Source organism: Brachybacterium sp. NPDC056505, assembly GCF_042794925.1.
In the GTDB taxonomy this organism is placed as follows: Bacteria; Actinomycetota; Actinomycetes; order Actinomycetales; family Dermabacteraceae; genus Brachybacterium; species Brachybacterium kimchii.
On the sequence record NZ_JBHTSV010000005.1, the window covers coordinates 112,437 to 168,166 of the forward strand.

At 71.1% G+C, this 55,730-nt stretch carries 51 protein-coding genes (2 of these 51 cut by a window edge); 25 read left to right on the plus strand and 26 right to left on the minus strand.

All coding sequences use genetic code 11. From position 1 onward, the window contains the following. Positions 1–63 carry the 3' portion of an FGGY-family carbohydrate kinase gene (locus ACFQ53_RS05520; protein ID WP_377856503.1) on the plus strand. 1,461 nt of this gene lie to the left of the window's left edge, so only the last 63 of its 1,524 coding nucleotides appear in the window; its start codon lies off the left edge, out of view; its stop codon occupies positions 61–63. A gap of 108 nt (positions 64–171) precedes the next feature. On the opposite strand, the gene ACFQ53_RS05525 is transcribed toward ACFQ53_RS05520, so the two are convergent. Further along, the gene (locus tag ACFQ53_RS05525) at positions 172–1,119 is read right to left on the minus strand and encodes a hypothetical protein (RefSeq protein WP_377856506.1); all 948 of its coding nucleotides are present in this window, start codon (positions 1,117–1,119) and stop codon (positions 172–174) included. Between the two features lie 117 nt (positions 1,120–1,236). Between ACFQ53_RS05525 and ACFQ53_RS05530 the strand changes: the two genes are divergently transcribed. After that, a complete protein-coding gene (locus ACFQ53_RS05530; RefSeq protein WP_377856509.1) occupies positions 1,237–3,309 on the plus strand; it encodes a hypothetical protein in 2,073 nt (690 codons plus the stop codon). Positions 3,310–3,413: 104 nt separating this feature from the next. Here the strand turns inward: ACFQ53_RS05530 and ACFQ53_RS05535 are convergent, their stop codons facing one another. Genes ACFQ53_RS05535 through ACFQ53_RS05550 form a run of 4 tightly spaced genes read right to left on the minus strand, consistent with a single transcriptional unit; the run spans position 3,414 to position 8,672 of the window. Next, the gene (locus tag ACFQ53_RS05535; protein WP_377856512.1) at positions 3,414–5,105 is read right to left on the minus strand and encodes an arylsulfatase; all 1,692 of its coding nucleotides are present in this window, start codon (positions 5,103–5,105) and stop codon (positions 3,414–3,416) included. Then, positions 5,102–6,736, minus strand: coding sequence for a hypothetical protein (locus ACFQ53_RS05540; protein ID WP_377856515.1), 1,635 nt, complete (start codon positions 6,734–6,736; stop codon positions 5,102–5,104). The genes ACFQ53_RS05535 and ACFQ53_RS05540 overlap by 4 nt, the downstream gene beginning before the upstream one ends. A gap of 2 nt (positions 6,737–6,738) precedes the next feature. Next, positions 6,739–7,704: a carbohydrate ABC transporter permease gene (locus ACFQ53_RS05545; RefSeq protein WP_377856518.1), complete on the minus strand. Its 966-nt coding sequence runs from the start codon at positions 7,702–7,704 to the stop codon at positions 6,739–6,741. Next, positions 7,701–8,672 carry an ABC transporter permease gene (locus ACFQ53_RS05550; RefSeq protein WP_377856521.1) on the minus strand — a complete coding sequence of 324 codons (972 nt, stop codon included), beginning with the start codon at positions 8,670–8,672 and terminating at the stop codon, positions 7,701–7,703. Before ACFQ53_RS05550 ends, ACFQ53_RS05545 begins: the two co-directional genes overlap by 4 nt. 565 nt (positions 8,673–9,237) lie before the next feature. Between ACFQ53_RS05550 and ACFQ53_RS05555 the strand changes: the two genes are divergently transcribed. Next, complete coding sequence (locus tag ACFQ53_RS05555) at positions 9,238–9,879, plus strand: DUF1684 domain-containing protein (protein ID WP_377856524.1); 642 nt, start codon at positions 9,238–9,240, stop codon at positions 9,877–9,879. A 37-nt stretch (positions 9,880–9,916) separates the two neighbouring features. On the opposite strand, the gene ACFQ53_RS05560 is transcribed toward ACFQ53_RS05555, so the two are convergent. The 4 genes from ACFQ53_RS05560 to ACFQ53_RS05575 all read right to left on the minus strand — a co-directional run bounded on the left by ACFQ53_RS05560 (position 9,917) and on the right by ACFQ53_RS05575 (position 15,295). Beyond that, positions 9,917–11,518 carry a DUF4832 domain-containing protein gene (locus tag ACFQ53_RS05560; RefSeq protein WP_377856527.1) on the minus strand — a complete coding sequence of 534 codons (1,602 nt, stop codon included), beginning with the start codon at positions 11,516–11,518 and terminating at the stop codon, positions 9,917–9,919. Positions 11,519–11,576: 58 nt separating this feature from the next. After that, a complete protein-coding gene (locus ACFQ53_RS05565; protein ID WP_377856530.1) occupies positions 11,577–13,283 on the minus strand; it encodes an extracellular solute-binding protein in 1,707 nt (568 codons plus the stop codon). 123 nt (positions 13,284–13,406) lie between these two features. Then, positions 13,407–14,291: a carbohydrate ABC transporter permease gene (locus ACFQ53_RS05570; RefSeq protein ID WP_377856533.1), complete on the minus strand. Its 885-nt coding sequence runs from the start codon at positions 14,289–14,291 to the stop codon at positions 13,407–13,409. Then, positions 14,288–15,295 carry an ABC transporter permease gene (locus tag ACFQ53_RS05575; RefSeq protein WP_377856536.1) on the minus strand — a complete coding sequence of 336 codons (1,008 nt, stop codon included), beginning with the start codon at positions 15,293–15,295 and terminating at the stop codon, positions 14,288–14,290. Before ACFQ53_RS05575 ends, ACFQ53_RS05570 begins: the two co-directional genes overlap by 4 nt. A 151-nt stretch (positions 15,296–15,446) precedes the next feature. On the opposite strand from ACFQ53_RS05575, the gene ACFQ53_RS05580 reads away from it, so the two are divergent. The 3 genes from ACFQ53_RS05580 (at position 15,447) to ACFQ53_RS05590 (ending at position 19,693) form a co-directional block, all read left to right on the plus strand. Next, positions 15,447–16,553 carry a LacI family DNA-binding transcriptional regulator gene (locus tag ACFQ53_RS05580; protein ID WP_377856539.1) on the plus strand — a complete coding sequence of 369 codons (1,107 nt, stop codon included), beginning with the start codon at positions 15,447–15,449 and terminating at the stop codon, positions 16,551–16,553. 93 nt (positions 16,554–16,646) lie between these two features. Further along, complete coding sequence (locus tag ACFQ53_RS05585) at positions 16,647–17,663, plus strand: hydroxyacid dehydrogenase (RefSeq protein ID WP_377856542.1); 1,017 nt, start codon at positions 16,647–16,649, stop codon at positions 17,661–17,663. Between the two features lie 23 nt (positions 17,664–17,686). Next, on the plus strand, positions 17,687–19,693 hold the full coding sequence (locus ACFQ53_RS05590; protein WP_377856545.1) for a hypothetical protein: 2,007 nt from the start codon (positions 17,687–17,689) through the stop codon (positions 19,691–19,693). Positions 19,694–19,758: 65 nt separating this feature from the next. On the opposite strand, the gene ACFQ53_RS05595 is transcribed toward ACFQ53_RS05590, so the two are convergent. The 4 genes from ACFQ53_RS05595 to ACFQ53_RS05610 form a co-directional block, all read right to left on the minus strand. Further along, positions 19,759–21,192, minus strand: coding sequence for a sulfatase-like hydrolase/transferase (locus ACFQ53_RS05595; RefSeq protein ID WP_377856547.1), 1,434 nt, complete (start codon positions 21,190–21,192; stop codon positions 19,759–19,761). A gap of 105 nt (positions 21,193–21,297) precedes the next feature. After that, complete coding sequence (locus tag ACFQ53_RS05600; RefSeq protein ID WP_377856550.1) at positions 21,298–22,230, minus strand: carbohydrate ABC transporter permease; 933 nt, start codon at positions 22,228–22,230, stop codon at positions 21,298–21,300. Beyond that, positions 22,227–23,195 carry a carbohydrate ABC transporter permease gene (locus ACFQ53_RS05605; RefSeq protein WP_377856554.1) on the minus strand — a complete coding sequence of 323 codons (969 nt, stop codon included), beginning with the start codon at positions 23,193–23,195 and terminating at the stop codon, positions 22,227–22,229. Before ACFQ53_RS05605 ends, ACFQ53_RS05600 begins: the two co-directional genes overlap by 4 nt. Beyond that, entirely contained in the window at positions 23,170–24,624 is a 1,455-nt protein-coding gene (locus tag ACFQ53_RS05610; protein ID WP_377856557.1) for an ABC transporter substrate-binding protein, read from the minus strand. Before ACFQ53_RS05610 ends, ACFQ53_RS05605 begins: the two co-directional genes overlap by 26 nt. Positions 24,625–24,808: 184 nt before the next feature. On the opposite strand from ACFQ53_RS05610, the gene ACFQ53_RS05615 reads away from it, so the two are divergent. Next, on the plus strand, positions 24,809–26,971 hold the full coding sequence (locus ACFQ53_RS05615) for a substrate-binding domain-containing protein (RefSeq protein ID WP_377856699.1): 2,163 nt from the start codon (positions 24,809–24,811) through the stop codon (positions 26,969–26,971). 410 nt (positions 26,972–27,381) lie between these two features. After that, the gene (locus ACFQ53_RS05620) at positions 27,382–28,920 is read left to right on the plus strand and encodes a GMC family oxidoreductase (protein WP_377856560.1); all 1,539 of its coding nucleotides are present in this window, start codon (positions 27,382–27,384) and stop codon (positions 28,918–28,920) included. Between the two features lie 75 nt (positions 28,921–28,995). Here the strand turns inward: ACFQ53_RS05620 and ACFQ53_RS05625 are convergent, their stop codons facing one another. Beyond that, a complete protein-coding gene (locus ACFQ53_RS05625) occupies positions 28,996–29,649 on the minus strand; it encodes a hypothetical protein (RefSeq protein WP_377856563.1) in 654 nt (217 codons plus the stop codon). Positions 29,650–29,791: 142 nt separating this feature from the next. Between ACFQ53_RS05625 and ACFQ53_RS05630 the strand changes: the two genes are divergently transcribed. Beyond that, positions 29,792–30,427, plus strand: a complete 636-nt coding sequence (locus ACFQ53_RS05630) for a TetR/AcrR family transcriptional regulator (RefSeq protein ID WP_377856566.1) — start codon at positions 29,792–29,794, stop codon at positions 30,425–30,427. A gap of 13 nt (positions 30,428–30,440) precedes the next feature. Here the strand turns inward: ACFQ53_RS05630 and ACFQ53_RS05635 are convergent, their stop codons facing one another. Beyond that, positions 30,441–30,773, minus strand: a complete 333-nt coding sequence (locus tag ACFQ53_RS05635; protein ID WP_377856569.1) for a winged helix-turn-helix transcriptional regulator — start codon at positions 30,771–30,773, stop codon at positions 30,441–30,443. Positions 30,774–30,875: 102 nt separating this feature from the next. Between ACFQ53_RS05635 and ACFQ53_RS05640 the strand changes: the two genes are divergently transcribed. Continuing rightward, complete coding sequence (locus tag ACFQ53_RS05640; protein ID WP_377856573.1) at positions 30,876–31,085, plus strand: 2-hydroxymuconate tautomerase; 210 nt, start codon at positions 30,876–30,878, stop codon at positions 31,083–31,085. 14 nt (positions 31,086–31,099) lie between these two features. Here the strand turns inward: ACFQ53_RS05640 and ACFQ53_RS05645 are convergent, their stop codons facing one another. Beyond that, entirely contained in the window at positions 31,100–31,759 is a 660-nt protein-coding gene (locus tag ACFQ53_RS05645; RefSeq protein ID WP_377856575.1) for a YitT family protein, read from the minus strand. A 242-nt stretch (positions 31,760–32,001) separates the two neighbouring features. On the opposite strand from ACFQ53_RS05645, the gene ACFQ53_RS05650 reads away from it, so the two are divergent. The 12 genes from ACFQ53_RS05650 (at position 32,002) to ACFQ53_RS05705 (ending at position 43,180) form a co-directional block, all read left to right on the plus strand. Next, the gene (locus tag ACFQ53_RS05650; RefSeq protein ID WP_377856578.1) at positions 32,002–33,684 is read left to right on the plus strand and encodes a purine-cytosine permease family protein; all 1,683 of its coding nucleotides are present in this window, start codon (positions 32,002–32,004) and stop codon (positions 33,682–33,684) included. Between the two features lie 6 nt (positions 33,685–33,690). Then, positions 33,691–33,993 (plus strand): urease subunit gamma, encoded by a 303-nt coding sequence (locus ACFQ53_RS05655; protein ID WP_377856581.1) that lies wholly within the window; start codon positions 33,691–33,693, stop codon positions 33,991–33,993. Positions 33,994–34,002: 9 nt separating this feature from the next. Further along, positions 34,003–34,398 (plus strand): urease subunit beta, encoded by a 396-nt coding sequence (locus tag ACFQ53_RS05660; RefSeq protein WP_377856584.1) that lies wholly within the window; start codon positions 34,003–34,005, stop codon positions 34,396–34,398. Next, on the plus strand, positions 34,398–36,101 hold the full coding sequence (locus ACFQ53_RS05665; RefSeq protein ID WP_377856587.1) for an urease subunit alpha: 1,704 nt from the start codon (positions 34,398–34,400) through the stop codon (positions 36,099–36,101). Before ACFQ53_RS05660 ends, ACFQ53_RS05665 begins: the two co-directional genes overlap by 1 nt. Before the next feature lie 10 nt (positions 36,102–36,111). After that, entirely contained in the window at positions 36,112–36,894 is a 783-nt protein-coding gene (locus ACFQ53_RS05670) for an urease accessory protein UreF (RefSeq protein ID WP_377856590.1), read from the plus strand. A gap of 100 nt (positions 36,895–36,994) precedes the next feature. Next, entirely contained in the window at positions 36,995–37,759 is a 765-nt protein-coding gene (gene ureG / locus ACFQ53_RS05675; RefSeq protein ID WP_377856702.1) for an urease accessory protein UreG, read from the plus strand. Positions 37,760–37,782: 23 nt separating this feature from the next. Beyond that, on the plus strand, positions 37,783–38,577 hold the full coding sequence (locus ACFQ53_RS05680) for an urease accessory protein UreD (RefSeq protein ID WP_377856593.1): 795 nt from the start codon (positions 37,783–37,785) through the stop codon (positions 38,575–38,577). Continuing rightward, positions 38,574–38,993, plus strand: a complete 420-nt coding sequence (locus ACFQ53_RS05685; RefSeq protein ID WP_377856596.1) for an ArsR/SmtB family transcription factor — start codon at positions 38,574–38,576, stop codon at positions 38,991–38,993. Before ACFQ53_RS05680 ends, ACFQ53_RS05685 begins: the two co-directional genes overlap by 4 nt. A gap of 98 nt (positions 38,994–39,091) precedes the next feature. After that, positions 39,092–40,324: a FecCD family ABC transporter permease gene (locus tag ACFQ53_RS05690; RefSeq protein ID WP_377856599.1), complete on the plus strand. Its 1,233-nt coding sequence runs from the start codon at positions 39,092–39,094 to the stop codon at positions 40,322–40,324. A gap of 29 nt (positions 40,325–40,353) precedes the next feature. Continuing rightward, complete coding sequence (locus ACFQ53_RS05695) at positions 40,354–41,445, plus strand: ABC transporter substrate-binding protein (protein WP_377856602.1); 1,092 nt, start codon at positions 40,354–40,356, stop codon at positions 41,443–41,445. Continuing rightward, positions 41,442–42,311: an ABC transporter ATP-binding protein gene (locus ACFQ53_RS05700; protein WP_377856605.1), complete on the plus strand. Its 870-nt coding sequence runs from the start codon at positions 41,442–41,444 to the stop codon at positions 42,309–42,311. Before ACFQ53_RS05695 ends, ACFQ53_RS05700 begins: the two co-directional genes overlap by 4 nt. Next, positions 42,308–43,180 (plus strand): class I SAM-dependent methyltransferase, encoded by an 873-nt coding sequence (locus tag ACFQ53_RS05705; RefSeq protein ID WP_377856608.1) that lies wholly within the window; start codon positions 42,308–42,310, stop codon positions 43,178–43,180. The genes ACFQ53_RS05700 and ACFQ53_RS05705 overlap by 4 nt, the downstream gene beginning before the upstream one ends. 77 nt (positions 43,181–43,257) lie before the next feature. On the opposite strand, the gene ACFQ53_RS05710 is transcribed toward ACFQ53_RS05705, so the two are convergent. Genes ACFQ53_RS05710 through ACFQ53_RS05740 form a run of 7 tightly spaced genes read right to left on the minus strand, consistent with a single transcriptional unit; the run spans position 43,258 to position 49,783 of the window. After that, positions 43,258–44,547: an alanine racemase gene (locus ACFQ53_RS05710; protein WP_377856611.1), complete on the minus strand. Its 1,290-nt coding sequence runs from the start codon at positions 44,545–44,547 to the stop codon at positions 43,258–43,260. A 57-nt stretch (positions 44,548–44,604) separates the two neighbouring features. Beyond that, positions 44,605–45,222 carry a bifunctional 4-hydroxy-2-oxoglutarate aldolase/2-dehydro-3-deoxy-phosphogluconate aldolase gene (locus ACFQ53_RS05715; RefSeq protein ID WP_377856614.1) on the minus strand — a complete coding sequence of 206 codons (618 nt, stop codon included), beginning with the start codon at positions 45,220–45,222 and terminating at the stop codon, positions 44,605–44,607. Next, entirely contained in the window at positions 45,219–45,725 is a 507-nt protein-coding gene (locus tag ACFQ53_RS05720; RefSeq protein WP_377856616.1) for a PfkB family carbohydrate kinase, read from the minus strand. Before ACFQ53_RS05720 ends, ACFQ53_RS05715 begins: the two co-directional genes overlap by 4 nt. Continuing rightward, a complete protein-coding gene (locus ACFQ53_RS05725; protein WP_377856618.1) occupies positions 45,722–46,255 on the minus strand; it encodes a PfkB family carbohydrate kinase in 534 nt (177 codons plus the stop codon). Before ACFQ53_RS05725 ends, ACFQ53_RS05720 begins: the two co-directional genes overlap by 4 nt. 38 nt (positions 46,256–46,293) lie before the next feature. Continuing rightward, complete coding sequence (locus tag ACFQ53_RS05730) at positions 46,294–46,680, minus strand: RidA family protein (RefSeq protein ID WP_377856620.1); 387 nt, start codon at positions 46,678–46,680, stop codon at positions 46,294–46,296. A gap of 48 nt (positions 46,681–46,728) precedes the next feature. Next, the gene (locus ACFQ53_RS05735) at positions 46,729–48,387 is read right to left on the minus strand and encodes an amidohydrolase family protein (protein WP_377856622.1); all 1,659 of its coding nucleotides are present in this window, start codon (positions 48,385–48,387) and stop codon (positions 46,729–46,731) included. Position 48,388: 1 nt separating this feature from the next. Beyond that, the gene (locus ACFQ53_RS05740) at positions 48,389–49,783 is read right to left on the minus strand and encodes an MFS transporter (protein WP_377856626.1); all 1,395 of its coding nucleotides are present in this window, start codon (positions 49,781–49,783) and stop codon (positions 48,389–48,391) included. 238 nt (positions 49,784–50,021) lie between these two features. On the opposite strand from ACFQ53_RS05740, the gene ACFQ53_RS05745 reads away from it, so the two are divergent. The 3 genes from ACFQ53_RS05745 to ACFQ53_RS05755 all read left to right on the plus strand — a co-directional run bounded on the left by ACFQ53_RS05745 (position 50,022) and on the right by ACFQ53_RS05755 (position 52,345). Beyond that, positions 50,022–50,708: a transcriptional regulator gene (locus tag ACFQ53_RS05745; protein WP_377856629.1), complete on the plus strand. Its 687-nt coding sequence runs from the start codon at positions 50,022–50,024 to the stop codon at positions 50,706–50,708. An 85-nt stretch (positions 50,709–50,793) separates the two neighbouring features. Further along, positions 50,794–51,564, plus strand: a complete 771-nt coding sequence (locus ACFQ53_RS05750) for a glucose 1-dehydrogenase (RefSeq protein ID WP_377856632.1) — start codon at positions 50,794–50,796, stop codon at positions 51,562–51,564. A 94-nt stretch (positions 51,565–51,658) separates the two neighbouring features. Beyond that, positions 51,659–52,345, plus strand: coding sequence for a DUF6226 family protein (locus tag ACFQ53_RS05755; protein ID WP_377856635.1), 687 nt, complete (start codon positions 51,659–51,661; stop codon positions 52,343–52,345). 59 nt (positions 52,346–52,404) lie between these two features. On the opposite strand, the gene ACFQ53_RS05760 is transcribed toward ACFQ53_RS05755, so the two are convergent. The 3 genes from ACFQ53_RS05760 to ACFQ53_RS05770 all read right to left on the minus strand — a co-directional run. Continuing rightward, on the minus strand, positions 52,405–54,195 hold the full coding sequence (locus ACFQ53_RS05760) for a dipeptide ABC transporter ATP-binding protein (protein ID WP_377856638.1): 1,791 nt from the start codon (positions 54,193–54,195) through the stop codon (positions 52,405–52,407). 2 nt (positions 54,196–54,197) lie between these two features. Then, on the minus strand, positions 54,198–54,794 hold the full coding sequence (locus ACFQ53_RS05765; RefSeq protein ID WP_152351349.1) for a GbsR/MarR family transcriptional regulator: 597 nt from the start codon (positions 54,792–54,794) through the stop codon (positions 54,198–54,200). 85 nt (positions 54,795–54,879) lie between these two features. Next, positions 54,880–55,730, minus strand: the 3' portion of a protein-coding gene (locus ACFQ53_RS05770) for an ABC transporter permease (protein WP_377856642.1). It continues 28 nt past the right edge of the window; the window shows 851 of its 879 coding nt (coding positions 29–879); the start codon falls outside the window, past its right edge; the stop codon is at positions 54,880–54,882.

The window sequence follows — 55,730 nt, forward strand, 5'->3', positions numbered from 1 at the left end:
CGGCCGGCACACCGGGCTCTGTACGACGCAGCGGCGGACGTCGGTGGCATGCGCCGCGGGTGATCGCCCGACGTTCATCGCATCGCCCCAGCGAGCACCACATTCGTGCGGCGGAGGACGCCGGGCGCGTGACGCTCCCGGCGATAGACCCGCTGTGCACAGGCTCTCTGATCAGTGCTCGGAGTCCGATCGCGCCACCCAGGTCGCGAGTTGGTTGAGCAACATCGTCCCTTCGCCGCCGCGCGTCTCCGCGAGCCTCTCGATCTCGGGCTGCAACAGGTCGAGGAGCTGATCGACGGAGAGGTCATCCTCGTCGAGGAAGGCGGCATCCCGGTCCCACGAGACTGCGTCGCCACGGGCACTCGCAAAGACGAGGAGCTCCACCTCGTCGCGGGACAGAGGCCTCCCATCCTTCGTGGCAGGGAGCTGATTCCTCCACGCATCGAGAGCCGACAGGTAGGCCTCATAGCTCGAGGGGGCCCACGACAGCGTGGTGAGGTCGATGTCGGCTTCGCTGCGGAACCACCTACGCACAACGGCATCCATCACCGGCACGGGGTCTACGTCATCCGCTGCGGCACTCAGGAAGAACAGGAACTTGGTCCCGAACGCCGGCCCGAGGTACTTCAGGAACGTCTTGTTCTCCAAGCGTTCCTTCGCGACCAGCTCGAAGGCGCGCATCCCGCCGTCGGGAGCGGCAAGGCAGGTCTCTGCAACGCCCATCAGGTGCTGGACTGCCGCTGGATCCGCGGCGAGCACCCGCTCCGTGCGGAAGGGACCGTACCCTGCTGTGCCGTATCCCCAGATCATGGCGGCGATGAACGCTGTCACCACGGCCTGGGGAGCGGCCGGAGTGCCGAGTCGAAGCACCTCCGGACGGTGCAGGGATGCGACGACCGAGCGGTCGATCAAGGACTCTTCAGCGTGGCTTGACGCGCACGCCTCGGCGATGGTCCGGATCGATGCTCGAAGATCGACGCCGTCGATCGTGAGTGCTCCGTTGAGTGAGAAGCGACGATCCCATGCTGCGGGGCGCCAATGGAAAGGGCCTTGGTCAGGGGAGCCCGCGCGACTCCAGCGGACGTAAGCGGAGCGCAGGGACGTCGGAAGTGCTGTCATGACTGGATAGTAGAGAGCGGTTCCGACATGTGGTGCCAGTTCTGCGCACGTCGCAAAGCGCACTTCGCGATCTGCCGCTCGGAGGTGAATGTCCCCCGTGCTGTCCATACTCGGGGCATGGACATCACGTTCGAGCTCGAGCTGATCGGGCGCGCAGCCTCGCCGGATGTGGTGAGGAAGGGCAGCGAGCTGGCCAACCGAGCGGTGGAGCTTGTCGAGCGAGAGGGCACTCGCCGAGAGTCTCTCGTCCACGGGACGCCGACGCATGTCGTGACGTGGGAGGCGGGGACGTGGCCGTCTGCCGTCATGTGCACCTGCGGCGGGGCCCAGGGTGATCAGCTCTGCGCCCACGCGATCGCCGCCCGGCTGCGGCACCTGCACACGGCGGGTGGAATCGACTCGGGGCAGTGGGCGCGCTTTCTCTCGCGGGTCGATGCGCTCGTCGCCCTCTCCACTGGCTGGGAGGGCCTGGCACAGTTCGTCGTGGATTCTCACGCGGCGGGGGAGCCCGACGCATCTTTCATCGCGCTGCGCGATGCAGGGTCGACGGCTGGAGGTCTGCGCGTGGCACGGGCGCTCGTCGCTGCCGGAGAGCCGGCGGAGGTCGTGAGCGACTTCCTCGTCGCGCTCTCGGAGGATCGCGGCCTCGATGGGCAGGCGGTGGCAGGTCCGGCAGCGATCTCGGCAGCCGAAGAACTCGTTGTCGAGCTGGGCGGTCACCTCGAGTACTGGCCTCACGGCGCGAGTGCTGCTGCTCTTCTTCGACTGATCGGGTCCCTGCGGCGAGCAGCGACGGATCCGGCCGAGAGCCCGAGTCCGTTCTGGGCGCTCACGATCGCGTGCTCCGCGGTGGGGCGACTCGTGGTCGATGACCTGGTGGATCCTGACGTGGTCGCCATGACGCTCCTGGATGCGGAGTCGGAGTCGGAGGAAGCGGACTATCCCTGGATCGCGGTGATGCTCGATCGGGTCGGGGGTGCAGCTCCCGCGGTCGCACGAGCGATGCTTCAGCGACTCGGAGAGCAACACGAAGCTCAGTCCATCGCACACGTCAACCACGCACTCCACCGTGCGCGCGCCGAAGCCGTGCATGCAGCGGCCGACGAGAACGACCTCCTGGAGGTGCTGGAGAACTGGCCCGCCGCACCCTACGGGGAGTACTTCGTCAGGCTTCCACAGTCCTGGTCACCGCGTCGTGGCCTGGAACTTCTCAAGGCCGCACGAGCGGCAGGGTGCCTTCGCTGGGCTCCCGGCTGGCCCCGGCACAACCCCGTCGACCCCCACGGCGGACGTCTGATCCATCAACTGCACGACACGTTCCCAGGCCACCCCATGTGGGGAGACATCGCAGTCGGAGACCTTGTCACGGCGCTCTCGAGGATCGGGGAGACGGACCACGCACGAACCGCGCTCATCGAGCACGCGCACAGGCATCAGGATCCGTCGCATCGCGCGGAGTTCCGTCGCATCTGGGCCGCAGCGCATCTCGGCACAGGAGTGGAGGCGGCGGCCGACGAGATCTTCGGTCGTCGGGACGGCGACGATGGAGGAGGAGCCGACGCCGACCGTCTGCTCGAGGCGATCGCAAACGTTCCCGAGGCTCTGTTCTGCGCGGACCTCTCGGTGCGGCGAGGGATCGGCACCGTGCTGATCACCGCAGTCCTCCTCGAGGACCTCCAGCTGAGCCCCGTTGCACGCCTCGCTGCAGCACGCTCGGTAGCCGCAGACGCGCTTGCCCTGCACCCCGGATCCGCCGACGACCTCGTGCGCCTGGCAGACGCCGACATCGAGGAGATGGTGCAGGAAGCCGGCGAGTTCGGCATCGCCGGTGCCCATGCCCTGCAGCGCGCCCATCGCCTCGCCCGGGCGGCCGTCCACCGATGTAACTCTCTAGCCACGCGGCAGGCCATCGAACGTCACGGAATATCGGCATGGGTCGATGTGCTGCGCGGCCTCCCGGACGCGGGGACCGTGATCGCGGGCCTGGTCTCCCTCCTCCTCGGAGGCAGTTCCTGTCCCGCAGACGCGACCCTCAAGATTTATTTCGAGCGGGCCCTCGGGCAGCCCGAGCCTCACGCTGCTGGCCTGATCGAGCAGGCCTACGCGGTCGAGCCCCGAGGCGGGAACATCGAGGAGTACCACTTCGCGCTCATCCTGTGGGAGCTCGCTGCTGGAGATCGGCGGAGCTGACGGCGATGCAGGCCCGCGGAGGATCGACGCCCCACTTTCTTCAGATCCCTGCCAATCATTCCCGCGACCTACCCCTTGATGGCGGCCCGTGCCCGACCCACCCCTCAGCCCTGCATCTCCCGCACGGTCCACGCGGACCGCACGTCCTGGATCAGCCCACCACGGCCCTGGCGGCCACGACCGCCACAGCTCCCGCGCCCACCCTGCTGCTGCTCGAGGATCCCGGACCGGTCCCGCACACCGCACTGATCAGCCCAGTCCCGCCACGCGCCCACCAGCGACTCGACGCGCTCCGGCAGGTCCGCGGCGAGGTCGTGGCGCTCGGTGCGGTCGACCTGGACGTCGTACAGCTCCCAGTCGCTGCCGAAGGCGCGCACCGCCTTCCATCGGCCGCAGCGGACGGCGGAGTTCCCCTCGTGCTCGAAGAACAGGGGATGGGTGTCCGACATGCTCTCCTCGCCCCTCCACCCGGCGAGCAGGGACGAACCCTCCAGCGGCGGGCTCTCGGGATGCGAGGCCCGATCCGCTGCACCGATGCCCGCCGCCTCGAGCAGCGTCGGGACGATGTCGGTCAGCTGAGCGGGGGTGCGGTCCCAGCCGGCGGCGACGCCACCGCGCGGCCATCGGGCGAGCAGCGGCGTGGCGATGCCCCCCTCGTGGACCCAGTGCTTGTACTCGCGGAACGGGGTGTTCGAGACGTTCGCCCACGCGCGCCCGTAACTCGCGAACGTCGAGGCGGGCCCGGGGACGACGGAGGGATCGTTGCCCTTGCGCACCCTCTCCCCGGTCGCGGTGCGCACGGGCACGTTATACGGCACGGGGTCCATCTCGTCGGCCCATCCGGGAGGGATCTCCTCGGCGCACCCGCCGTTGTCCGAGAGGAACAGGACCATCGTGTCGTCGGACTGCTGCGTTGCCTCCAGAGCGTCGAGGACCCTGCCGATGGCGGCGTCCATCGCACTCACCTGGGCGGCGTACACCTCCATCCGCCGCGCCTGCCAGGCGTGGTCCGCGGTCTCGTCCCACGCCGGGACGTTCTCGTCCCGTGCGGTCAGCTCCGTGGCCGACTCGAGGACGCCGAGCTCGCTCATGCGCTCGAGGCGTCGGGCGCGGGCGACGTCCCAGCCCTCGTCGTACATCCCGCGGCACTCGGCAATCTGCTCCGGACGCGCATGCAGGGGCCAGTGCGGCGCGGTGAACGCGAGATACAGGAAGAAGGGCCGAGGATCCTGTGCTGCGGCGCGGATCTCGGCGTCGGCACGGTCGCCGAGATGCTCGGTGAGCGAGAAGTCCGGGTCGAAGGTCTCGATCGGCTCCTCGTCCTCGACCATCGTCACGGGATCGAAATAGCTGGTGGCACCTCCCAGCGGCCCGTGATGCCTCTCGAACCCGCGACGCGTGGGCCATGCGGGGCCCGGTTCCCGCACATTCCCGGCGAGATGCCATTTGCCGACGCAGGACGTCCTGTAACCGGCCCCGCCGAGCATGTCCGCGATGGTCGCGCAGCGCGGGTCCAGGTCCCCCGGATAGCCGGCGGGGAGCGTGCTCCCGGTGAGGATCCCGACCCCGGTCCGATGGGGGTGCAGGCCGGTGAGGAGCGACGCGCGCGAGGGCGAGCACCGCGCCGTGTTGTAGAAGCTGGTCATCCGGGTGCCTTCGGCCCCGAGTCGGTCCAGATGCGGTGTGCGGATCTCCCCGCCGAAGCATCCGATGTCGGAGAACCCCATGTCGTCGGCGAGGATCAGGATGATGTTCGGGCGTCGTGCAGACCCCCCGGGCTGCGTCGTCGAGGTCATGAGGACTCCTTGTCCGCCCGCGCCTGCTCGAGCTCGTCGCGGATCCGGTTCCCGCCCGCCTTCTTCCACGCGGCCACCCCGTCATCCCATGCGGACACCGGCTTGCGGCCCTGGAGGATGTCGTTCGTGAGGTCATCGATGCGTCCCGTGATGCTGCCGCCTATGCGGGCGTCGGTCTCCGAGTACAGCCCGAGGGTGGGATCGGCGACGCCGTACCCGACGACGATCTTCTGCGCGTCGTACCAGCTCTGCGTGGAGTATTCCTTGCCCGGGACGTAGACGGGCCAGGGAGCATCCGCGAGGTAGCGGAATCCCAGCGGCGTCTCCGTGGTGCCCCGGTTGGTCGACACCGGGTCCGAGCCCTTCAGGTCGTAGTCGACGCCCTCGACCCCGTACGTGCGGAACAGGTATTCCTCCGTGCCGAAAGGAGCCGCCAGGAAGTCCAGCACTCTCAGCAGGGTCGGGATCCGGTCGCCGGCATCCTTGCGGATGCTCGAGATGCCGTAGGTCGGGTTGCCGAGCCAGGCGCAGGCCATCCCGGCCTCGCCGTGGAATCCCGGCGTGCGCATGGCGTCCATCCTGAAGCTCTCGCCGACGGACTGGATCTGTTCGAAGTTCGGCCAGGCGGAGAGGGTGTCCATCATGAAGTAGTTGCGGCCCGCGACGAACCAGTTCTTGCGGTCGGTCGCCTGGGAGGAGAACGCATCGGGGCTGACGACGCCCGCCTCGACCATCTTCCGGGTCGCCTCGAGCGCCTCCTTCTGCTGCTCGGCCTCGAGGCTGCGCGTCAGCTGCCCGCCCTGCTCCGACCAGGTGTTGGGGATCCCGAGCATCTGACGCACCGCGTCGAGGGGCGCGGCCCCCAGGGCCCACACATTGGACCGCGGCGCGGTGAGCTCCTTGCACAGGGCGAGGAACTCCTCGAAGGAGTCGGGATCCTCCGTGATGCCCTTCTCCTCCAGCAGATCCGTCCTCTTGTAGAGGATCGAGGAGCTCATGATCCCCCGGGGGACCGGGATCCCCATGATCTTGCCGTTGTACGCGCTCTGCTGCCACGTGTCCGTCGGGATGTTGGCGAGGAAGGGGTAGTCCTTCACCGCGGACCCCGAGAGGTGCGGCGTGAGATCGGCGGCGGTGGCCTCGAGGAACTTCGGGAGCTCCTGCATCCCGCCCGCGACGACGAACAGCTCGGGGAGGGAATCGCCGGCGACGACGGTGGCGAACTTCTGGTCCCAGTCCGGCGCCGGCACGATGTTCATCTTCAGGTCGGAGCCGAGGCGCTCGTTCAGCGCCTGCCAGAACGCGTTCCGCGAGACGCCGGGAGGGACGGGGGAGTCCGTGCGCACGAGGGAGCTGATGACATCCCCGTCCCCCGGGACGCCGGACGTGGCGACGGTGGGGGACGACGGGTACTCGAAGTACCCGTCCATCAGCCCGGTGTTCGGATCGCCGGGCAGGTCCGGCGAGACCCCCTGGTAGGGGATGTGCTCCGGCAGCTTCACGGGCGCGTTCGCGTACTTCACCGGGATGCCGCCCCGGCCCTCGTTGCTGCAGGCGGCGAGCAGCGCGGCGGCGCCTGCACCGCCTGCGGCGAGGAGTGCGCGGCGGGTGGGGTCGAATCGTGAGGACATGATCAGCCTTTCACCGCGCCCGTCAGCACGCCCTTGGAGAAGTGCCGCTGCAGGAACGGGTAGACGATGAGGATCGGCACGATGGAGATGACGAGGATGGCCATTTGGATGGTCTCCTGCGGGGGTGCCGCCTCCACGGCGGTGCCGAGCTCGGAGGTGCCCATCTGCGCGCCGTTGACGACGTAGGTGCGCAGCACCATCTGCAGCGGCCACTTCGCGGCGTCGTTGATGTACAGCAGCGCGCTGAAGAACGCGTTCCAGTAGTTCACGCCGTAGAACAGCCCGATCACTGCCAGTGCGGCACGGGAGAGCGGGATCCCGATGCGGCGGAAGATCTGCCATTCGCTGGCGCCGTCGACCTTCGCGGCGTCGAGGATCTCGTCGGGCAGGCTGACGAAGAAGCTGCGCACCACGATCACGTTGAACCCGCTGACCGCGGTCGGGATGATCAGCGACCAGTAGGAATCGATCAGACCGAACTGGCGCACGGCCAGATAGGTCGGGATCAGTCCGGGGGAGAACAGCAGGCTGAACAGCACCAGCAGCAGCATCGGGCGGTTCGCGACGGTGCCGCGGCGCGAGAGCGCCCAGGCGAGCATCGCGGTGATCAGCAGGCTGAGGAACGTGCCGACCGCAGTGATGCCGATCGAGACCAGCAGGGCTCGGGAGACCACTCCGCCCGAGAGGATCGAGCGGTAGGCGGTCAGGTCGATCTCGCGGGGGAACAGCACGAACCCGCCGGAGTCCGTGACCTGATCCGCGGGGGCGATGGAGGTCGCGACGATGCCGATGAAGGGGACGATCACCAGTGCGCAGGCGATGACCAGGACGATCGTCTTCGTCGACTTCTCGACGGGCCCGGCGGCGTTGAGGTTCCTCCGCCGCCGGCGTGCATCGGCTGCGGTGGACCGCTCCGGCCCGGACGCGCCGGGGGCGGTGTCCTGAGGGTTCTCGGTCGTGGTGCTCATGCCCTGTAGACCCCTTCCTCGCCCATGGCGTGGGCGATCTTGTTCGCGGCGAGGACGAGGATCAGTCCGATCACGCTCTTGACCAGGCCGACGGCGGCCGCGGTTCCCCATTGGCCGCCGGCGATGCCCTCGTTGAACACATAGGTGTCGAGCACCTCGCTGGCGTCGATCCCGACGGCCTGCTGCTGCAGGATGATCTGCTCGAAGCCGACGCTGAGAGAGTTGCCCAGCTGGAGGATGAACAGCAGGATCACGATGGGGCGCAGGCCCGGCAGAGTGACGTTGAGGGTCTGCTGGAAGCGCGAGGCGCCGTCGACGGCCGCCGCTTCGTACAGCGACCTGTCGATCCCTGCCAGCACGGCGATGAACAGGATCGCCGCCCAGCCGGTGTCCTTCCAGATGACCTGAGAGGTCAGCAGCACCTTGAACAGGTCGGCGTTGCCGATCACGTCGAAGGTGGGCAGGCCGTTGGAGCGGAGCAGGTTGTTGACCATGCCCGAGCCGCCCAGCATCTGCTGGAACACCGCGACCACGATCACCCAGGACAGGAAGTGCGGCAGGTACAGCACCGACATGACGCCCTGGCGGAGCTTCTCGGACATCAGGCTGTTGACCATCAGCGCCAGCACGATCGGCACCGGGAAGATCATCACCGACTGGATCAGCGTCAGGATCAGCGTGTTGCGCAGCGCGTTGAGGAACGCCGGGTCCCCGGTGACGAGGATGCGGAAGTTGTCCAGGCCGTTCCACAGGCTCTCGTCGGTGCCCAGGTAGGGCTGGAAGTCCTGGAAGGCGATGACGTTCCCCAGCAGCGGGAAGTACTGGAACCCGATCAGCAGGAGCATGCCCGGCAGCGCCAGCAGCAGCACGGTGCGGTCGCGCAGGATGCGCCGCAGCAGCGAGGGCCGTGGGCGCCTGGTCGGTGGTGAGGCGGTTGTCGGTGGTGACTTCATGTCGGTGACGGCCATCGTGGACGTCCTCCTTCAGTGACTTCGTCGTCGGGGTCCCGGATCAGGTGATGCCGCAGGGAGGCGAGCGCTTCGATACCTGAGCCGGGGGCGCGGCGCCGACTCCACGGCTGCGTGGAGCTTCGGGTGCGCCGATCGCCGGTCAGCAGGGGAGGAAGCGGATCGGATGATGGACCCGGACAGCTGTCCGTTCGCGCGACTACAGAAATTCCTACGTGGGAATGCTGGGGCGGAAACGATGTTGCCGCGGGTTGTCGCGGGCGAGGGGACGTGGTGCGATCGTGCAAGGTGCGTCGCGGTAGGGGCGTCGGCGGACGCGCAATCTTCGTGCGGGAAGCCCCGTGCGTCGCATACGGCCCACGCGGATGCTGTGCGGCGATCTGCAACGAGGTGCTGTCCGTCCCGCGCACGTCAACGGCTGCGGTAAGTTCGGAACCTGCTGCGGCACAGACGGCCTCCCGAGCGCGTCCGGGAGCCTGAGTGGATTGAGCCGATACGCCGGCTCCCGGCACCCGGGCACGCCGTTTCGCATCGGCGGCGCAGTGACTGAGGAAGGAGCGTCGCGTTGACACCAACACCGGAGCACACCGATCTCCACCGGACCGATTCCGCGGACATCCTCGCGACCGTCGACTGGCGGCGCACAGTCTTCGACCTCTATCGCCGCGTGCGCGAGGCCGCCGACCCCGAGACGGGGCACTGGCTCTGGCGCGCCGAGCGCGATCGCCTGTTCGCGCACCACCCCGCATCCCCGCTCCTGCCCGAGGCTGCCGCCACCTTCCGCGGCCTCCCTGTAGCCGACTACGACCCCCGCTGGCGGTTCCGCGCCCGGATCGAAGCCGCGCCGCCGCAGTCCTTCGCGGTCACCACCGGCACCGACGGGGTCGTGGGCTTCGAGCGCCTCGGGATCGTCCGGCTCGCGGACCGAGGGACCCTCGATGTGTGGTCCCACACCGGCTACGGCGGAGGCGTGTTCGTCCCGGTCAAGGACGCCGGAGCCGGAAGTACGACCTACGGCGGCGGTCGCTACCTCATCGACACGATCAAGGGCGCCGACCTCGGCGACGGCGACGACCTCGTGCTCGACCTCAACTTCGCGTTCAACCCGTCGTGCGCGTACGACCCGATGTGGGCGTGCCCGCTGGCACCGCCCGGCAACACCCTCGCCGACGTCGTCCCCGTCGGCGAGCTGCACCCGGCGCACTGAGCCCGCCTCTGCGCGATCAGTGCCCGCATCTCGACGGTCACCGCACGCTGCAGCCCCCGAGGAGCAGCCAGCCCTCGTCGGTGCGCTCTCCCTCCGCCGCGAGCTGGATCGCCGGGAGGTTCTTCGCGTGGGTGTCGATGATGGCGACGCCCCAGCTCGCGTGCTCGCCAGGGCGCTCCCGCACGGTCACGTCGAGTGAGTGCTCGTAGGTCTCGCCCTGCGTCCACGTCTCGGGATGAGCGGACTCGTCCACGAAGAGCTCGACGGCCCGATGGTCCGCGTCCAGCAGCGCGAAGGCCACCTTGTACTTGCCCTCCCACTGCGGGAGTCCGGCGGGGAACACACCCCACCCCAGGTTCGCCCACGTGTGGGAGATCGACGTGCGCTGCCGACGCCGGACGCTGCTCGGCACCGTGGCCTCCGTCGGCTGCAGCCGGTACCCGCCGTGCGCGATGAAGTCGTCCACCAGCTCGGGCACGTCCTCGAACCAGGAGGCGGTCTCGTTGATCCGGAAGTCCATGGTGTTCACGTGCGCCTCGATCGCGTCCTCGTACTCGCCGCGACGCACGTCCTCGACGGTCTCGTAGCCGCGGGGGTCGTCCCAGAAGCTGTGGGACTGGGTCACCCAGCCGCCCTCGAACATGATGGGCAGCTTCCCGATCCAGGGGGAGACGAAGTCCCGCTCCCACTGCCCGTAGTACGTCGTCATCCCGAAGGCGTCGTGCCGGAGCATGTATCCCTTGCTGATCGCGTACTCGAGGAGCGCGGCGCTCCCGGGATCCGGATCGCCCCAGTCCTTCGTGCCCCCGATCATGCGGTGGTAGTTGATGGCGAGCGGAACCCGCGCGAAGACCTCGGAGTACAGGTCGATGCTCCAGTGGAAGACGGACTCCCGGTTCGAGTCGTCCAGGTACCGCATCGAGTGGCCCTCGCCCCACTTGCCCAGCCCGTAGCCGTCGACGAAGTCGACGACGGACGGGTCGTCGAAGCGCTCGCCGAGTGCGCGCACGAACGTCCCGTACTTCTCCTGGAACACGGGGTCGTCCGGGTAGGGGGACCACACGGTCGTCGAACCGGTCTGGGTCTCGTACCCCTGCGCGCCGGCCGCGCGGACGTACGGCGGCGTGAAGTCGCTGGATTTGTCACGGCTGTCCACGACCACGCGGAAGGCGAGTCGCATGCCGCGGGCCTCCGCGCCCTCGATCATCGTGCGCAGCCCTTCGTGCACGTCCCAGCCGTAGACGCCCTCCTCGGGGTTCAGCACCGTCCAGGCGAGGCGGAAGTACAGCGTGTGCGCGTAGTCCGCGACACGCACGGTGTCCTCGCGCCCGGGGACGACGAGGGCGTCGTAGTTCGACCAGTAGTCGTCGTCAGGGTCCCCCGTCCCATACAGCACCCATCCGGTCAGCGGATTGCGCAGCACGGAGGTGGTGTCGGCCGGAGGACGATGGGTGACGGCGCCGCGAGGGCCCGTGCCGGCGCCGGCGGGGGCGGGGCGTCCATCAGCCGATGCGCTGGTCGCGCCCAGGGAGCCCGTGACGGCGGCGGTGGTCGCCACGGCTGCGCCCAGGACGCTCCTGCGGGTCGGGGGCGAGGTGGTGGAACGTGCGTCGGGAGCGGGGGTTCTCGGATGGTCCATCGTGATCTCCTCGTCGAGAGCTGCGGGTGGTGTTCGTGGGCCGGCGGCGCCGGCGGGGTCAGTCGAGCTGTTCGGTGTACTCCTCGCGCATGGTGTCCCCGAAACCGGACTTCCAGCTCTCGACGGCGGTGTGGACCGGTTTCAGCGCTGCGCGACCCAGCACGTATTCGGTGGCCGCGGTGAGGACGTCGCCCTCCGCGGAGCTCGCCTTCGAGGACGTCGGCGAGTACAGACCGGCCACTGCGCTCTTGAGGAGCATGGACTCGGTGGCGGACTGCCAGGTGTGATCGCGCGTGAGGCGATCCTCGAGGGGCACGGCGGAGAACAGCACCTGCGGCGGCGCGGAGAGGTAGCTGACGGCGGAGGGCGTGATCTGGGCGGTGCCCGCCTCCGTGAGCGAGACCGAGCCGTCCGCCGCGCGCGTATGGTGCTCGCCCTCGGTGCCGTAGGTGAGGAAGAAGTTCTCCTCGGAGCCGAAGGGAGCCGCCAGGTAGTTGAGGATCTTCAGCTGCTCGACGAGCCGGTCGTCCTCCGCCTTCTTCAGCGCGGTGAAGGAGAACAGTGAACTGCCCTGGTACATGATCCCGGCGCCGCCGTCGGCCGCGAAGGGGACGATGGCGTCGTACGGGGCCTTCGGGGAGGTCTTGTCGAGCAGGGCGGAGATGCCGTCCTGGTGCAGGAGCACCGTTCCGGCTGCCAGGTACGCCTTGGCCTGCGAGCCCGAGGTCGAGGGCGTGTCCGGGTGGTACACCCCCAGATCCCAGAGCTTCTTGATGTACTCGAGGGTCTCGAACCATGCGTCGGTCTCGAACTTGTGCACGAGCGCGTCGTCCTGGAGCCCCCACCCGTTGGGCACCCCGAACATGGCGCCCAGGAAGTCCCAGCCCCAGTCGACCGCGGATCCGGCGCTCTGGCCGGTCATCGCGTAGCGGCCCGCCGTGGAGTCGGTGACCTCGGTGAGCATCGCCGTGAACTCGTCCTCGGAGTCGGGAGCGGGCTCCTCGCCCAGGATCTCCTCGAAGAGGTCCGGGCGGGAGACCATGATCGACCCGAAGGCGGGCCGGTGCACGGGCGTGCCGAAGATCTTTCCGTTGACCCGGCAGTTCTCCCACGAGATCGACGGGACGTTGGCGAGGTTCGGGTAGTCCGCGATCGCGTCGCCCGAGAGGAGCTCGGTGAGGTCGGCGAACTGGGCGTCGAGCAGCTGGGGGTAGTTGGCCGGGAGGTCGAACGCGATGAACTCCACCATGTCCGGCACGTCACCGCCCGCGACCACGGTGGCGAACTTCTGGGAGAAGGTCTCCGAGGACGTGATCCGCAGGTCCAGATCCGTGCCCAGGCGCTCGTCGACCTCGTCGAGGAACGGATTGTTGCTGGGCGGGGGAGTGGAGTACGAGATGATGAACGCGGAGACCGGATCCGACGCCTGCGGCATGTGCTCGTCATCGACCGAACGCCAGAGGTCCTCCGTCTGCGGCGGGGCGAAGTAGGCGGGCTGCACGATGTCGGACCCGGGCAGGTCGGGCTTCGGCCCCTTGGTGATCGCCGTGTAGGTCGGGAGCTCCGCGAGATCCTTGCTGATGGAGGCCGGTGATCCCGCGCCGCCGGCGGAGCCGCCGCAGCCGGCGAGGGCGGAGGCCCCCGCGATCCCCGCGACGCCCAGACCCGCACCGGAGAGCAGGCTCCTGCGGCGGAGGCCCGACGAGGCGGGGTGCGGGGCGGGATACGGGGCGGCGGGACGGGGCGCGGTGGGCTTGCGGGACATGACGACTCCTTCGTGATCACGGGGCACAGCGGACGGGATACGGCACGGTGGACGGGCGTCGGTGGACGGGCCCGGCCGAGGGCGAGGAGAGGGAGCGGCGACAGGGACAGAGCGGGGAGCGGGTCAGCCCTTCACCGCGCCGGTGAGCACGCCCTTGGTCAGGTGGCGCTGCACGAACGGGTACACCATCAGGATCGGCACGATCGCGATCATCACCACGGCCATCTGCACGGACTGCGCTGGCGGGGCGATGGAGTCGGTGGAGGTGCCCACGAGCGAGGAGCCCTGCAGCACGTAGGAGCGCAGGACCAGCTGGAGGGTCCACTTCGACGTGTCGTCGATGTAGAGCATCGCGTTGAAGAACGCGTTCCAGTAACCGACGGCGTAGAACAGGGCCACGACCGCGATCACCGCGCGGGAGAGCGGCACGATGATCTGACGCAGGATGCGCAGCTCGCCGGCGCCGTCGATCTTGGCGGAGTCGACGAGCTCCTGAGGGATGCCCATCATGAATCCGCGCACCACCACCATGTTGAACACGCTGAACGCGCCGGGGAGGATCAGCGACCACAGGTTGTTGAGCAGACCCAGCTGCTTCACCACGAGGTACAGCGGGATCATGCTGGGGGCGAAGAGGAACGTGAGCATCACGGTCATCAGCACGGGGCCCTGGAAGAAGGTGCGGCGGCTCAGTCCCCAGGCGGCGAGCACCGTCACGACCACGGACAGGGCCGTGCCCACGGCGGTGACGCCCGCGGTGATCAGGAGCGCACGGGTGACGATGCCGCCGCTGAGCACTTGGCGGTACGCCTCGAGGCTGAGGGATCGCGGCCACACCACGTAGCCGCCGGCAGCTGTGACGTCCTCCGCGGTGGAGAGGCTCGTGGAGATGACGATGAGGAACGGGAAGAGGATCACCGCGAGGATCAGGATGATGGTCAGGGCCTTGAGGGCGAGGGCCACGGGCTGCGGCTTCCCCGCCCATGCGGGACGAGAGATGGTGCTCATGACTTCGCGTACACTCCCTGCTCGCCGAGCATGTGGGCGGCTTTGTTGGCCGCGAGGATCAGAACCAGTCCGACGAGCCCCTTCATGAGCCCCGCGGCGATCCCGGTGGACCAGTTCGCATCGAGCACCCCGTGGTAGTAGACGTAGGTGTCGATCACCTCGCCAGCGGCCGGGCCCACGGCGTTGCGCTGCAGCAGGATCTGCTCGAAGCCCACGTTCAGGGCGTCCCCGAGCCGCAGGATCAGCAGCAGCACGATGATGGGCCGTATCCCCGGCAGGGTCACGTGCCAGAAGCGGCTCCAGGCCCCGGCACCGTCGATCGCGGCGGCCTCGTAGAGCGAGTCGTCGATCGCGGCCAGGGCGGCGAGGAAGATGATCGCGCCCCAGCCGGCGTCCTTCCACACCACCTGCGAGGAGATCAGCAGCACGAAGCTGTCGGGATCGGCCATGACGTTCAGCGTCCCGAGGTCCAGGTGGCGCAGCCAGGTGTTGAGCACCCCGCCGGCGCCGAGGCTCTGCTGGAAGAAGCCGACCACGATCACCCAGGACAGGAAGTGCGGCAGGTACAGCACGGATTGCAGCGTCGCCCTCAGCCATGGCCAGGCGAGCGAATGGATGAGCAGGGCCAGCGCGATCGGGACCGGGAAGAACAGCACCAGCTGCACCGCGGTGATCTCCAGGGTGTTCAGCACGGCGGTCCAGAACGACGGGTCCTCGAACAGCTGCGTGAAGTTGCGCAGGCCCACCCACGGACTCTGCGTGATCGGGATGTAGGGCTGGTAGTCCATGAACGCGATGACGTTGCCCACCAGCGGCGCGTACACGAACAGCAGCAGCAGCACCAGCGCGGGCACCACCATGAGCGCGAGCGGATAGTCGCGCTGCCAACGGGCACCGAACGGCAGGCTCCGGTGCACGGGAGCGGCGGCCGCATAGTCGTCGGTCCGCTCCGGCGTGGTGCCCTGCACGGACGGAGCCGGGCGACTGGTCGAGATGACGTTCACGGTGGCTCCTTCGCACACGAACGGGTAAGGCGATCGAGAGATCTGCACGCCTCGTCGCGGGCTCTCGACTGCCTGCACAGCATCCGCAGATGGCATGATGACGGTCAAGAAGAACTGATCACTCGAACGTTAAACGAACACCGGAGGTCCGATGGGCGTTCATGAACGGCAGCAGCGGATCCTGGCCGAGCTCCGTCTGCACGGCAGCCTCTCAGCCGCCGACTTCGCGGCCCGCACCGGGGTGTCCCCGATGACCGTGCGCCGGGACTTGCGCGAGCTCGCGGACGCCGGCCGGGTGCGGCGCGTCCACGGTGGCGCGGAGTCCGTGGACACGCCTGCTGCGGACACCGCTCCGCACGGGGCCGTGCGTCATCGGCCCGCCGCGCGCACTGTCTCCGACCCTCGTCAGCCGGCGGCACCCCTGTTCACGCTCGGGCAGGTCAGTCCCGATCCGAGCTACCACTTCCCGCCGATCGTCGAGAGCGCGGCCCAGCGGGCGCGCGCCCTGGGCGGCCGTGTCGTGCTCGGCGTGAGCCGGTACGAGCGAGAGCGGGAGAGCCATCAGATCGAGCGGCTCCTCGCCGGTGGCGTCGACGCCCTCCTGGTGACCACCACGGTCGCGGACTCCTTCGAGGTGCTCGCCCGCCTCGCCGAGCTGACCATCCCCGTGGTGCTGGTGGAGCGATCCGTCGAGGAGGCGCCGATCGGCGATGCCCTCGAGTCCGTGCGCACGGATCACGCGGCGGGGATGGTGATGGCCGTCAAGCACCTCGTGGAGCTCGGGCACGAACGGCTGCGCGTGCTCGCCTACGACACCCCGACCACGCCGTTCCTGCGCCTGGGCCTGGATCGTGCGGTGCGCCGGCTGGGACTCGACGCGAGGACGGATGTGATCGAGGTGGGGGAGACGGACAGCACGGGCGACGCGCTGCAGGGGCTGCTCGGGCGCGCGCTCGCCGACGGCGTCACCGCGCTCGTGGTCCACTCCGACCACCTCGCGGTGGACCTCACGGGCGTGGCCGTCGCGAGCGGCATCCAGGTGCCCGGGGACCTGTCGATCGTCGCCTACGACGATCAGGTCGCCGAGCTCGCGGAGGTCCCGCTCACCGCGGTGACGCGGCCCAGCAGGGACATCGGCGCGCTCGCCGCGAGCATGGCCTTCGACCGGCTCGCGAGCACGGACACCGTGCGCGCGAGCCGCCACGTGACGCTGCGGCCGCAGCTCAGCGTGAGGAGCTCGTCCGGCGCACCGCGGTGATGTGCGAAAAATGTTCGTGTGAACGTTCCGCGTTGACAGGGGTCGGCGCGGCCCGCTGTGATGGCGCGGTCGGCGAGCCAGAGGAGGACACCGATGGTCCGATCCAGGACGCCCACCGGATTCATGATGCCGGAGCCGAGCTTCCGCCGCGTCTTCGGCCAGGTCGACCTCCGTCGACTGGAGTCCGACCCGGCGGTGGATCTCCTCGCCGACTCCCCGCTGGATCCCCGCTCCGGGGCCGACCGACGGCTGCTCGGACGTCTCGAGCTGCTCATCACCGGTTGGGGCACGCCGCGGATCGACGCCCGGACGCTCGAGCTGCTGCCGAACCTCCGGGCCATCGCGCATTCCGCGGGCACCGTGCGACCTGTTGTCGACCCGATCGTCTACGACCGGGGCATCGCCGTGAGCTCGGCCGCGTCGGCCAACGCCGTCCCCGTCGCCGAGTTCACCCTCGCGCTGATCACCCTCGCCGCCAAGCGCGCGTTCTGGGCGGCGGACAGGGTGCGCGACGGAGCGGTCGACGCGGACCTCGAGACGGCCTGGCCCGCCGTCGGGATCCGCGGCCGCACCGTCGGGATCGTCGGCGCCTCCACCATCGGCCGTCTCGTGATCGACAGGCTGCGCGGCCTCGACCTCGACGTGCTCCTGCACGATCCCACCGTCCGGCCCGCCGAGGCGGCGGAGCTGGGAGCGCAGCTCCTGGACCTGCCCGAGCTCGTCGCACGCAGCGAGATCCTGTCCCTCCACGCGCCATCGCTCCCCAGCACGCGCGGCATGATCGACCGGACGCTGATCGGGAGTCTGCGGCCGGGCGCCACCCTGATCAACACGGCCCGCGGTGATCTGCTGGACCAGGAGGCGCTCGTCGAGCGGCTCGAGCGCGGGGACCTGGTGGCGCTCCTCGACGTCGCCTCCGAGGAGCCCCTGCCCCGGGACAGCCGTCTGCGAGGCGCCCCCAACACGTTCCTCACCCCGCACATCGCGGGGTCGATCGGCACGGAGCTGGGGCGCCTCTCGGCGCACGCCGTCGACGAGGCGATCGCCTTCGCGGCGTCCGGCGCCTTCCGATGCGCCATCGACCAGACGACCTTCGCCCTGCGCGCCTGAGCGCATCACCCCCAGGAGAGACCATGCCCCCGACGAGCCCGACGAGCCCGACGAGCCCGACGAGCCCGACGAGCCCGACGAGCCCGACGAGCCCGACGGCTCTGCATGCACTGCTCACCCCGGGCGCCGGCGCGGCGCTGCGCCCGCGGACATGGCGCGCGGCCCAGCCCGTCGAGGACCGCGAGGCATGGTCGATCGTCACCGCGGAGGATCGGGACATCGTGGTGGAGGGCGCTCTGGCCTTCGAGGAGCGGCTGGCCGCACAGGGCCCCACCCTGGGGCTGTGGAACCACTACGCGGTCACGGGCGAGCGCGCCCCGTACGAGCACGCGCAGCGCTCGCTCCTCGGCACGGTCGGCGGCTCCGCGCTGGCGCTCGCGGTCACGGGAGATGACCGCTGGGCGTCCTCGTGCGCCGACGCGATCTGGCGACTGTGCGAGCTGAGCGCATGGTGCCTTCCCTCGCACTACGCGCTGCCGGAATCGGGGGAGAGACCCGCGCTGCCGGAGCCCGGTCGCGACATCCTGGACCTGTCCGATGGGTACATCGGCGGCATGCTCGCCGCTGTGGATACGTTCGCCGGAGATCATCTGGAGAGCAGGTACCCCGGGCTGCGCGCACGAGTGCATCACGAGATCCGCCGCCGCGTCCTGGATCCGTGGCGTGCCGAGACGTACTTCTGGCACGGGCTGGAGGGCACCCCGAACAACTGGGCTCCCTGGATCGTCTCCAACGTGCTGACCTGCGCCGCCGTGGTGGAGCCGTCGGCAGACGAGCTCGCGCAGGACGTCGGACGCGCCCTCGAGATCCTCGACCGGTTCCGGGCCGGGTACGCGCCCGACGGGTCCTGCGACGAGGGCGCCACATACTGGTGGTGGGCGGGGGCGACTCTCTTCGAGGCGCTGGACCTCCTGCGGGAGATCAGCGACGGGGCGATCGACGGTCTCCTCGTGGATCCGATCCCCGCCATGTGCAGGTTTCCCATGACGATGCAGATCGGAGCGGAATCGCAGGTCAACTATTCGGATGGCGCCGCCGGCCTCCCGCCCAACGCGTCCTGGCATCTGCTCACGCGCTTCGGCGAGCTCGTCGGCGACGAGCAGGTCGCCCGGCACGGCCGCTGGATGGGGCGACGTCAGCCGTACCGTCTCCCGGAGCAGATCGCGGCGCAGTTCCGCCGCAACCTCGCCGAGCTCCGCGATCCCGGGTGGGCCGAGGGGGACGCGGCACCGGGCATGCCCGCGTCCTGGTACGCACCGGGCACCGAGGTGAGCGTCGCCCGTGAACGTGCCGGCGACATCACGGGATGGTTCGTCGCCGCCAAGGGCGGGCACAACGATGTCAGCCACAACCACAATGACGTCGGGGGCGTGATCGCCTCCCTCGACGGCGCCCCGGTGCTGATCGACGTGGGGGTCGGCGTGTACCGGCGCGAGACCTTCGAGTCGGCGACCCGATACGGGATCTGGACGATGCGCAGCGCCTACCACTCGGTTCCGCTGCCCGACGGGGTCGAACAGTCCGCCGGCGAGCAGTTCTCGGCGCGCGAGACCAGGTTCTCGGACGACGGCCGCTCAGCGGTGCAGACGATGGACCTCGCTGCGGCGTATCCGCCGGGGGCGGGTCTGCTCCTCGCGCGGCGGACCGTGGCGCTCCGTCGAGGAGCGGGGCGGACCGAGGCATCGCCCGAAGGGGCTGACGCCGACCGGGGGCGGCCGCGACAGGAACCCTCTCTCCTCATCCACGACGCCTGGCGCTTCGACTCGTCGCGACGGATGTCCGTCGTGCTCATGACGGCGGAGGAGCCGGGGGTCCTCGACGATGTCCCGGCCGGCTCGCCGGCGGTGCTGCGGATCGGCGCCGCTCGCGCGACGTACGACGCGTCGCGCTTCACGGCGTTGGTCGAGCCGCTCCCGGTGGACGACCCGAAACTCGCCTCGGTCTGGGGTGCGCGTGTCCATCGGGTGCTGCTGCACCAGCGCGAGGCTGCGGTCTCCGGCGAGCTCGGTGTGGAGTTCGTGAGGTCCTGACGCCCGGGGCTCGCGCACGTGCCGGGATGCCTGCACGCCTTCCGGTCAGAGCACCGCGACGCCGCTCAGAACGGCGCCAACCGCTCCCGTGACCGATCCTCGGTCGCCACCAGCACGTCCAGCAGGAACGCCTGCATCTCCGCTCGTGTCTCCCGTGCCGACGCCTCGTCCCACAGGTTGTGCAGCTCGTCCGGATCCGCGGCCAGGTCGTAGAGCTCCCCGGTGCGTTCCCGGTCGGTCGAGGGGCGCCCGTGGTGCACGACGATCTTCCACGTGCCACGTCGGACCATCGTGGTCTGCACGGGTGGGTCGTACGCCCAGCAGCCGTCGCGGTACTCCGAGAGCACCCAGTCGCGATCATCGAACTCCCCGCCCGACCACAACGGTGCGAGGTCGCGTCCCTGCGCCCGCGGGAGCCCGTCCGATCCCGCGGCCGCGAGCAGAGTCCGCGTCAGGTCGATCCACTCCACCAGCTCCTCGGCGACCATCCCTTCCGGGATCCGCCCGGGCCAGCGCGCGAGCAGCGGCACCCTCACCGAGCAGTCGAACATCATCGGCCCCTTGAGCAGCATGCGGTGATCGCCCAGCATCTCCCCGTGGTCGCTCGTGAAGATCACCAGGGTGTCCTCCGCGAGCCCCTCGCGCTCGAGGGCGTCGAGGATCCGCCCCACCTCCTCGTCGACGAGGGAGACCATCGCGAAGTACTGGGCCTTGATCTCCTGGAGCTCCTCGGGGGAGTAGTCGTCGAACCCGGGCATGTGCCCGGCATAGGACTTCGCGGACTCCTGGGTATAGATGGGCGGCTTGGTCGCGAGCTCGTCCTCGATCGTCACGGGCGCCGGCAGCGCAGAGGCGTCGTACAGGTCCCGGAAGCGCTGGGGCGCCTCGAACCCGTGATGAGGATCGAAGAAGTTGCTGATGAAGCAGAAGGGACGATCCTTCTGGCGCGAGTGACCGAGGAACTCGATCGTCTCCTCGGCGACCCAGTGCGAGTAGTGCGCCTGCTGCGGCAGGGAGTCGATGGACCTCTCGCGCTTCACGACGGCGCTCTCGTACAGCTCCGGATGCGTGCGGCGCAGCCAATGGTGGTACTCGTTCCCGGCCGAGCGCAGATACGGGTCGTGCGCCCAGCGGAACACACGCAGCCCGTCGTCCAGGCGCGGCTCGATCCGACCGTCGAAGGCCGATCCGAGATGCAGCTTCCCGGCGAGCCCGCAGTCGTAGCCCTCGTCGGCGAGGACCTTGGTGAACAGCTGCTCGCCGGGGTCCATGTCCACGCCGTTCGCCCACAGGCTGTGGTGGCGCGGATACCGGCCCGTCATCAGGCTCCCGCGGGAGGGCGCGCAGATCGGCGACTGCGTGTAGCAGTTCGTGAACCGCGCGCCCTGCGCGGCGAGACGGTCGAGGTGCGGGGTGCGGATGTGCTCGTTGCCCGCGGCGCCGAGCGCGTCGTAGCGCTGCTGGTCGGTGCACAGGAACAGGATGTTGGGGCGGGGCATGGTTCCTCCGGGGCTGTCGTTACGGGCCGCTGCGGACATCGGATCCGGCGAGAGGCGAGGGAGAGTGGGGCGCGGTCTTCTCGCGCAGGAGCGGGGTGATGCGGCTCAGTTCTTCACGGCACCGGCGATCCCCTCGACGAAGTAGCGCTGCAGGAGCAGGAACAGCAGCACGATCGGCACGAGGGAGATCGACGCGGCGGCGGCCAGTCCCGCCCAGTCCGTGGAGTTGGTCCCCTGGAACGCCATCATGCCGACGGCGAGCGTGCGGTTCTGGGGTGTGCTGAAGGTGAACACCAGCGGCAGGAAGAAGTTGTTCCAGCTCGAGAGGAACGTCAGCACCACCACCGTGGCCGTCACGGGGCCCGACAGCGGCAGCATGATCCGGAAGAAGACGCGCAGGAAGCCGGCTCCGTCCATCACCGCCGCCTCCTCGAGCTCCTTCGGGACCCGCGAGAAGAAGCCGACGTACAGCAGCACCGCGGCGACGTTCCCGCCTCCTGCGATCGCGAGCACCAGGCCGGTCCGCGTGTTCAGCAGTCCGAGCAGATCGCTGAGCTCCACGACCGGCACCACGAACAGTCCGGTGGGGATGAACATGGTCGCCACCAGCACCGCGAGGACGACCCTGCGCCCCAGGAACCTGAAGCGTGCGATCACGTAGCCCGCCATCGCGCACCGCACCACGACCAGCACGATGCTGCCGGCGGTGATCAGCACCGTGTTGAGCATGTACCCGGAGAAGTTCGCATCGCGCCAGGCCCGCAGATAGTTCTCGGGATGCCAGGAGTCAGGAAGCAGCCCCAGGCCTCCCGAGAAGATGTCGAGAGAATCCTTGAACGAGGCTGCCAGCACCCACAGCAGCGGATAGATCCACAGCAGCCCCAGAGCTCCCAGGGCCAGGGTCTGCGCCCATCTCCCGATACGTCGTCGCCCGCGGCCGTGGGTCCTTGGCTCCGAGATCGGGCGGCCGCGGCTGCGTCCTGGCTCCCCACGGGTGTGCAGGTCTCGCGAGGGCTCCCGTGTCTGCGCGGTGGTCATCTGTGCTCCTGTCGTCGCCGTGCCAGTCGCATCACGAGCGTGAGCACGACCATCAGCAGGACCGTCAGGACGCCGAAGGCGACGCCGATGGCCGATGCGTAGCCCAGATCGGGCCTGGCCGCGCCGAACGCCGTGTCGTAGATGTAGACCTCCGTGGCCAAGGTGGAGAAGAACGGGCCGCCGCCCGTCATCGTGACCACCAGGTCGAAGATCTGCATCGTCTCGATGACGGTGAGGACCACGATGATCACCGCGAAGGGACGCAGCAGCGGCAGAGTCACATGGCGCAACCGTGCGGCGGGCCCCGCTCCGTCGGTCTCGGCGGCCTCGAGGAGCTCGCGCGGAACGGTCTGCAGCGCGGCGAGCCAATAGATCAGGGTGACGCCCAACCACTTCCAGACGTGCACGCCCATGACCGCCCACAGCGAGGTCCGCGAACTGCCGAGGAAGTCGACAGGACCGGCGCCGATGATCGAGAGCGCCTCGTTGATCGGGCCCGCCGACGGGTCCAGCACGAAGCCCATGACGATGCCGACGATCGCCGTGGTCGCGACGACCGGCACGAAGAACGCGGTGCGCAGAAGACCCGCGAGAGGCAGCCGAGGATTGTTGAGCACGAGCGCGAGCAGGAGGCCCGCTGCCACCCTCAGGGGCACCGTGACCACGATGATCAGCAGGGTGATCCACAGGGACTTCCAGAACAGCGGATCCATCAGCAGACGTCGATAGTTCTCGAGGCCGGTGAAGGAGCGCTCGAGGCCCAGGCCCCGCCACTCGAGCGTCGAATACACCAGGCTCGAGATGCTCGGCCACACCGTGTACATCCCGAACAGCACCACCGTGGGCGCCAGGAACACGTAGATCCAGAGGGAGGGCCGCCGACGCTTCGTGACCGCGACCTCGCCCGCGCTGCGGGGAGCCCCTCTCGCGGCCCGCGGCTCAGTAGTCCGTGACATCGAAGTCATCGCCGCTCCTGTACTCCTCGAAGATCCAGTCGTCCACGGAGACGTCTCCGCTGGCGCCGTTCACCACGTCGATCGCCCGGTCGCGCTCCGCCGACAGACGATCGTTGAAGCGCGTGAGCTCCTTCCCCAGGTCATCGATATCGCCGCCCAGATACCCCTGGGTGATGTCACCGAGGTCGGGCCGAATGTCGTTCATCTCCGCGATCACGGAGCCCACGGCGGGGTTCCGCACCACGGGGCTGGGTGCCGTGCGCACGTTCTTCTGGAGCAGCCGCACAGCGCGCGAGTACAGAGCGGGGACCTCGGCCCTGTCCAGGGCGTGCGGGTCCGCAGGCGGCTGATCCATGTTCTCGGCGAGCGCCACGGCGAACTCCGGCCGGGTCAGCAGCGAGAACAGCTCGCCGACCTCCTCGCGGCGCTGCGACGTCCCCGCGCACCAGAACTGGCCTTCGGCGGGCGGTCGCGCCGTGAGTCCGCGCCCGTCGGGAGAGGGCGGGCCCGACACGCGCACGCCCTTCATGAACTCGCCGAACTGGCCGTTCAGGACGCCTGCGTTCCAGGGGCCGTCGAAGAAGATCGCGGCCTCGCCCGACGCCCAGCGCACGCGCGCCTCCCGTGCGTCCAGAGACGTGGACGCGGGCAGCATGAAGCCGTCCCTGATCAGGGAGTGCAGGAAGATGAACGCTTCGCGGAAGGCCTCGCTCGCGAAGGGGAAGTCCCCGGTCCTCGCGTCGGTGATCCCGTTTGCGCTGGATCCGACCATCGCCAGGCTCTGGCCGGCGGACTGCGCGAGGTCCACCAGATGCTCCTGCATCCGATCCGAGTGGGCGAGCGGCGCCACCCACGGATGCTCCGTTCCGGAGGCCACGAGATCGCGGCAGAGCGTCCGGAACCCGTCCCAGGTGCTTGGCAGATCCTCCGGTTCGTGGCCGGCCTTCTCCAGCAGCCGGGAGTTCGCCCACGTCAGGGTGGAATTCTGACGGTGGCTGAAGATCGGGACGGTAAAGATCTTCCCGTCGAACGTGTGCACTCCCTCGAACAGCGAGCCCTCGAGCCCGCGGCGCGCCCCGTCGCTGAGCTCCACGGGAGCGACCGTGCCCCGATCGACCAGGGACGCGGAGGGTGCGCCGAAGAGATTCGTGAACACGTCGGGGAGCTGGTCGCTGCCTTCGGCCAGCTGCAGCGCCTGCCCCATGCTGTCCGGGTTGTAGACCGTCCGCTCGACCGCGACGCCGGCGCTTCCCTCGAACTCGTCGAAGAGTCCGGTCAGTGCCGACTTCAGGGGGTCGAAGTGATCCCACCACTGCAGGGAGCCCGCATCGCCATGCGCGACGCCGCCGCGCGTCGAGGATCGTGCGCAGCCGCTCGCCGTCAGGGCGGCGCCGGCGGCGAACAGCGCGAGCGCGCCCCGTCGGGGAATCCTCTCCATCACAGCTCCTCGGGCCGGTACATCGGTGTACTGCGAGGACCGTATGCGGTGCGCAACGGGCCGTCAATGCTCAAGAGGCAGAATAAGGCCAGGCAGAAACACTATGTGCCACGCTCGCGTACGACGTATGTGTCAGTATTCGTGCAACAATGCTGTACCGAAACAGAAGACGGAAAGGGAAGGGATGGGACGGGGACCTGCGAAACCGCTCGGGCTGCGGTCGGGCGACGAAGAGGTGCTCTTGTCCGCCGTGAGGAGAGCGGCGCCGGCCGTCGCGCGGCGGGCAGGAATGCTGCTGCTCGCGGCGCGGGGATTCTCGAATACTGAGATCGCTACGATGGAGTCGACCAGCCGCGGAACCGTCATCCGGTGGAGGGCGAGGTACGTGTCGGAAGGAGTGGACTGCCTCGGAGATCGTCCACGGGGAGGTCGCCCGCCCGTGGCTGACCCGCGGCACATCATCCTGCGCACGCTGGAGCCGCCCCCGTCCTCGTCGGAAGCGCGGAGTTCCCGGTGGACCACGCGGTCGCTCGGGGCGGCGCTGGGCGTCAGCGCCTCGTCGGTCTCGAGGGCCTGGAGCCTCTACGACCTGAGCCCGGCGCGCGGCGGCGGGGTGCGGCTGCCCGGCCGTACGGGCCTCACGGTCACCGCCGGAACCATCGTCGGGCTGGTCCTCGATCCGCCGCGGGCCGTGCTCGCCTTCTCGCCGGGGGGCTCGGAGCGCGGAGCGCCGCGACCCTCCGCCTCCGCGCCGACGCCGTCGGTGGCGCTCCCCCGCGCGGTGCGCGAGCACGCGGAACGCCTCGTGGACCCCTCGGGGAGCGTGTCGGGCGCGGGTCGCGAGGGCGAGTGCGCCCCGTCGGCCGATCTCGAGGTGCGGGCCGCACTCGAGGCGTTCGTGCGATCCGGGGCGCAGCTCGTCTGCACCGGCATCACGCCGCCGACCGATGGCACGGACGGCGGCGAGATCGCCGCGGTGGACACCTTCTCGCAGTGGCTCAGGGTGCTGGACGTGCTCGCCCTGGCCGCGCACCGATCCCGGTCCGGGGCGGCTCTGTGGCGGGCCGTGCGCGCGGTACGTGCCGCACGGCCCCGCGATGGCGCCCTGGTCTGGTCGGAGCTCGGTGCTGACAACGGGGCCGAGGCGGAGCATCGTGCGGACCGAGGAGAAGGGGCGCCGACCTCGCCACCCGGGGAGAGGGCTCCCTCGGGCGCGTCGGCGGACCCGACGCGACGCACCGCTCGCGCCCCGCAGGACGCCTCGGGCGCAGGCAGCACCGAGCACGGGGACGACCGCGTCGCGCGGCGCCCCATCATGAGTGACGTCGCCGCTCGAGCAGGCGTGTCGGTGAAGACCGTGTCCAATGTGCTCACCGGCGCGAAGCATGTCTCCGCCTCGACGCGTGCGCGCGTGGAGGAGGCGGTCGGCGCGCTCGACTACCAGGTGCATCCCGCAGCGCGCCAGCTGCGCACCGGCAGACCGCGTGCGTTCGTCCTGGCGCTGCCCGAGCTCGGGCTCAGCTACTTCGCACAGCTGGCAGAGCAGGTCATCGCCACGGCGGCCGCCCGGGGCCTCGGGATCCTCGTCCAGACCACGGGCGGACGGCGCGAGCGCGAGCTCGCGGCGATCGACATGGCGCGTCATCAGGCCGACGGGCTGATCATCGCGGCGCACGGTCTTCGCGAGGACGACATCCGGCGGGCCTCGTCGACGGTCCCGTTCGTGCTCCTGGGGGAGGGGGTGCCCCAGCACCGGGTCGCCCAGATCACGATCAGCAATGCGGACGCGGCGAGCACCGCCATGCAGCACCTGCTCCGCACGGGGCGACGCCGGGTCGTCCTGCTCGGCCTCGCCCATCGCGTCGTCGCCGAGGCGCGGGTCCGCGGCTGTCGCCGCGCTGCCACCATGCACGGTGCGCAGATCGACCCGGCGCTCCTCGCGCCCGCCCCGCGCTGGGATCGCGAGAGCGGAGAGCATGCGATCCACGAGCTCCTCGACCGGGGCTCGCGCTTCGATGCGGTCATCGGGTTCAATGACGAGCTGGCGCTCGGCGCGCAGCGCTCCCTGCTATCCCGTGGACACGATGTGCCCGGCGAAGCGGCGATCATCGGCTTCGACAACTCGGAGGACGCGCGCTACAGCACGCCCAGCCTCTCCTCCGTGGCCCCAGCGTTCGACGTCATCGCCGACGCCGCTCTGGAACTGGTGACGGGACACGGCCAGCGCACCCCGGAGAAGCGGGCCGCCGCGCCGGCCCGCCAGCACGTCACCGCCCCTCATCGGCTCGTGGTGCGCGAGTCGACTGCGGGGGTCGTGGTGCGCTCGGACGACGTTGAGCTGCGATGAACGGAGACTCCTGGGCCCGACCCGTCTTCACCGCGGCGCCGCCCGCATCCACCGCGCTCGCCGTGGCGGGTCGCCGTGCAACCGTTGACAGCCGTGGCTAACGGCCGTAACTTTACGGGCGTTGGCGCTCAATGCATCGCTGCACATCGAGCAGGATCACGTTCGAGCTCGCACGGGCGAGGACCCTCGTGGGGCCGGATCGCGGTGCCGGCGATGCCATGCCCTGAGGGGAGCCCGTCGTGGTCCTCTCGGACTGCCCCTCCCACGCGCAGATCCACGTGGACCGGCTCCCGATCCATCGGGAACCCCGATCCCATCCCCACCATCGACAAGGCCATCACCGACGTCATCGCCGCATCTGCGGCATGAACTCAGCCGCCGTCGCACCCGTCAACGGAAAGGCCCCACCCATGACCACGGAGCACTACGACACGATCATCGTCGGCGCCGGAACCGCCGGCTGCGTGCTGGCCTCGAGGCTCAGCGAGGACGAGCATCAGTCGGTCCTGCTCCTGGAGGCTGCGGAGGCCGTGCCGGACGCGGCGACACAGACACCCGGATCAGCGTTCTTCGCACTCACGCCTGATCGTCTCTATGCGAACGAGACGACCTCTCAACCGGGGCTGGGCGGTCGCACCAGCGCCATCCCCTCGGGGCGAGGTCTCGGCGGAAGCGGGTCGGTGAACCTGCTCGCCTGGTTCGAAGGGCATCCCGACGACTACGATGCCTGGGCGGCCGCGGGAGCGACGCACTGGAGCTGGCGCGATGTGGAACCGGTGTTCCGACGCCTCCGAGAAGCTGATGCCGACACATCGGAGCGCGCCGGCGGGATACGCACGGAGAAGGCGCCCGACATCGAGCTGTCCCTGCTGGCGTTCGTCGCAGCGGGGGCGGAGCAGGGTCTTCCCCTCACTGAGGACTTCAATGCGGACCAGCGCGTCGGGGCGGGGCTCGTGACCGCGAACACCGAGAACGGTGTCCGGAGCGGCCCCGTCGACGGCTATCTCGCGGCGGCGCGCCACCGGGAGAGCCTCGAGGTTCGACAGGGCGTCCGCGTCGACAGGATCGTGCACGACGCCGACCTCGCACGCGCGGTGGTCCTCTCGGACGGCACCGAGATCGCTGCCGACCGCATCGTGCTGTGCGCGGGCGCCCTCCGGAGCCCTCACCTGCTGATGCTCTCCGGCATCGGTCCCCCGGATCATCTTCGTGAACGGGGGATCGAGCCGGAGCTGGACCTGCCCGGGGTGGGTCAGAACCTTCACGATCACCCGCTCGTCATCCTGGCGTGGGAGATGCTCAGAGGGAACACGCTTCTGGACAGCGACACTCCCTCGAATCGTGCCATCTACGAGACGCTCCGACGGGGCCCTCTCGCGTCCCTGCCGACCGTCGGCATGATGGTGCCCGGTCCCGGAGGGGGCGCCGCGGAATGGCAGCTGCTCCCATACCTGCTCGGACTCGATGAATCGATGAGCCCTCATTCGACCCCCGCGCTGAGCGTGACTCTCGGATTGCTGACCCCGCGGAGCCGTGGAGCTGTCACTCTCGCCTCGAACGACCCGGCAGCTGCTCCGCAGATCGATCCCCGCTATCTGTCCGATCCGAGTGATCTCGAGCGCCTTGTCGAGGGGGTGAGGTTCGTCGAGCGCCTGATGGCGAGCCCGGCGATGGCGGACTTCGCCGGTGGGCGGTTGAACCCCGGTCCATCCGATGACATCGAGGACTGGGTGGTCCGCACCATGGGCACCCAATGGCACCCCGCGGGCACATGCCGTCTCGGCACCGATCCCGGCACGGTCGTCGACCCGACTCTCCGCGTGCACGGCGTGAAGAACCTGTTCGTCGCTGACGCGTCCGTGATCCCCACGGTGACCCGCGGAAACCTCCAGGCGCCCGTGGTGATGATCGCCGAAAGGGCAGCCGAGTTCATCCAGGAATCCACCTGAGGCGGCCATTCCGGAGATCGGTGACGCATCCTGCTCGGCCGCGCCCATCGCGCCGTCGCCGACCCGGCGGGCTGCTCAGTTCCCCGCCGCATCCAACAGCCAGTGGTACCGCAGGCGCAGTGCCCGCTCGGTGCTCGCGGCCGCCGCGGCGGCTCCCAGGGCGATGTTCAGCCATAGCGGGAGGGCGACGAGGGGGTCGACGGGTCCGATCCGCTCCGCGATCGGCGGGATGCGCAGCACCGGCACCGCGATCTGCTGCAGCAGCAGGGCGACGCCCACCAGCAGCGCCACGGTCGAGACCGCGCCGACCAGGCGGCTCAGGCCGGGGCGTCGCCGCTCGAAGCGGGCGCGTCGGCCCTCCGCCGAGCGTGGGTCCGGGACGAGCTGATGCTCCGTGCCGTCGTCGGTGACGAGGTGGCAGCGCTTGAGCCCGAACTGGCTGACCGCGACCTCGATCGCCCCGCCCTCGACGGGGAACACGGCGGGCGCGCGGGCGACCGCGTGCTGGCGTCCGTCCCGGAACAGGTGCACTTTCACGTAGCCGTTGTCGTCGGTCTTCCACTGGCGCACGTCCACCGTGTATCGCACGGGGCGGCGGCCCTGGTCCTCGAGGTCGAGATGGAACAGCGACCGCCCCAGCAGCTGCCACCAGCGGAACCGCTTGAGGGGACTGCCGTCCCCCGGGTCGATCCGCTTGATCGCGCGTCGGCGACGCCACTGCTCGAACATCGGGGTGCCTCCTCGGCACTCGGGTGCGGGCCGGCTCGCCCATCGGCCGGACATGACGCGAAACTAGCACGCTGTACTAGTACGCTGTATCAGCAGAAGGTATGGGGCAGGCCGACGGCAGGGCCGAGAGGACGGGCGGACGATGAGCGAGGGCGGGGGAGCAGTGGACGACCAGCAGGAGCCGAGCACGAGGGAGAGGATCCTCGCGGCGGCCGCCGCGATCCTCGGCGAGGACGGTGCGACGGCGCGCCTCAGCGTCCGCGCTGTCGCCGCCCGGGCGGGCGTGAGCGTGGGCTCCCTCCGCCACCACTTCCCGACCCAGCAGGATCTGCGGGACGAGGTCATGCGGCGCGTGCTGGACTGGATGATGCCGCGCAGCAGCATCGGCGACCGCTCGGTGCCCCCTCGGGACCGCCTCGTGCAGTGCCTGCTCGACGTGCTGGACCTCAGCGGCACGGGCGCGCAGGCCCGCGAGGCGATGGCGACGATGACCAGCACCTTCATCACTGCAGAGCAGACTGCGTCCGTGCGGGAGGCCTACCTGGCCGCCCAGCGCGACGGTCAGCGCCGCACGGAGGGGTGGCTGCGCGCGCTCGCCGAGGAATGCGCGATACCCGCAGAGGACATCCCGCGCCGCGCGCGCTTCCTCGGCACGGTGCTCGACGGACTTTCCCTGCAGCGTGCGATGCCCGCCGTCGATTCCCTCACGCAGGTCGAGTCCGAGGCGCTCCTCGCGGCCGCCGACGTCGCCCTCGCCCCCGCGGACCGTGACGGGTGAGGCGCGTGCCCCCTCACCTGTCGTGGTGCCCGTGCCCCCACTCGTGGAGCGCCGCGAACACCGTGTCCAGGCTCCGACCGTGCTCGGTGATGCTGTAGGTGACCTGCGGCGGAGTCGTGGGGACGACAACGCGCGCCACGAGCCCTTCGGTCACGAGCCGCTTCAGCTCCTCCGACAGCACCTTCTGCGAGATCCCGTCGACACGGCGCTGCAGGTCCGCGTAGCGCCGCTCGCTCTGCAGCAGCTCGAACAGGATGAGCATCGTCCACTTGCCGCCGATCATGCCGATCGTGGTGCGCACGCTCTGCCCGCAGTAGTCGTCGCCGGGTGCTCCTGGATCGTCCATGTCCTACCTCGAGGTCGGTGCCTGAGAAGAAAGTGCCGTCTTCCGCGTTCCGCGTCCTCCGCGCAGTCTGGTGCACACAGCACCCGACCACCAGGAGGCATCATGCCGATCGTCCATCTCGACATCGTCCCCGAGCTCATGTTCGGAGACCGCCAGGAGCAGTACCAGAGGATCGCCGCGGGGATCACCGACACCATCGTCACCAGCACCGGCGCGCCCGCGGAGTCCGTGCACGTGCTGATCCGCGAGGTCTCCGATGCGAAGTACTCCGTGGGCGGCGAGCTGCTGCGGGACAGGATGCAGCACGACTGATCGCGCGGCCCGCCTCACGCCCGGTACCGCTCCGGGCGGTGGTTCAGCGCGAGCACCACGTTGAGGATCATCCCGCCGACGGCGGAGAGCAGCACCCGCGGCACATCGAGCACCAGCAGGGACAGCAGGATCACCGCGACGTCCATGGCCATCTGCACGTAGCCGGCGCGCAGCCCCGCGCGCTCCTGCAGGATCAGCGCGAGGATGTTGAAGCCGCCCAGGCTCGCGCGGTGCCGGAAGATGATGAGCAGGCCGACGCCCACCAGCAGGTTCCCACCGATCACCGCGTAGACCAGCGGCACGTGCCCGAGCGCGAGGAACCGCGGGTGCACGAGGCTGAACAGCGAGATCAGCCCCACGCAGATCACGGTCCGCACCGTGAACGACCAGCCCTTCTTCCACAGCGCGAGCACGAAGAACGGCAGGTTCACCACCGCGAACAGAACGGCGAAGGGGACCGGGAGGGCGTGGGTGAGCAGCAGTGCGAGGCCCGCTGTGCCGCCGGTGACGGCGCCTGCGCACTGCAGCAGGAAGAGCCCGAGCGAGGCGAGGAAGGTGCCGGTGATGACGCCGAGCACGTCCTCCGTCGGCCGATGGGGGATGACGACGTCGATCGGCGGCGGGGGAGGGGTCTCCTTCGTCGCGGGTCCTGAGGGGTCGGTGGTGCGGGGCATGGCGTCACCCTAGGGCGAGCATCCCGGAGATCCGGTGCTTCGCGACGCCGGACGTACGGTCCTCCGGAATCGCGCTTGCGCGGGCGGCGCCGGGGCCCCGCCAGCGCCGCGCACCGCGCCGCCCACTCCTCGGGATGCCGGATCACGAACAGATAACGCAGCTGGGTGGGGCGGCCTCCTGCCGGGGCGGCTCCATAGCGTCCGGGTGTTCCTTGCCCGCCGTGACTGATCGGGAGATCCCCATGAGCCTCGATGCACCCGCCCCGCCGCCGACCGCCCGCCAGGGCGTCGGAAACGCTCCCGCGGACGACGTGAAGGCGGCGACCGCCGAGAGCCTCGAGGACTACACGCTGCGGTTCGCACCCCGCTCCTACCGCCGGTGGAAGCCCGCTGTGGTGGCCACCAGCGCACTGGGCGGCATCGCCTACCTGGCGGATTTCTCCATCGGCGCCAACATCGGACTGACACATGGCACCGTCAACGGCATCATCGGCATCCTCGTCGCGGCCGCGATCATCTTCCTCAGCGGCTTCCCGCTCGCCTACTACGCGGCCCGATACAACCTCGACCTGGACCTCATCACCCGCGGCAGCGGCTTCGGGTACTACGGCTCGGTGATCACGAACGTCATCTTCGCGTCGTTCACCTTCATCTTCTTCGCCACCGAGGGCTCGATCATGGCGCAGGGCCTGTACCTCGGACTCGGCCTGCCGCGCTGGATCGGCTACCTGGCCTCCACGCTCATCATCTTCCCGCTCGTGATCTATGGGATGAAGGGACTGGCGAAGCTCCAGGTCGCGACGACCCCCATCTGGCTGATCCTCATGGTCATCCCCGTCGCCTACCTCGTCATCTCGCACCCCGACTCCGTGGAGACCTTCCTGTCATGGACCGGCGAGTCGGGCGAGGGCGTCAACTTCGCCTCGGCGATGCTCGCCGCCGGCGTCTGCCTCTCGCTCATCGCGCAGATCGCCGAGCAGATCGACTACCTGCGCTTCATGCCGCCGCGCACCCCGCAGAACCGGCGCTCCTGGTGGGCGGCGACGATCCTGGGTGGCCCCGGGTGGGTGCTGTTCGGCGCGACGAAGCAGATCCTCGGCATGTTCCTGGCCGTCTACCTGGTGGCGAACATCCCCGGCGCACGCGACTTCGCCAACGAGCCCGTCCAGCAGTTCCTCGTCACCTACGAGCAGCTCATGCCCGCCTGGCTCGCCCTGCTCCTCGCGGTGGTGCTCGTGGTGATCTCGCAGATCAAGATCAACGTCACCAACGCCTATTCCGGCTCGCTCGCCTGGACGAACTCGTTCACCCGGCTCACCAAGCGCTATCCCGGGCGTCTGGTCTTCCTCGCCGTGAACCTCGGCATCGCCCTGGTGCTGATGGAGGCGAACATGTTCGACTTCCTCAACGCCATCCTCAGCTTCTACGCGAACGTCGCCATGAGCTGGATCTGCGTGGTCGCCGCAGACATCGTCATCAACAAGCACCTTCTGGGGATCTCCCCGAAGAAGCCCGAGTTCCGCCGCGGCATGCTCCACGACTGGAACCCGGTGGGCATCGTGTCGCTGCTGCTCTCCGCAGGCATCTCCATCGCCATCTACTTCGGAGCCCTCGGCGAGGCCGTGCAGCCCTTCTCCCCGCTGTTCGCGGTGGGCATCGCGGTGGTCGCGACCCCACTCATGGCGATCGCGACCGGAGGCCGCTTCTACCTGCGGCGCAGCGAGGACGGCATCGACCTCCCGATGTACGACGAGCACGGCAACCCCACGGGCGAGACGTTGACCTGCCACGTCACCGGGATGGACTTCGAGCGCCCCGACATGATCGCCTCCGCGGTGCCCGGCCCCGACGGCGAGACGCAGTACCTCAGCTCCCTCGCGCTGACCACCGACCGCACGGGCGTGCACGTGCTGCCGAGGGACTGAGGTCCCGTGCGCTTCACCCCGGCCGACACCGAGAAGCTGCTGCTGGCCACCGCCGGCATGGTCGCCCGAGACCGCCTCGCGCGCGGCGTGCGCCTGAACCACCCGGAGACGGTCGCCCTGCTCTCCTGCTGGGTGATCGAGAGGGCCCGCGACGGGGCGGCGGTCGAGGACCTCATGGTCGGCGGCCGCGAGGTCCTCAGCCGCGAGCAGGTGATGGAAGGCGTCCCCGAGATGCTCACGGACGTGCAGGTCGAGGCGACGTTCCCCGACGGCCGCAAGCTCGTCACCCTGCACGACCCGATCGCCTGAAGGAGAACCATGACCCGGCACCCGACCTCGCCTCCCGGCGCGCTGCGCGTGCGTCCCGGCACGCGCGAGCTCAACCTCCGCGCACGCCCGGAGGATCGGCGGACGCTGGTCATGGAGAACACCGGCGACCGACCCGTCCAGATCGGCTCCCACATCCACCTGCCCGACGTCAACGCGGCACTCGCCTTCGATCGCGCCGCCGCGCGGGGCTTCCGACTGGACGTCCCGCCCGGCACCTCGCTGCGCTTCGAGCCCGGCGCCTCCCGTCAGGTGGAGATCGTCCGCCTGGGAGGCACCGGACGGGTCCCCGGCCTGCAGATCCGTCGGCCCGACCGCGACGAGCGCTCTGACCTCCACGTCCGCCCGGACCACGACGAGCGCTCCGACGCGCGGGAGGAGCACTGATGGTCCGGATCAGCGCCGAGCGCTATGCCGCGCTCTACGGGCCGACGACGGGGGACCAGGTGCGCCTGGGGGACACGGAACTCTGGATCGAGATCGAGCAGGACCGCACCTTCGGTGGCGAGGAGGCTGTGTTCGGCGGCGGCAAGTCCATCCGGGAATCGATGGCTCAGGGCACCGCGACGCGCTCCGACGGAGCCCTCGACACCGTCATCACCAACGCGATCGTCCTTGACTGGTGGGGAGTCGTCCGGACGGACGTCGGGCTGCGCGACGGCCGCATCGTGGCCCTCGGCAAGGCCGGCAACCCTGACGTGCAGGACGGCATCCACCCGCAGCTGCAGATCGGCCCCTCCACGGACGTGATCGCGGGGGAGGGGCGCATCCTCACCGCGGGAGCCTTCGACACCCACGTGCATCTGCTCTCGCCCTCCCAGATCCACGAAGCGCTCGCCACGGGCATCACCACCGTCGGAGGAGGAGGGACCGGCCCGTCCGAGGGTTCGCGCGCGACGACCGTCGCCCCGGGCGCCTGGCATCTGGGGCGCATGCACCAGGCGCTCGACGCGCTGCCGGTGAACGTGCTGCTGTTGGGCAAGGGCAACACGGTCAGCGCCGAGGCGCTCGCCGAGCAGGCGCTCGGCGGGGCGGCCGGCTACAAGGTGCACGAGGACTGGGGCGCTACGCCCGCCGCGATCGACGCCTCCCTGCGCGCCGCCCAGGAGCACGGGCTCCAGGTCGCGCTCCACTCGGACTCGCTCAACGAGACGGGATTCGTGCAGTCGACCATCGGCGCGATCGACGGGCGCACCATCCACGCCTTCCACATCGAGGGCGCCGGCGGCGGGCACGCCCCGGACATCCTCGAGATCGCGTCCCTGGCCCATGTGCTGCCGGGATCGACGAATCCGACCCTGCCGCACACCGTGAACACCGTCGCCGAGCACCTCGACATGCTCATGGTGTGCCACCACCTCAAGCCCTCGGTCCCCGAGGACCTGGCCTTCGCCGAGTCCCGCATCCGTGCCACGACCATCGCAGCCGAGGACATCCTCCACGACATGGGCGCCCTCTCGATCACCTCGTCCGACGCCCAGGCGATGGGACGGATCGGAGAGGTCATCACCCGCACCTGGCAGGTCGCGCACGTGATGAAGCAGCGGCGGGGCGCGCTCGGGGAGAGCCTCCCGGCCGACAACGAGCGGGCCCGTCGCTACGTCGCCAAGTACACGATCAACCCGGCGATCGCCCACGGCGTGCAGGAGCACATCGGATCGGTCGAGCCCAGCAAGCTCGCCGACCTCGTCCTGTGGGACCCGCGGTTCTTCGGGGTGCGACCGGATCTGGTGCTCAAGGGCGGGATGATCGTCTGGGCAGCACTCGGTGATCCCAACGCCTCCATCCCCACGCCCCAGCCCGTGCTGCAGCGACCCGCCTTCGGCGATGCGATCGGCGCGCACCTGTCGGTCTCCTTCGTCGCCCCCGCCGCCATCGAGAATGGGCTCGGGGAGGAGCTCGGACTGCGGCGCGAGCTGCTACCCGTCGCATCCACCCGCGAGGTGTCCAAGGCCGATCTGCGCAACAACACCGCGCTGCCCTCGATCGACATCCGTCCCGACACCTTCGAGATCAGCATCGACGGCGAGAGGGTCCAGCCGCACCCCGCCCGCAGCCTGCCCCTGGCCCAGCTCTACCAGATGTTCTGAGCCCGCCGACATGACCGCTTCTCTCCGCACGCCCGGCCATCCCGCGCCCGGCCGTCCCGCGACCGGCGGCCCCGCGCCCGGCCGCCCCGAGACCGCCGCCCCCGTCGGCCCGGCCCGTGGGCGAGGAACCGGGAGCACTCCGCCCGTCCCGGCGTCGACCCTCCTCATGGTGCTCGCCGACTCGCGCCTGCCCATCGGAGCGCACGTCTCCTCGAACGCGCTGGAGGCGGCGCTCCTGGACGGGCTCGCGCCCGGCAGCGTCGGCGACTACCTCGCCTCCCGCATGGACACGGTGACGCGCGTGGAGGCCGGCGCGGCGATCCTCGCCCGCCGCCTCACCGAGCGCGCGGAACCGCTCGCGCCGCTGCGCGCGGAGTGGGCGGCGCGCACCCCGAGCCGGGCCCAGCGGCGCATCGCCGTGGCGCTCGGCGACGGGCTGCGTCGCCTCGCCCAGGTGCTGTGGCCCGATGCGCTGGCGGGGCAGGAGGACCTGCCGCGCCCCCTGGTCCTCGGGGCGGTCGCCGCCGCGACGGACCTCGGCCCCCACGATCTGGCCCGGCTCGTCGCGTACGACGACGCCCAGACCGTGGTCGCCGCATCCCTCAAGCTCGAGCCGGGCGACCCGCGACAGGGAGCCGCTCTCGTGCTCGAGGCCTGCGCCCGCTTCGAGCCCCATGTCGACGCTCTCGCAGCGTTGCAGGACCCGACGCGCCTCCCGGCCGTCGGCGCACCCCAGATCGAGGGCTGGTCAGAGGACCAGTCCGTGCTCCCCAGGAGGCTGTTCCGTGCCTGAATCCACCACCGTCAAGGCCGCTCAGTCGGCCAACCCCGTCCCGGCCGCATCGGCCGCGGTCGCTCCGGGCGCCCCGGCGCCCGGAGCCGGTCGGCGCGCCCTGCGGCTGGGCGTCGCCGGGCCCGTCGGCACCGGCAAGAGCTCCCTGATCGCCACGGTGTGCCGGGCGCTCGCCGACGAGATCCGCCTCGGCGTGATCACCAACGACATCTTCACCGACGAGGACGCGCGCTTCCTGCGCTCCGCGGGGGTGCTCGAGCCTGAGCGGATCCGCGCGGTGGAGACCGGGGCCTGCCCCCACACCGCCATCCGCGACGACGTCACCGCGAACCTCGCCGCCGTCGAGCAGCTCGAGGCGGACTTCGACCCGCTGGACGTCGTGCTCGTCGAGTCCGGGGGCGACAACCTCACCGCGACCTTCTCGCCGGCGCTCGTGGACGCCCAGCTCTTCGTCCTCGACGTCGCCGGCGGCGGGGATGTCGCGCGCAAGGGCGGACCCGGCATCGGGCGCGCGGACCTGCTGGTGGTCAACAAGATCGACCTCGCCCCGCACGTGGGCGTGGATGTGGACCAGATGGTCGCGGACGGCCTCGAGGCCCGGGATGGCCGGCCGGTGCTCGCGCTCTCCCGCCATCGGGAGGAGACCGTCGAGCAGCTGCGCGCCTGGGTGCTCCAGGTGCTCGCCGCCCACGAGGCCGGAACCCACGAGCCCCAGGATCCGGGCCCCATGGCGCCCCACTTCCACGCCGGGGAGGATCTCCCGCACAGCCACGACCACGAGCACGGGCACGACGACGAACATGGGCACCAGCATGAGCACAGTGACGACCACGACCACGACCACGGCTTCGCATCCCGGCGCTGATCACGCCGCCTCGCACCACTGCCATGACCCGCATCCGTATCGCGCCCGGCTCGCCGGGCCCGGAGACCCCGGGCCCGGCGCGGCTGCGCCTCGTCCCGGGGCTCCTGCAGCCCCGCACCGTGGGGCGCGGCGACCGCTGGGCACACGTCGCCCTGGTCGCGGGCGGCGCGATGCTGCTCGGCGGCGACCACGTGCGTGTGGAGGTGGAGGTCGAGGACGGGTGCGTCCTGGAGATCGAGGACGTCGGCGGCACCGTCGCCTACGAGAGCACCGGAGAGCCCAGCCGCATGGACATCACCATCCGGCTGGGGAAGTGCTCCCGCCTCCTGTGGCGGGCCCATCCCTTCGTGATCGCGGGCGGGGCGGACGTGGACCGCACGACGAGCATCGAGCTGGGCCGCCACTCCTCCGTGCTCCTGCGCGAGACCCTCGTGCTGGGACGCAGCGGGGAGCGCGGCGGCCTGCTGCGCAGCTCAGTGCACGCTCGGGAGGCCGACGGCACGCCGGTCTTCCTCGAGGACCTCGCTCTCGACGGCGCCCGGCCGCGGGCGGGAGTGCTGGGAGACCACAGGGTGCTGGACTCCGCGCTGCTGCTCGGGTGCCGGCCGCCCGATCCCGCAGACGCTTCGAGCGCCACGACGGCTGCGGGCTCCGTCTCCGCCGTCGGGACCGGGTCTGCGGTCGCCCCTCCTGCCCCGGGATCGGCGGCGCCCCGCGTCCTGCACCTCGAACGCGCCGGTGCGATCGCCCGTTCCCTGGGCCCGCACGCGCATGCGAGCGGGATCGGGGCGATCATGGAGAAGTGGGAGAGGACATGAAGCGTGCCCGGGCGCGCGAGACGGCACCGAGCACCGACGCGCACGACCACGCCCCCGTCGGCCCCGCGGCCCTCGAGGGCGAGCATGCCGTGCGCGCCACGGCCGAGCTGCTCGAGAGCGCGCAGGACCTCGATGACCTCGCGCGCCGGCTCTCGGTGCTGGCCGATCCCCGCCGACTGCGGATCCTCTTCGCCGTCCACGCGCATCCGGGCATCCGCAGCTCGGACCTCGCCCGGGTGACCGGCGCCCTGGAGTCCACGACCTCCCACGCCCTCTCCCTGCTGCGCGCGAACGGCTGGCTGCGCACCGAGCAGCAGGGCCGCGAGGTGCGCTACCACCTCGCCGACCCCCTGGGTCATCGCATCCTCCACGAGATCGGCTCCACCCACCTGCCCGGGGTCGAGCACAGCTCCTGACCGACTCCGCGCCCACCGGGGCGCGGGCCGCGCGCGGGCCGTGCCATCCGACGGCAACTCCTCGACCCCTCTCCCGACACTTGCAAGGATCTGCAACCATGACGCGACTCGAGGCACCGGGATCCACCGCGCAGCATCCCGGCGCGCAGCGCCCCGGGGCGTCCGGTCCGGCCGCCGCGCCCGACCCGCTCGCGGCCGCCGGCCCGACCACGGCACCGGGACGGGCTGCGCCATCCGACCCGCTCGCGATCACAGACCCGCCCGCGATCCCCGACGCGGACCCGCTCGGCGCCGTCCGGCGCGCGCGTCGGGCGCATCTCTGGACCCTCGCGCTCGCCGCGGCCACGCTGGTGAGCATCGTGGTGTGCCTCGGCATCGGCCCGGTCGCGATCCCGCCCCTGCGCGCCGCGGAGATCGTCCTCGCCCACCTCGGCCTGCCCGTCGACCCCCACGCGACCTCCGCGCAGGACTCGATCATCTGGGCGGTGCGCACCCCGCGCGTCGTGCTCGGCGCGGGCGTCGGCGCCTGCCTCGCCGTGTGCGGGGCGGCATTGCAGGCCATGGTGCGCAACCTCCTGGCCGACCCCTACGTCCTGGGCATCTCCGGCGGCGCCTCGGCGGGCGCGGCCGCCGCGATCCTGTTCGGCGCGGGCGGCATGCTCGGGGCGGCGGCCCAGCCCGTGCTCGCCTTCACCGGCGCGATGATCGCCGCGCTCGCCGTCCTCGTCCTCGCGCGCGCCCACGGCGCGGTGACCTCGCTGCGGATGCTGCTGGCCGGGATCGCCGTCGGCTACGTGCTCTCAGCGGTGACGAACCTGCTGATCTTCACCTCGGACTCCGCGGAGGGATCCAGGTCGGTCATGTTCTGGATGCTCGGCTCGCTCGCCCTGGGGCACTGGGACGCCTTCCTGGCCCTGGTCATCCTCGCCGGGGTGCTGGGCACGCTCCTGCTCACCGTGCTCGGACCGGTCCTCGACGCGCTCGCCGCGGGCGACGACACCGCCTGGTCTCTGGGCATCCACCCCGATCGCGCCCGGGTGGGGCTGCTCGCCGTGGTCTCGCTGTGCACCGGGGCGGCCGTGAGCGCCGCAGGGGCCATCGGCTTCGTGGGCCTGGTGATCCCGCATCTGGCACGGCGGCTGGTGGGCGGCGTGCACCGCCGGATGCTGCCCGTGACCGCCCTGCTCGGCGCCCTCTTCCTGATCTGGGCCGACGCGATCGCCCGCATCGCGCTCGCCCCGCGCGAACTGCCCATCGGCGTCCTCACCGCCCTGGTCGGCGCCCCCTTCCTGGTGGTGCTCGTGCGCCGCCTGCACACGAGAGGCCTCTGATGTCCCGCCGGACGACGCCCCGCCGAACGATGCCCCTCGCGACATCGCCGGGCCGCACTGTGCCCCGTCGGGCGCTGTCCGGCCGATCCCTGCCTCGCCGCACCGCGCTGCTCGCGCCGCTCGTGCTGGGCGCGCTCGGCGCCGGCGCGCTCACGGGATGCGACGACGGCGCGGCCTCCTCCGCAGCGGCCGGCGGCCCCTCCGACGGGGAGGGCACGACGCGCTTCCCGCTCGAGATCGCCAACTGCGATGCGCAGCTGCGGTTCGAGTCCGCCCCCGAGCGCCTGGTCCTGCTCGAGACCGCACCCGTCACGCTGCTCGACGGACTCGGCGTGCTGGATCGGGTCGTCGCCAAGGCCGGCGTGTTCCCGGCCGCCTACTACCAGGCGGACCACTTCGGAGACCTCGCCGAGCGGGTCGCGGCCATCGACGTTCTCTCCGACGACATCAACGGCGCCGGCCACCTGCAGATCAACCAGGAGGTGGTGATCGCCCAGTCCCCGGACCTCGTGCTGGGCCTGCCGGACGGCGTGACCCGCGAGGGCCTGGCCGCTGCCGGCGCACAGGTGCTCGTCCAGAACGTCTACTGCGGCGGTGCCGGCGCCGCCACCTGGGACGACCTCTACGACGAGGTGCGGCTGTACGGGAGGATCCTCGACCGCCAGGACGCCGCGGAGCAGTTCGTCACGGCGCTCGGCAAGCGCCTGGACGCCGTGCGCGAGGGCGCCTCCTCGCGGGAGCGGATGAGCGCCGCGGTCCTGTATCCGACGGTGGGCGGCGGGCCCCTGTACACCTACGGGGCCGCCTCCATGGCCACGCCGCAGCTGGACGCCGTGGGCCTGGACAACGCGTTCGCCTCCTCGACCGAGCGCGTGTTCGAGGTCAGCAGCGAGGCGCTGATCGACGCCGATCCCGAGCACCTCATCGTGCTCTACCAGGGAGAGGGCGACGGCTCCGACGTGCTCGCAGAGCTCGAGCGCAGCGCGGGGATCGGCGACCTCGATGCGGTGCGCGAAGGACGCGTGCGCGCCCAGCTCTTCAACTTCACCGAGCCCGCGTCGGCCCTCGTCGTCGACGGCGCCGAGCAGCTCTCGCGCTGGCTCTCGGAGATCCACGCATGAGCACACGCAGGCGTACGGACACGGGCACGCGCAGGTACACGGGCACCGGCACGGGCACGAGCAGGGACACCGGCACGGGCACGAGCACGAAGCCCTCTGCCGTGCTCAGCGCCCACGGCATCCACCACGCCTTCGGGACCGCGGTGGTACTGGACGGCGTGGACCTGTCCGTAGGCCGCGGCGAGGTCCTCGGCCTCGTCGGCCCCAACGGCAGCGGCAAGACGACGCTGCTGCGCGCGCTCACCGCCGCCCTGCGCCCGGACCGCGGCGAGGTGCTGCTGCACGGGACGCCGGTGCGCTCCCTCGGCGGGAGGGAGCGGGCGCGACGGCTCGCGGTCGTCGTGCAGGAGAGCGGCGGCGAGCTGCCGATGACCGTCGCCGACACGGTGCTCCTGGGACGCGCGCCCCACCGCGGCCTGCGATCACGACCCGGGGAGGACCGCGAGATCGCCCGCGCGGCCCTCGAGCAGGTGGGTGCGCTCGCGCTCGCGAGCCGGGACCTGGCGACCCTCTCGGGCGGCGAACGCCAGCGCGTCCTGATCGCCCGCGCGCTCGTCCAGCAGCCCGAGGTGCTGCTGCTCGACGAGCCGACGAACCACCTGGACGTCGGCTACCAGCACGAGGTGCTGCACATCGTGCGGGAGCTGGGGCTGTCGACCATCGTCGTACTGCACGACCTCAACCTCGCCGCCCGGTACTGCGACCGGATCGCGGTGCTGCACGAGGGCCGGCTCCTCGCCGAGGGGCCGCCGGCCGAGGCGCTGCGCGCCGCGTCGCTCGAGGAGGTCTACGGCGTCGGCGCCCAGGAGCTGCGGGCGCCGGACGGCACCGTCCAGTTCCTCTTTCACCATCGGAGCAGCGCATGAGCGTGCAGGAGCGGATGAACGCGTACTGGTCCCGATGGGCCGACGAGTACGACGCCCAGCAGACCGCGCGCCTGCGCTCCGAGGACGCCCGACGGACCTGGCGGGACGTGTGGGAGCGAGCCCTCGTGCCCGCGGCGACACGCCCGGAGGCGCCCCGGGAGGCGCCCGCGCCTGCGGCAGCGCCCCGGGAGGCGGCCGCGGAAGTGGCCGCGGCGCGGGCGCGCACCGACGTACTTCGCACGCTCGATGTGCTCGACGTGGGCACGGGCAGCGGGAACGTCGCCCTCCAGGTGGCCGAGCTCGGCCACCGCGTGACGGGCATCGACCTCGCCCCGGGGATGCTCGAGCGGGCGCGCGTCAAGGCGACCGGCGCGCGGGTCCCGATCGCCGACGAGCGCGCCGCGGCGTCGGGTTCACACTTCGCGACCGCTGACGTGCGCTTCCTGCCCGGTGACGCCGTCGCCCCGCCCTTCGCCACCGGCAGCTTCGATGCGATCGTCAGCCGCTACGTGCTGTGGACGCTTCGCGACGCGGTATCGGCCCTCGCGACCTGGCATGATCTGCTGCGGCCCGGCGGGATCATCGCGGCCGTCGACTCCGCCTGGTTCTCTGCGGGCCAGGACCTCGGGGAGGGACTGGCGGGGGAGCGGCGCGCGGACTTCCGGCATGCCTACGGCGACGGTGCGCTGGAGCATCTGCCCCTGGCCGCGGGTCGCGAGGACGAGGTGCTCTCGGCCCTCGAGTCCAGCGGATTCACGCAGGTGACGGTGACCCCGCTGCAGGAGGTGCTGGACCTGGACCGCCGTCAAGGAGTCGCGCCCGGGCACCACCCCCAGCTGCAGATGCTGTACCGGGCCGTGTGCGGGTAGCGGGGAACGGCACCGGGCGCGCGGGCGACCGAGGGCGGACGCCGACGGTCGGGACGCACGGCCGTCGGCTCTCGCGGTCAGAACACCGTCTCGACGGCCTCCCGCACGATGCCATCGGCGTCGATCACCGGCACCAGGCGCCACTTGTCGAAGGCCGTGCACGGGTGGGAGAGACCCAGCGTCACCACGTCCCCGATCCGCACGGGCGCCCCGTCCGCCGCGCCGGGCGCGCCGTCCGCACCGGGGGCCGCATCCCATCGCACGAAGGTGTGCTGGTCGTTCAGCGCCGTGACCTCGAGAGCCCCGGGCTGCACTGCGCGCTCCTCGCCGCCGAGTCCGTCCGCCACGGCGATCAACGTGGGCAGGCCCTCGTCGAAGGGCACGTCGCGCTTGCCGGCATCGAGCAGGGCGAGCCCCGGCTCGGGCTGGGAGACCACGCGCGCATAGGCGAACATCGCCGGGCGCAGGGCCTCGTCGTCCGCGACGCCGCGGGTCGCATCCAGGGGCGAGATGCCCCGGTAGAAGCCGCTGTCGTGCACGATGTATGCGCCCGAGCGCAGGATCGCGCGGGTGTCCGCGATGCCCGCGATCGCCTCGGCCACGAGGTCGAAGTAGGCGCTGCCGCCCGCGGTGACCCACGGGGCGCCCTCGACCAGCGGCCGCACCTGCTCCACGAGCGCGGCGAGGCGCCGACAGTAGGTGCCGACGGCGTCGAGCGCCGCGCGGGAGCGGTCGTGCGCGAGCGCCCCCTCGTACCCGGCGACGCCGCGCAGGGCGAGCACGGGGGAGGCGGCGATGCGCTCGGCGATCGCGAGAGCCTCCTCCTCGGTGCGTGCGCCCGTGCGTCCCCCGTCGGCCCCGAGCTCCACGAGCACCCCGAGACGCGCATCGGAGGGCAGCGCCCGCTCCATGAGTACGACCGCGGCGAGCGAGTCCGCCCAGCACACGACCTCCTGCTCCGGGTGCTCGGCCAGGTGCGCCGCGAGCTGCCCCAGCAGCCCCGGATCCAGGCACATGTTCGCGATCTGCACGGTGGGGATGCCCGCGCGCAGGGCCACACCGGCCTGCCAGCCCGTCGCGACGGTGATCCCGGTGGCGCCCGCGGCGAGCTGACGGTGCCACAGCGCGGGCGCCATCGTCGTCTTGCCGTGCGGCATCAGCTCGAGCCCGCGCGCGCTCGTCCACGCGGCCATCGTGGCGAGGTTGTGGTCCATCGCCGCGCCGTCCAGGACGAACAGAGGGGTCGAGAAGCCGGAGAGCGGTGCGTCGAGGGCGGTGACATCGCGGCCGACGAGCGCGGCCGGGAAGGACTTGTCCTCCGCGGTGACGGTGCGGGTGGTCGGGGCAGTGGGCTGCGTCGTCGTCATGGTATCCATCGTCCTCGGTCGGGGGTCGTTCGGTGCGGGGAGCGTCGTTCCGGGCGGTCAGCGCCCGATGATCTGTGCGAGCCGTGGCAGCTCGGCCTCGTCGGCCAGGGCGCTGCCGACGGCCACCACCTGCGCCCCCGCGGCGAGGAAGTCGGGTGCGTTGCGCGCGTGCATGCCGCCGGTCGCGACGAGGCGCATGCCCGGGAACGGGCCGCGCAGGGCGGCGAACCAGTCGGTGCCCAGCACGGAGGCGGGGAACGCCTTCAGCCAGGTCAGCCCGGCCTTCTGCGCGAGCTGAACCTCGGAGGCGGTGGCGACGCCGGGCAGCGACGGCATCCCGGCCGCCTCGCTCGCGCGCACGACGTCGAGGTCGAAACCGGGGCTCACCGTGAACGCCGCCCCCGCCCGCGCCGCGGCGCGGACCGTCGCCTCGTCGACGACGGTGCCGGCGCCCACGGACCTGCGGCGCTCGCGTCCGGCCGCGACGACGGCGGCGAGGGCCTCCTCGTCGGCCGGGCTCTGGATCGGGATCTCGACCGCGTCGATGCCCAGGTCCCACGCGGTGCGGGCCAGCTCGAGGCTGCGCGCGGTGCCCATGCCGCGCAGGATCGCCATCAGCGGCGCAGCGCGGAACGCCTCGTCGAACCAGGCGCCGGCGTCGGCCGTCGTGCTCATGCTGTTGCCTCCTGCGTCTCGTGCGCGGGGTCGATGCCCGAAGAGGCCGACCCGTCGCCCTCGCGGCGCCCGCCGTGCTCCGGGATGTCCTGCGTGCTCGAGAGGGCGCGGGCCGCCCAGGCGTGGCCGCGCGCGAGCCGTACGGCGGGCGGGGCCTGATCGAGCAGGGCGTCGAGCCATCCGGCGGCGAAGGCATCGCCCGCGCCGACGGCCTCGACGACCTCCACGCGGGGCGTCGCCACCGCGGTCCTGCCCGCGCCGGTGTCGTCGAAGACCTCGGAGGCGAACTCGACCGCCTCCACGTCGGCGTCCTTGACCACGAGGTGCGGCACCTGCGGGAAGAGCGCGCGCACGTCGTCCGCGGTCCGGGCGGACCACAGCACCTCGGCCTCGTCGCGGCCGACGAACACCACGTCGGCCCGTCGTGCCGCCTCCTCGATGGCCTCCGCGGCCTCGGCGGTCGTCTGCCAGAGCGTCGGGCGATGGTTCACGTCGAAGCTCACGAGCGCTCCGCCCGCATGCGCGCGGTCGATCGCAATGCCCACGAGGTCCCGGCAGCTCGCGGACAGGCGAGCGTGATGCCGCTCAGATGCACGATCCGCACCTGCGTCGCGTCGATCGCCGACAGATCGCCGGGACCCAGGCGCGAGGCGGCCGAGCCCTTCCGGTAGTAGGAGACGCCGCGGCCGGGGTCCTTCACGTACAGGCCCGTCGGCGCATCCGGATCGTGACGCACGCGCGCGATCGAGACGCCGCTGGCCTCGATGAACGCGCCCACGCGCCGGCCCAGCGGGTCATCGCCCAGGGCGCTGAACCACTCGACCGCGCGACCGGCGGACGCGAGGTGGCAGGCGACGTTGGACTCCGCGCCGCCGGTGCCCACGTAGAAGTCGCGGGCCGACTCCAGGGGCTCCGGCCGGGCGGGCGTCACCAGCGCCATCGTCTCGCCGATCGCGAGCACGTCGATGGGCCGGGACCGCGTCCTCGGCTCCGCCCGCGCGGCACGGGCCGCCGCGGTCTCCTCGCTGCTCACCTCGCGTCCTCCCGTCACCTCGCGTCCGCTCCTGGTCCTCAGGCCTTCACGCGGGCGACGACGTCGATCTCGACGAGGATGTTCGCGAGCTGCGAGCCGACGGTGGTGCGCACCGGGTAGGGCTCGGTGAAGAACTCGGCGTAGGCCTCGTTGAACTCGGCGAAGTCGGCGAGGTCCGCGAGGTGGACGGTCGTCTTCAGCACGGCGTCCATGTCCACGCCGTGCTCGGCGAGGACGGAGCGGACGTTGCGCAGCACCTGGCGGGTCTGCTCGCCGACGGAGTCCGCGACGGCGTTGTCGTTCGCGCGGTCCTGCGGGCCGAAGCCGGCGGTGAACAGCAGGTCGCCGCTGACGATGCCCTGGCTGTAGGGGCCCGCGGGCTGGGGCGCGCTCTCGCTGACGATGGCCTTCTTCTCGATGCTCATGGTTCTCCTTCGATGGGTGAGCGGTGGTGCTCGGGGTGGACGGATGGGTCAGGGGCGGGCGGCGGACGCACGGATGCCGCCGCCCGGCATCTCGCCGGTCAGTCTCCCGTCCGCGAGGACGGGGCGGCCGCCGACGATCACGTCGTCGATCCCCTCGGCGAGCTGCAGCGGCGCGGCGTAGGTCGCCGCGTCCCGCACGCCGTCGGGGTCGACGAGGGCCAGATCGGCGATCGCGCCGGGCCGGATGCGGCCGCGATCGCCCAGGTGGAAGCGGTCCACGGCCGCGGTCGACAGGTGCGTCGCGGCCTGCGACCAGCTCAGGAAGCCGTGCTCGCGCACATAGGTGGCGAGGTAGGACGCGAAGGTCCCACGGGCGCGGGGATGCGGGTGCGCGCCGATGAAGATGCCGTCGGACCCGCCCATGTGCGCCGGGTGCGCGAGCAGCCGTCCCAGGTCCTCGACGGGGCGCTGATGGTGCGCGGTCATGATGGCGTTCGCGTCCAGGCGAGAGGCGACCAGCACGTCCAGGGCCGCATCGACGGGGTCGGTCCCGCGGCGCTGCGCGATCTGGGCGAGGGTGAGGCCCGGCGCCCACGCGAGCTCCGGCGCGGAGGTGTGCGCGAGGGTGATCAGCTCGGGCCACTCCTCGCCGAGGCTCGGGTTCTTCGCCACGCGCGGGAACCACTCGCGGCGCAGGCGCTCCCGCTGCGCAGGGTCCTGCAGCAGCGGCACGAGGTCGTCGGCCCGCATCGCGTTCAGCTCCGGCGGCAGCATGGTCATCGCGAGGATCGAGCAGCCGCGCGTGTAGGGGTAGGCGTCGAAGCTCCCGACGACGCCCTGGCCGGTGAGCCAGTCCATGAGTCGCGCGGCCTCGTCGGCCGGGGTGTGGAAGTGCGAGATGTGCACGGGCACGCCGGCGGCGGCGCCGATGCGCCCGGCCTCCTCGACGCCCACCCGCGCGTTGTCCTCGTAGCCGCCGCGCATGTGCGTCACGTACGGCAGGGCCGCGGGCGCGAGCGGCGCGCACAGCGCAGCCATCTCGGCGGCGTCCGCGAAGATGCCCGGCGCGTAGTCGAGCCCGGTGGAAAGGCCCACGGCCCCGTCGGCTACGCCCTCTGTCACCAGGGCCACCATGCGCTCGAGCTGCGCGGCCGACGGAGCGTCCTGCGCCGGTCCCATCACCTCGTGGCGCACCGTCCCGGCAGGCACCAGGTAGGCCACGCCGAGCGGGATCCCGCCGTCGTAGCTCGCCAGCAGGTCGGCGACGCGGGTGCCGGGGGAGCGGTTGCCGGAAGAGCGGGTTCCGGGGGAGGTGGATCCCGCCCCGCCCGTGCGCCGCGGGTACCCCGGGTGCGCGCCGTTGATCGGTGCGAAGTACTCCGAGGCGTAGGCGCCGTCGCCCGGGGCGAAGGAGACGCCGTCCTGCCCGCCGATCACGGCGGTGATGCCCTGGCGCAGCAGCGCGAGCTGCACGTCCTCGTCGAAGACGGCGGCGTCGGCGTGGGAGTGCGCGTCCACGAAGCCGGGCATCACGAGGCGTCCGTCGGCATCGATCACGTGCGTCCCGGGGAGGTCGGCGCTCGCGCGTCCCGTGCCCGGCGCGGAGACCTCGACGATGCGCTCGCCGTCCACGAGCACGTCGGCGCGCACAGGCGCGGCGCCGTCACCGGGGACGACGCGCCCTCCGCGGATCAGCAGTCGGCCCATGTCAGGTCGTCTCCAGGGCGCGGAGCCGACCGGCGTCGGCCGTATCGGGGCGGATCGAGGCGGCGGCGGTGGCGATCGCACCGATCAGGCAGATGACGACGACGTAGACGATGACCGGCCAGATCTCTCCGCTCGCCCAGCCCACGAGCGCGGTCGCGATGAAGGGGGCGAGTCCGCCGCCGAGCGTGTTGGAGAGCTGGTAGCCGACGTTCACGCCGGTGGTGCGCTCCTCGACGTCGAACATCTCGGTGAGCAGGGTCGAGAGCGTCCCCTGCATCATGACGCCGGGGATCACGAACCCCACGATCATGCCGAGCCAGATGAGCGCGGGCACGTGCGTCCCGTACAGGAGGAACGCCGGCCAGACCAGCAGGGCGAAGCCGATGCAGCCGGCGATGTAGACGCGGCGCCTGCCCACCCGGTCCGAGAGCGCCCCGTAGGCGGGGGCGACGAAGAACTGCAGCACACCCACGATCATCGTCCCCAGGAAGCCCACCTGGGGCGGGACGCCGCCGGAGACCATGTACGAGAGCCCGTAGGTGAGCACGATGTAGCCCGCGATGGACTGCGGGAGGCCGATGAGGATGCCCAGGATCGTGTTCCGGGGGTGGCGCAGCACCTCGACGATGGGGGAGCGGCGCCGGATCCTGCCCAGCTCGATCTCCTGGGTGTGGGTCGTGAACTCCGCGGACTCCTGCAGCTGGCGCCGCAGCAGCACCGCGCACACGGAGAGCACCAGGGAGAAGACGAACGGGATCCGCCAGCCCCAGGTCATGAAGAACGAGTCCGGCCCCAGTCCCAGGCCCGCCATCATGCCCGCGGACAGCACGTTCGCGACCCCGGCCCCGCTGATGAGGAAGGCGCCGAACAGCCCGCGCCGGCCGACGGGCGCGTGCTCGACGACCATCGTCGCCGCGCCGCCCATCTCCCCGCCCACGAACAGGCCCTGGAGCATCCGCATCACCAGCAGCAGCACGGGCGCTGCGAGACCGATCATGTGGTCGGGAGGGATGAACCCGATCGCGGCCGTGGACAGGCCCATGCCGATCACCGTGACCAGCAGCGTGACCTTGCGGCCCATGCGGTCGCCGATGTAGCCGAACACGACGCCGCCGAGGGGGCGGAACAGGAAGCCGACGGCGAAGGTCGCGAAGGACTCGAGTTGGGCGACGAAGGGGTCGTTGCCCGAGAAGAACACCTGCGGGAACACGGCGGCGGCCGCGAGTCCGTACAGGTAGTAGTCGAAGTACTCCATCAGGGTGCCGACGGCGCCGCCGGCGATGGTGCGCGCCTGCCTGCGGCGCGGGCGCCCGGGCCCGGCGGTGCCGGGGCCGGCCCCGGCAGGACCGTGCGCGGCCCAGGACTCCGGGGAACGCTGAGGGGTCGCGGCGCTCATGAGCGCCTCGCGGCGGGGGTCGTCGTCATGGCTCGTGTCCTCCTCGACGTGGCCTGCGGATGGGGCGCGCCCTCACCTCGAGAGGGCGGGGCGCGCGGCAGAAGCGGGGTGATCGGAGCCGGTCGAGCGCCGATGCGGTGCGAGACTACCTAAATGTGTACTGAAATTCTAGGAGCCTGACAGAATGTCTGTGCACCCGGGTGCGATGATGGCGGTGCATCGACGAACGGAGAGTGCCGTGACGACGACCTCAGCTGCGCAGACCGACGTGCGCTTCGCCGACATCGACGAGGCCCATCGCGCTCTCGCGCCGGTGATGGAGGCGATCGCCGCCGTCGGCGGGCCGCACTGCGAGGTGGTCCTGCACGACCTCTCGGCGGGCGACCTCGAGCATTCGATCCACGCGATCCTCCACGGCGAGGTCAGCGGCCGAAGGGTCGGCGGCCCCTCCACCAACCTCGGCGCGGAGGTGCTGCACGACCAGAGCCGCGACCACAACGCCTTCGGGTATCGCGCCCGCACGGCCGACGGGCGCGAGCTGATCAGCTCCTCGGTCTACTACCGCGACCACGAGGGCCGCATCATCGCGGCGCTGTGCATCAACCGCGACCTCACCCCGGTGCAGGGCGCGATGGACGCGCTCACCGCGCTGCTCCCCGCCGCCACAGAGGACGCCGCCTCCGAGCCCCAGGAGCTCGTGGTCCCGAACGTCTCGGACGTCCTGGACGACATGATCGCCGAGGCCGTCGCCGCCGTCGGCAAGCCCGCACCGGCGATGACGAAGGCCGATCGCATCGAGGTGCTGCGACTGCTCGAGGGCAGGGGCGCCTTCCACATCAAGCGCGCCGCCGAGCGGGTCTCCGCGCGGCTCGGCGTCTCGCGGGTGACGACGTACGGGTACCTGGACGAGGTGCGGCGGGGCTGAGCGGCTCCGGTAGCGTCCCTGCCACCGGGCCGCGATCTGAGCGCGGTCTCCCACGGCGCCCCTCGACGAAGACGGTGATCCCCCGATGAGCATCCTCTCCACCTTCGACCTGACCGGCCGCACGGCGATCGTCACCGGCGGCTACCGCGGACTCGGCCTCGCCTTCGCGCGCGGTCTCGCCGAGGCCGGGGCAGACATCGTCATCGGCGCCCGCGACGGCGCCGCCTCCCAGCACGCGGCGCGCGACCTCGCCGAGGAGACCGGCCGGCGCACCCTCGGCATCGCCCTGGACGTCACGGATCCGGCGTCGTGCGAAGCGGCCGTCGCGGCGGCCGTGGAGCTCGGCGGGGGTCTCGACGTGCTCGTCAACAACGCCGGAGCCTGCTTCCACGCCCCCGCGCTCGACGTCACCGCGCAGGAGTTGCGCACCGTGCTCGACACGAACGTGGGCGGGGTCTTCGAGATGAGTCGCGCCGCGGCGCGCGCGATGATCCCCGCAGGTCGCGGCTCGATCGTGAACATCGGATCCATGTCCGGGGACATCGTCAACCGTCCCCAGCTGCAGCCGATCTACAACGCCTCCAAGGCCGCGGTCCACCACCTCACGAAGTCGCTCGCGATGGAGTGGGCGGAGCACGGGATCCGCGTGAATGCCGTCGCCCCGGGCTACGTGAAGACCGAGATGGCGCCCGTCGACGACCCCTCCCTGCGTCAGCGCTGGATCGAGGACGCCCCCATGAAGCGCTACGCCATGCCCGAGGAGATCGCCCCGGCGGTTCTCTACTTCGCCTCCGACGCCTCGAGCTTCGCGACCGGCTCCGTGCTCACGGTCGACGGGGGATACACGGTGGTGTGACGCCGGGTGGCTGCCGAGGATCCCGGGGTGCGGGCAGATCTCGCTCGTCGGCCCGCTGATCGCGCGCTAGCGTCGGCCCCTGCGCGTCTCCGACATGTATCCGGCAGCACTGCTCGCGCTCCTCGACGACGTGCAGCGCGCGTTCGTCGAGATGGGAGGTGACGCGCAGGAATGGCCCGATCCTCACCTCGGAGCCGACGGGCGAGACCGCAACCCGTCGGAGGAGGAGTACGAACGCGTCACCGACCAGGACCGTTATCGGATTCTGTGGACCCGCGCCGGTGCCTGGGCGCGCGTGCTCACCGCCCGCGACTGGGCGCAGCAGGAGATCGCCACGGGCGAGGAGCGCGAGCGTTGGCTGGCCGAACCCGGTGGGACTCCGGTGCGCACACGATGGCTGACTCCCCGTCGCCCTGGTGCCCGGGCCCTGGCGCTCGCCGAGACGGAGAGCGAAGAGCGCTTCCCCGGCCTTGAGATCGGCGTCGGGGACCCCGCTGCCGCGACCCGGCTGCTGCCCCAGTGCGGATGCGATGCGTGCGACGACGGATCGGCGGAGTTTCTGAGGCACCTCGACCAGCGGGTGCTCTCCATCGTCGACGGATCCTTCGAGCTCGAGTTCAGCCGGCACGGCTATCGCCAGCGCTCGAGCTTCGGTGCATCGTGCGGCACCGGGGGTCTCCGGCCGCGCGATTCGATGGTGATCTCGACCGGGCCATGGGCGGAGGACTGGACTCCGCTCTCGAAGTGCGGGCCGATCACCTTCGATCCTTCGTCTCACTAGTGGGCGCGAGGAACGGCGTCCCGACGTCATCTCCAGCGTCCGTGTCCCGGGGCGTCCCCTCACGCAGCCGCGCGCCGCGCCCTGCGCTCGGCCTGCCGGTCCGGGTCCGCCACCGGGGCGGCGGCGATCAGGCGCCGGGTGTACTTCTCGCGCGGATCGTGTAGCACCCGGGCGCTGCCGTCCGTCTCTACGAGCGCTCCGGAGCGCATGACCGCCACGCGACCGCACAGCTGGTCGACGACGGCGAGGTCATGCGTGATGAACAGGCACCCGAAGCCCAGGGACTCCTGCAGCTCCCGGAAGACGTCGAGGACCTGCGCCTGCACGGAGACATCGAGGGCGCTCGTGGGTTCGTCCGCGATCAGCAGGGCGGGATCGAGGGCGAGCGCGCGGGCGATCGCGACCCTCTGGCACTGGCCGCCGGAGAGCTGGTGCGGGCGGCGGTGGCGCCAGGAGTCGTCGAGGCCGACGCCCGCGAGCAGCCGTGAGGTGCGCTCCTCGAGCTGCTCGCCCGAGAGCCCGAGGATCTTCACGAGTGGCTCGGTGACGGTCCGCTCCACGGTGTACCGGGGGTTCAGGGAGGAGCGCGGGCTCTGGAACACGACGCCCACGCGCCGGCGCATCGCGCGGCGTTCGACGCGGCCCGCGGTGACCACATCGCGGCCCTCGACGAGGATCGAGCCCTGCGCGACCGGCACCAGGCCGACGATCGCACGGCCGATGGTGGTCTTCCCGCTCCCGGACTCGCCGACCAGGCCCAGGATCTCGCCGGGCGCGACATCCAGGCCGACCCCGTCGACCGCCCGCGACCGGCGCGCGCCGCGTCCGTAGTCGACGCAGAGATCGCGGATCGAGAGCGCTGTCTCCAGGTCACCCGCCGACTCCGCGCGGTCCGCGCCGTCGTGTGAGTCCCCGGTCGCGCCCTGGGACGGGCCCGCGGTCGTCCCCGGGTCCTCGCCCCCGGTCTCGCGATGCGGAGCCGGCTCCCGCCCGGGCCGTTCGTCGATCTCGAGGCGCGGCACGGCCTCCAGCAGAGTGCGCGTGTACTCCTCGCGCGGGGAGCCCAGCACCTCGCGTACGGGCCCCTGCTCGACGACCTTCCCGTCCTTGAGCACGACCACCGCATCGGCGAGGTCGGCCACGACGCCCATGTCGTGGGTGATGAGCAGCACCGCCGTGCCCGTCGACTCCCGCAGGCGGCGCAGCACGTCGAGGACCTCCGCCTGCACGGTGACGTCCAGGGCGGTCGTCGGCTCGTCGGCGATCAGCAGGTCCGGTCGGGAGGCGAGCGCCATCGCGATCATCACGCGCTGGCACTGCCCGCCGGAGAGCTGGTGCGGGTACCTGCGCAGTGCGCCCTCCGGGTCCGGGATGTCGACCTCGCGCAGGAGCTCGAGGCTGCGCTCGCGCACCTCGCGGCGGCTGGTCCCGGGGGCGGCGCGTCGCACCACCTCGGCCAGCTGGAAGCCGATGCTGAAGACCGGGTCGAGCGAGGCCGTGGGGTCCTGGAAGATCACCGAGACCCGTCGGCCCCGCAGCTCGGGCAGAGGACTGGGACCGTCGCCGAGCACCTCCACCAAGCGGTCCTCGCCGCCGCGCACACGGATCGAGCCGGTGATCCGGGCGTCCTCGGGAGCGATGCCGAGGATCGACATCGCGGTCATGGACTTGCCCGAGCCGGACTCGCCGACCACGGCCACGACCTCCGCCTGGTGGACCTCGAAGGACGCCCCGTCGACCGCGAGGACCTCGCCCTCGTCGGTCTCGAAGCGCACCCGGAGATCCGCGATCTCCAGGACCGCCGCGGAGTCCTCGTCGCCGTGCTCCAACGCGTCCGGCCTCGTGCTCATGGTCAGTCCTCTTCCTCGTGGGTGGTCGGGGAGCGCTTCTTCCGGTTCCCGCTGCGGCGCTCGGCCTTGAACGCCTCCCACTCCGCGAGCATCGCCCGGTGATGCCCCTGGAGCCAGGTCATGTAGTCGCGCCCGTTCTCCAGGCGCTCGCGGACGGGGGCGTCCGCCGGGTCGTCGGGATCGGTGGTCGCGAGGCCGCGGGCGATCACGTCGCGCTGGCGGTCGAGGTAGCGGCGCTCGGTCGCGAGCCAGCTGCCCCAGACGTCCGTCTCGGTGCGGAAGTAGTGGCGGCGGTCCCCGGGGATCACGTGCCGCTTGACGAAGCCCGACTCCACCAGGCGCCGGGTGGCCATGGAGATCGCCCCCGAGCTCGCCTGCAGGCCCTGCGCGAGCTGCGCCGAGGAGGTGTGGTCGGCCTGGGTCATCATCAGATAGCCGAGCACGCGGCCGTCGGTGAGCGGGAGCCCTGCGGCGTGGTTCATCATCACGGCGAGGTCCTCGACGAAGCCCTGGCGATCGGCGTCGAGGTACACGTCGTGCTCGGCAGGCTCCTGCGCGTCCTCGGTGCTCCTGCGCGGATCGCTGCGGTCCTCGGCCATGCTCTCTCCTCCATCCGTCCGGGGTCGTCGGCCTTGCGGGGGAGTGCCGCGGGCCGTGCTCCGGATCTTCTCATTCCGCCCGCCCTCATCCGTGGGCCGGTTCGAGCAGGGTTCGCAGGGTCTCCCCGAGCGTGGTCACGGTCAGCACCGTGACCACCAGGAACAGGGAGGGGAAGACCAGCATGTGCGGGGCGGAGAGGAACTGCCCGGTCGCCGCGGAGAGCTGCAGACCCCACGTGATCGCCGGGGCCTGGAGGCCGATGCCCAGGTAGGTGAGAGAGGACTCGGCGACGATCACGCTGCCCACGGTGATGGTGGCGAGCACCAGCAGCGGCGAGAGTGAGGAGGGCAGCACGTACCGGGTGGCGATCCACCAGGGCGAGAGCCCCATCGTGCGTCCCGCGGAGACGAACTCGGAGCGCGCGACGGCGCGGACCGAGCCGCGCACGAGCCGGGCCATCGTCGGCCATCCGAACAGGGCGAGCACGAGGGAGACCGTGAGCACCGAGCGCGTGCCCACGGTGTTCAGCACGACCACCGCGCCCAGCAGGAACGGGAAGCCGAGGAACACGTCGGTCAGGCGCGAGAGCACCGAATCGACCCAGCCCCCGCTCATGCCCGCGACGGTCCCGACCACGATCGCGACGATCCCCGCGAGCGCGGTGGTGAGGGCGGCGACGCCGATCGAGGTGCGCGCCCCGTAGATGACCTGGGCGTAGACGTCGCAGCCCTGGACGTCGAAGCCGAAGGGGTGGCCGGAGGTCGGCGAGGCGCCGCTGCGGGTGAGGTCGCAGAAGCGGGGATCGCCGTGCCCGAAGAGCCCCGCGAACGGGGCCGGGGCGATCGCGATCAGCAGGATGAGCGCGAGCAGGATCGCGGGGACGATCACCCCGGGCCGGCGCAGGGCGGGGGAGAGCACCCGGTGGCGCACGGGGG

Bases quoted from the DNA above. Each gene is read 5' to 3' on its own strand.
- ACFQ53_RS05525 (WP_377856506.1), bottom strand. From the start codon at position 1,119: ATGACAGCACTTCCGACGTCCCTGCGCTCCGCTTACGTCCGCTGGAGT.
- ACFQ53_RS05530 (WP_377856509.1), top strand. From the start codon at position 1,237: ATGGACATCACGTTCGAGCTCGAGCTGATCGGGCGCGCAGCCTCGCCG.
- ACFQ53_RS05535 (WP_377856512.1), bottom strand. From the start codon at position 5,105: ATGACCTCGACGACGCAGCCCGGGGGGTCTGCACGACGCCCGAACATC.
- ACFQ53_RS05540 (WP_377856515.1), bottom strand. From the start codon at position 6,736: ATGTCCTCACGATTCGACCCCACCCGCCGCGCACTCCTCGCCGCAGGC.
- ACFQ53_RS05545 (WP_377856518.1), bottom strand. From the start codon at position 7,704: ATGAGCACCACGACCGAGAACCCTCAGGACACCGCCCCCGGCGCGTCC.
- ACFQ53_RS05550 (WP_377856521.1), bottom strand. From the start codon at position 8,672: ATGGCCGTCACCGACATGAAGTCACCACCGACAACCGCCTCACCACCG.
- ACFQ53_RS05560 (WP_377856527.1), bottom strand. From the start codon at position 11,518: ATGGACCATCCGAGAACCCCCGCTCCCGACGCACGTTCCACCACCTCG.
- ACFQ53_RS05565 (WP_377856530.1), bottom strand. From the start codon at position 13,283: ATGTCCCGCAAGCCCACCGCGCCCCGTCCCGCCGCCCCGTATCCCGCC.
- ACFQ53_RS05570 (WP_377856533.1), bottom strand. From the start codon at position 14,291: ATGAGCACCATCTCTCGTCCCGCATGGGCGGGGAAGCCGCAGCCCGTG.
- ACFQ53_RS05580 (WP_377856539.1), top strand. From the start codon at position 15,447: ATGGGCGTTCATGAACGGCAGCAGCGGATCCTGGCCGAGCTCCGTCTG.
- ACFQ53_RS05585 (WP_377856542.1), top strand. From the start codon at position 16,647: ATGGTCCGATCCAGGACGCCCACCGGATTCATGATGCCGGAGCCGAGC.
- ACFQ53_RS05590 (WP_377856545.1), top strand. From the start codon at position 17,687: ATGCCCCCGACGAGCCCGACGAGCCCGACGAGCCCGACGAGCCCGACG.
- ACFQ53_RS05595 (WP_377856547.1), bottom strand. From the start codon at position 21,192: ATGCCCCGCCCCAACATCCTGTTCCTGTGCACCGACCAGCAGCGCTAC.
- ACFQ53_RS05600 (WP_377856550.1), bottom strand. From the start codon at position 22,230: ATGACCACCGCGCAGACACGGGAGCCCTCGCGAGACCTGCACACCCGT.
- ACFQ53_RS05605 (WP_377856554.1), bottom strand. From the start codon at position 23,195: ATGACTTCGATGTCACGGACTACTGAGCCGCGGGCCGCGAGAGGGGCT.
- ACFQ53_RS05610 (WP_377856557.1), bottom strand. From the start codon at position 24,624: ATGGAGAGGATTCCCCGACGGGGCGCGCTCGCGCTGTTCGCCGCCGGC.
- ACFQ53_RS05615 (WP_377856699.1), top strand. From the start codon at position 24,809: ATGGGACGGGGACCTGCGAAACCGCTCGGGCTGCGGTCGGGCGACGAA.
- ACFQ53_RS05620 (WP_377856560.1), top strand. From the start codon at position 27,382: ATGACCACGGAGCACTACGACACGATCATCGTCGGCGCCGGAACCGCC.
- ACFQ53_RS05625 (WP_377856563.1), bottom strand. From the start codon at position 29,649: ATGTTCGAGCAGTGGCGTCGCCGACGCGCGATCAAGCGGATCGACCCG.
- ACFQ53_RS05630 (WP_377856566.1), top strand. From the start codon at position 29,792: ATGAGCGAGGGCGGGGGAGCAGTGGACGACCAGCAGGAGCCGAGCACG.
- ACFQ53_RS05635 (WP_377856569.1), bottom strand. From the start codon at position 30,773: ATGGACGATCCAGGAGCACCCGGCGACGACTACTGCGGGCAGAGCGTG.
- ACFQ53_RS05640 (WP_377856573.1), top strand. From the start codon at position 30,876: ATGCCGATCGTCCATCTCGACATCGTCCCCGAGCTCATGTTCGGAGAC.
- ACFQ53_RS05645 (WP_377856575.1), bottom strand. From the start codon at position 31,759: ATGCCCCGCACCACCGACCCCTCAGGACCCGCGACGAAGGAGACCCCT.
- ACFQ53_RS05650 (WP_377856578.1), top strand. From the start codon at position 32,002: ATGAGCCTCGATGCACCCGCCCCGCCGCCGACCGCCCGCCAGGGCGTC.
- ACFQ53_RS05660 (WP_377856584.1), top strand. From the start codon at position 34,003: ATGACCCGGCACCCGACCTCGCCTCCCGGCGCGCTGCGCGTGCGTCCC.
- ACFQ53_RS05665 (WP_377856587.1), top strand. From the start codon at position 34,398: ATGGTCCGGATCAGCGCCGAGCGCTATGCCGCGCTCTACGGGCCGACG.
- ACFQ53_RS05670 (WP_377856590.1), top strand. From the start codon at position 36,112: ATGACCGCTTCTCTCCGCACGCCCGGCCATCCCGCGCCCGGCCGTCCC.
- ACFQ53_RS05680 (WP_377856593.1), top strand. From the start codon at position 37,783: ATGACCCGCATCCGTATCGCGCCCGGCTCGCCGGGCCCGGAGACCCCG.
- ACFQ53_RS05685 (WP_377856596.1), top strand. From the start codon at position 38,574: ATGAAGCGTGCCCGGGCGCGCGAGACGGCACCGAGCACCGACGCGCAC.
- ACFQ53_RS05690 (WP_377856599.1), top strand. From the start codon at position 39,092: ATGACGCGACTCGAGGCACCGGGATCCACCGCGCAGCATCCCGGCGCG.
- ACFQ53_RS05695 (WP_377856602.1), top strand. From the start codon at position 40,354: ATGCCCCTCGCGACATCGCCGGGCCGCACTGTGCCCCGTCGGGCGCTG.
- ACFQ53_RS05700 (WP_377856605.1), top strand. From the start codon at position 41,442: ATGAGCACACGCAGGCGTACGGACACGGGCACGCGCAGGTACACGGGC.
- ACFQ53_RS05705 (WP_377856608.1), top strand. From the start codon at position 42,308: ATGAGCGTGCAGGAGCGGATGAACGCGTACTGGTCCCGATGGGCCGAC.
- ACFQ53_RS05710 (WP_377856611.1), bottom strand. From the start codon at position 44,547: ATGACGACGACGCAGCCCACTGCCCCGACCACCCGCACCGTCACCGCG.
- ACFQ53_RS05715 (WP_377856614.1), bottom strand. From the start codon at position 45,222: ATGAGCACGACGGCCGACGCCGGCGCCTGGTTCGACGAGGCGTTCCGC.
- ACFQ53_RS05730 (WP_377856620.1), bottom strand. From the start codon at position 46,680: ATGAGCATCGAGAAGAAGGCCATCGTCAGCGAGAGCGCGCCCCAGCCC.
- ACFQ53_RS05735 (WP_377856622.1), bottom strand. From the start codon at position 48,387: ATGGGCCGACTGCTGATCCGCGGAGGGCGCGTCGTCCCCGGTGACGGC.
- ACFQ53_RS05740 (WP_377856626.1), bottom strand. From the start codon at position 49,783: ATGAGCGCCGCGACCCCTCAGCGTTCCCCGGAGTCCTGGGCCGCGCAC.
- ACFQ53_RS05750 (WP_377856632.1), top strand. From the start codon at position 50,794: ATGAGCATCCTCTCCACCTTCGACCTGACCGGCCGCACGGCGATCGTC.
- ACFQ53_RS05755 (WP_377856635.1), top strand. From the start codon at position 51,659: ATGTATCCGGCAGCACTGCTCGCGCTCCTCGACGACGTGCAGCGCGCG.
- ACFQ53_RS05760 (WP_377856638.1), bottom strand. From the start codon at position 54,195: ATGAGCACGAGGCCGGACGCGTTGGAGCACGGCGACGAGGACTCCGCG.
- ACFQ53_RS05765 (WP_152351349.1), bottom strand. From the start codon at position 54,794: ATGGCCGAGGACCGCAGCGATCCGCGCAGGAGCACCGAGGACGCGCAG.